The organism is Pseudomonas sp. SWRI99 (assembly GCF_014270125.1).
In the GTDB taxonomy this organism is placed as follows: Bacteria; Pseudomonadota; Gammaproteobacteria; order Pseudomonadales; family Pseudomonadaceae; genus Aquipseudomonas; species Aquipseudomonas hamedanensis.
The window spans coordinates 1-57,671 of sequence record NZ_JABWQR010000026.1 but is presented as its reverse complement, the minus strand read 5'-3'; the positions used below and the strand labels follow the sequence as shown (position 1 = coordinate 57,671).

Genomic DNA, 57,671 nt, shown 5'->3' with positions numbered 1-57,671 from the left:
ACCAGCGTCCCGGCGAACAGCATGAACCACCACTGCGGCAGCGGGTTGTCGTACTCCTCGATGCCGTCGAAGCTGTGGCCCATGGTCTGGTCGACGCTGCCCTTGGTCTCGCCCCGGCGCGTGCCGATCAGCAGCCAGGTCAGGCCGATCAGGCTGCCAATGGTCAGTACGCAGATCCACGTACTCCAGAAGGTGGTCATGGCCGGGTACTCCTTGTTTCAGGGGCGGAAATTGTTTCGGGTTGCGGTTCGTCGGCAAACGGCAGCAGGCGCGCTTCGGCGAATTCCGGGGTGCGCTTGCGGTTGAACACCCACAGGGTCAAACCGATAAACGCGACAAACACCACGACCGTGCCGAGGCCGCGGATCAGGCCTGCACTCATTTCAATGATCATCGTGCTCACCTCTTGCTCTTGATCGCAGTGCCGAGCACTTGCAGGTAGGAGACGAGCGCGTCCATTTCGGTCTTGCCCTTGAGGCTGGCGACCGCGCCGCTGATGTCGTCGTCGGTGTACGGCACGCCGAGGGTGCGCATGGTTTTCAGCTTGGTTTCGGTGTGGCTGCTGTCGACCGCCTGCGTGACCAGCCACGGGTAGGCCGGCATCTTCGATTCCGGCACCACGTTGCGCGGGTTGTACAAGTGCGCGCGGTGCCAGTCATCCGAGTAGCGCGCGCCCACGCGGGCAAGGTCCGGCCCGGTGCGTTTCGAACCCCACAGGAACGGGTGATCCCAGACGCTTTCGCCGGCCACCGAATAGTGCCCGTAGCGCTCGGTTTCGGCGCGGAACGGGCGGATCATCTGCGAGTGGCAACCGACGCAGCCTTCGCGGATATAAATGTCGCGACCTTCCAGTTGCAGCGCGGTGTAGGGCTTCATGCCTTCCACCGGTTTGTTGGTGACGTCCTGGAAAAACAGCGGGACAATCTGGGTCAGGCCGCCGATGCTCACGGCGAACACCATCAGCAGCATCAGCAGGCCGACGTTCTTTTCAATCGTTTCGTGTTTCATGGCGGACTCCTCAGGCCATCTGCGCGGCAGCAACGACGTCAGCAGGCTGCGAGGCCCGCACGGTGCGCCAGGTGTTGTAAGCCATCAGCAACATGCCACTCAGGAAAATCGCCCCGCCGACCAGTCGCACAACAAAGCCCGGATGGCTGGCCACCAGGGTTTCAACGAAGGAGTACGTCAGCGTGCCGTCCTCGTTGACCGCGCGCCACATCAGGCCCTGGGCAATGCCGTTGACCCACATCGAGGCGATATAAAGCACGGTGCCGATGGTCGCGAGCCAGAAATGCGCGTTGATCAGGCCGATGCTGTGCATCTGCGCACGGCCGAAGATTTTCGGAATCATGTGATACAGCGCGCCGATGGAGATCATCGCCACCCAGCCGAGGGCGCCGGCGTGTACGTGGCCGATGGTCCAGTCGGTGTAGTGGGAGAGGGCGTTCACAGTCTTGATGGCCATCATCGGCCCTTCGAAGGTCGACATGCCGTAGAACGCCAGCGACACCACGAGGAAGCGCAGGATCGGGTCGCTGCGCAACTTATGCCAGGCGCCCGAGAGGGTCATCATGCCGTTGATCATGCCGCCCCAGCTCGGCGCCAGCAGAATCAGCGACATCACCATGCCCAGCGACTGCGCCCAGTCCGGCAGTGCGGTGTAGTGCAAGTGGTGCGGACCGGCCCAGATGTACAGGGTGATCAACGCCCAGAAGTGCACGATCGACAGGCGATACGAATACACCGGACGCTCGGCCTGTTTCGGCACGAAGTAATACATCATGCCGAGGAAGCCTGCGGTGAGGAAAAAGCCCACGGCGTTGTGGCCGTACCACCACTGCACCATGGCGTCGGTTGCACCGGCGTACAGCGAGTAGGATTTAGTGAAACTCACCGGCAACTCAAGGTTGTTGACGATGTGCAGAATCGCCACGGTGATGATGAACCCGCCAAAAAACCAGTTGCCCACGTAGATGTGCTTGGTCTTGCGCTGCATGATCGTGCCGAAAAACACAATCGCGTAGGCGACCCAGACAATGGTGATCAAGATGTCGATCGGCCATTCCAGCTCGGCGTATTCCTTGGAACTGGTGTAACCCAGCGGCAGGCTGATCGCCGCCAGCAGAATCACCAGTTGCCAGCCCCAGAAGCAGAACGCGGCGATTTTTGGTGCAAACAATTGCGTCTGGCAGGTGCGTTGTACCGAGTAGAAAGAGCTGGCGAACAGCGCGCAGCCACCGAAGGCGAAGATCACCGCGTTGGTGTGCAGCGGGCGCAGACGGCCGAAACTGGTCCAGGGCAAATTGAAGTTGAGTTCGGGCCAGACCAATTGCGCCGCGAGAAAAACCCCGAGGCCCATGCCGACGATGCCCCACACCACCGTCATAATGGCGAATTGGCGGACCACCTTGTAGTTGTAGGCGGTACTGATAGAAGTGTTCATGGTTCCCCATCCACGGTTCAGCCGAAGTGAGCGCGCGCGAACGGCGCGAATCCTTCGTCTGGAGTTATAGGCAGACTAAAAGCGAGGCAAGCATGGACAAACAGCACAAGGCCAGTATTGACGGGGATCAATGGGCGCAGTGTGTGCGTGATCATGGGTGGCTGTGGGACGCCGCTGTTGGTGAGGCTTCGGCGACGTTGATCCTGGCGCATGGGGCGGGGGCGCCGATGGACAGTGACTGGATGTCGGATATGGCTGGGCGTCTTGCTGCGCTGGGTATCAACGTAGTGCGCTTTGAGTTTCCGTATATGGCGCAGCGGCGCGTGGATGGGGTTAAGCGTCCGCCGAATCCTGCGCCGAAATTGCAGGATTGCTGGCGGGAGGTGTATGGCGAAGTGCGGCGTCATGTCGCTGGGGTTTTGGCGATTGGCGGCAAGTCGATGGGCGGGCGGATGGCCAGTTTGGTGGCGGATGAGTTGGGGGTGGATGCGTTGGTGTGTCTGGGGTATCCGTTTTATGCGGCGGGGAAGCCGGAGAAGCCGCGGGTTGAGCATTTGGCTTCGTTGCGCACGCGGGCGTTGGTTGTGCAGGGGGAGCGGGATGCGCTGGGTAATCGTGAGGCAGTTGCGGCTTACAGCTTGTCACCGAGTATTGAGGTGACTTGGCTGGCGGCAGGTGATCATGATTTGAAGCCGTTGAAGGTTTCCGGTTTTACGCATGAACAGCATTTGGCTAGCGCCGCGCAGAAAGTAGCGAAGTTTCTTCGGTAATGTTTGGGTGAATATTCGTTGCTGCGGTAAGGGCCACTTAGGGTTTCGCCCTTACGGCGACTCACTTTTTTTACAAACGCCTAAAAAAAGTAAGCAAAAAAACGCTTGCTCCTACGTGCGGCCCGCTCGCTGGGGCTCGGGGTTCCTTCGCTGCGGAATCGATCCGGGCGCAGCGGCTCCGGTTGGCTTCGCTGCACCTACACTCGCTGTGTCTGGCTGCGCCAGACGGTCGCTGCGCTCCCACCCCCGGATCAATCCCTCCACTCAGCCTTCCGAAGTCGCCCGTGGATCAAAAGCAAGATCAAAAGCACTCGAGCTAACGCTCATTGTTGAGTGGGGCGGCTTCGCCGCGGGCAGCTGCGCTGCTTTGCTTTTGTTTTTGCTTTTGTGGGAGTGAGCCAGCTCGCGAAGGCGGCCTGACAGCCGACCAATCTCTACCGGCTCTACTCAATCCCTGTGGGAGCGGGCTTGCTCGCGAAGAGGCCTGCACAGCCAACCTCTCGGTTGCCTGACACACCGCCTTTGCGAGCAAGCCCGCTCCCACACTAGGTCCTGCGTCGAGACATCAATATCAATGCAGCCAAAAACTGTGGAAGCGAGCCTGCACGCGAAAGCGCCCTGACAACCGACCAATATCCACCGGTTGGACCAAATCCCTGTGGGAGCTGGCTTGCCAGCGATGGCGGCATCCGCGCCAACCAATCCCTCACTGACGTACCCGGCTCAACTGTGGGAGCGAGCCTGCTCGCGAAAGCTCTTTCCAGGCGACATCAAGCCATCTGACTGTCAAAGGCAATCCCAGCACTTAAACATCATCAAATAACCACGTTTAAACTACACGATCCGTTACGCCATCCAGGCTACAACTCCTTGCGCCGTTGCCTACGCGTACGCCAGAATCCGCCGGCTTACACGGCTATGAGGTTGGCTATATCGTTTCTCGGTCACTGACAAACTCAGTGATCGGGTTTGGTAGCCCGCTTCGGTACCGCCGTATGGCGCCACCTTATTCAGCCTCTTTTTGCGGCTGCGTTTTATATGGTGGACATGCGTGGGGCTCATTCGTGAGCGCCGGGTTTCCGTATCGACCGGTCTACCAACCCGCGCATGGCCGCCACCCGTCGTTTGGTAGCGAGGGTGATGGCTCCTATTTCTTCGATATGGGGCTTCATCTATGTTCAAAGTAACCCCCAACCCGCCAATCCCCCACGACCCCGCATTCGATCCGCAAAAAGTCAAAGAAGCCACCGACCGCGCCCTCGATTACTACCTCAGGCCCGAAGACCTGGCAGCACCGCCAGGTTCGCCAAAATATCGCCCCGTCTATGTTGTCGATCCCTCGCTGGATGACGAGACCCTGTTGATCGAGGCCTGCGAGTCGCTTTCATACGCGCATGCCATGGCCGGTAATATCGCCAACTCGATAGGCGGCCCGGAGCGTAAACCGCTGCTGGCGCTGCAACAGGTGATCATGCTCAACGAGCTGTTGGTCAATCGGTTGCTGGATAAGCTGAAGTTGCCTCAATAATTTCGCTGGCTGTTATGGCCTCATCGCGAGCAGGCTCGCTCCCACAGGGATCGTGATCAGGCACACAATCTGTGGCCGCCGCAAACCCAATGTAGGCCTTCGCCTGCTCGCGATGGCGGCTTGCCAGACCCCACTATTTCAGATCAAAACAAAAAGCCCTGACAGCTTTCGCCGTCCGGGCTTCCAAGATCTAAAGATCGCAGCCTTCGGCGGCTCCTACAGTTACCGTGCAAAAGCCGACGAAGGCTGCGATCTTTTTGATTTACTCGGTAATGAGTAGCCTGCCAGTGATCACAAATTTATCGAACACTTTCTGCCCATCACGCGCGGCTTGCCGAACATCAAGGAATGTCAGTTCTTCGCGAACTTCCTTTTTGCTGGGTTTGTCGGTTTTTCGGGTAGTGGCCATCGGAGCCTCCGAAGGATGTGTATTCATGCTGACCAGCTTATGTGAATAAGTTTTGACCGGCAAACGATAGAACCTAGCCTCAGCGAGCACCAGTCGGCGCATTCTGGGCGAGTTGTAGGCAGTGTCTGCATTGCTTGAGTGAGATCGTCGTCGGCAGGGAAGGCCTCTTCGCGAGCAGGCTCGCTCCTACAGGGGATCGTGATCAGGCACAAAATCTGCGATCACCGCAGATCAACTGTAAGAGTGAGCCTGCTCGCGATGGCGGCTTGCCAGACTCCACAAACTTTGATCTGCGCCGTGTTGCAGGCCGCCGAGTACTGGAAGCGCTGTACCATCACGGATTGCGGATCGCGCGGCTCGATCACCTGAAAGTTGATGACTTCGCCTTCACGCATCAGGCTGTTGGGGCGTCAACGGCTGGGCCAGCAACACTGCCTGGCGGTCGGTATTTTTGGGCTGGGTGACGCAAGCGGCCAGCAGCAATGTGCTGATGCAAAGAATGATGCGCTGCACAGAACTCTCCGGGGGATCGATTGAAAGAGGCATTACGATTCATATAACCCTGCTTGGGCTCAGCGCAGCGCCGTCACCCTTACTCGTTCAAATCCTTGACCAGATAGTCGCCGACAATCTGTGAAACACCGGTCAACGCGGTGCGTACCAGTTCCGGTTCGGTGCGATAGCGCAGCGGCTCATAACCGTAGGTGTTGGCGCCGTTAAACGCGGTGATCGGCTCGTTGCGCTGCCAGATCAACTCGTCGCCGCGCTTCATCACACCGTTGACCGCGATGGTCGGGTAAACCACGCTGCTGAAGCCCTGGGTCAGGGCGAAGCCCCAGTTGAATACGGTCAGTTCAATCTGCGCGTCCGCTGGTTCGTTGTCGCCGACGATTTTGAAGCGGCCGCTGGCGGCGAGTTTTTCTTCGAAGCTCTTTTTCACCAAGTCGCCGAGGTTGATGTTGGCGGTTTCCATGTTGTACAGAATCGCATCGACAGTCGACATGGAGGCCAGGTCGCCGGCCTTCAAACCAGCGGCAAAACCGGCACCGCCGAGTGCCGCCGTACCGATTTTGCCAGCGCCCGCCGCCAGCCCTACGCCGGTGCCGACGCCCGCGCCAATGGCGGCGCCCCATGCTTGTTCGCGGCCCATATAGCTCATTTCCCGGGGTTTCCATGACACCGGGAGGATTTTCACGGTGTGGATCTGGGTACGGTATTCGGGCTTGAATTTCTGGTTGGCGCATCCGGCCAGGAACAGAACGGCGAACATCAGGACAGCGAACTTCTTCATGAAGGACTCATAACAAGGAATGGATTTGCGGAGGTTGTCGTCCGCATGCAGGAATTCTGAAGGGGTAGCGGCTATTAATGTGCCACTATCGTGGCGATCGAATTCCTGCGCCCGAACGGCAATCTAATACCGAAAAACTTGCAGGAGAATGACGTGAAGATCCCGGCGCATATCTGGAGCGTTAAGGATTTTTCGTGATTTGCATGGATACATGGCGGGTGTGATTGCGAAAAAACCATGAGCGGATGCTTGCTCGAGAATGCTCGGAAGCGACTGGACATGGAGTGATGATCCTGTGAGGTATAAAAGGCCTTATCGCGAGCAGGCTCACTCCTACAGGAGGCCGTGGCCGGACACGTAATGGGTGGCCACCGCAGATCCAGTGTAGGAGTGAGCCTGCTCGCGATAGCGGTCTGCCAGACGTCAGCAATCCCGGAACCAAAAAAAACCGGGCAGCTTTCGCCGTCCGGGCTTTCAAGGTTAAAAGATCGCAGCCTTCGGCAGCTCCTACATCGATTATCTGTAGGAGCTGCCGAAGGCTGCGATCTTTTGCTGTCAGCGGTTAAACCGCGCCACCAACGAATACTGTGTATTCGCAGTCTTGGTCAGCTCTTCACTCAGCAACGCCGAGTTATGCGCCTGTTCCGAGGTCTGGTCCGCCAGTTCCGAAATATTGCTGATGTTGCGGCTGATCTCTTCAGCCACGGCACTTTGCTCTTCGGTCGCGGCGGCGATCTGGGTGGTCATGTCGGTGATGTTGGCCACTGCTTCGCTGATGCCGACCAGTGCCTGATCCGCTTCCAGTACCCGCGCCACGCCTTCTTCGGCCTGGCGATGCCCGGCTTCCATGGTTTGCACGGCGCTCGACGCTGTCTGTTGCAGCTTGGCGATCAAGGCATGGATCTGCCCGGTGGATTCGCTGGTGCGTTGCGCCAGTTGGCGAACTTCGTCAGCCACGACGGCAAAACCACGGCCCATCTCGCCAGCACGCGCCGCTTCGATGGCGGCGTTGAGGGCGAGCAGGTTGGTCTGGTCGGCGATGCCTTTGATCACGTCGACCACGCCGCCGATTTCGTCGCTGTCCTTGGCCAGTTGGGTCACGGTCAGGCCGGTTTCCCCAACAACCACGGACAGGCGCTGAATGGCTTCGCGGGTTTCGCCTGCGATGTCGCGGCCACGGCCGGTCAGGCGATTGGCTTCCTGGGTGGCGTCAGCGGTGCGTTGCACGTGGCTGGCGACTTCCTGGGTGGTGGCGGCCATCTGGTTGACGGCGGTAGCGACCTGTTCGGTTTCCACGCGCTGGCGTTCCAGGCCGGTCGAGCTGTTGTGTGCCAGGGCGTCGGACTGCTTGGCCTGATCGGTCAAGTGTTCGGCGGTGTCCTGCAGACGGGTCAGGCAGGTTTTCAGGCGGGCTTCCTGGCTGAGGATCGACATTTCCAGACGCGCCTGCGCGCCACGGCTGTCGGTGTACATCTGCGCGATCAGCGGGTCGGAAGTGGTCTGTTCGGCCAGGCGCAGTAGGCGCTTGAGTCCGCGCTGTTGCCATTGCAGGCCCATCAGGCCCAGCGGCACCGACAGAGCGGCGGCGAGGGCGAAGCCCCACTGCGAGTTGAGCGTCGCGCCGATCATGAAGCTCAACTGGCTGACCAGAATGAACGGCAGCCAGTCCTGTAGGATCGGCAGCCATTTGTCCGTCGAAGGAATCGCCGACTTGCCCTGATTGATGCGTTGGTAGAGCGCTTCGGCGCGGCGGATCTGTTCGGCGGTGGGCTTGACGCGCACCGACTCGTAACCGATCACCTGGCTGCCATCAAACACCGGCGTGACGTAGGCGTTAACCCAGTAGTGGTCACCGGATTTGCAGCGATTCTTGACAATGCCCATCCATGGCAAGCCTTGTTTCAATGTGCCCCACATGTGCGAAAACACCGCCGACGGCACGTCAGGATGACGGACCAGATTGTGCGGCGCGCGGATCAGTTCCTCCCGCGAAAACCCGCTGATCTCGACAAACGCGTCGTTGCAGTAGGTGATCACGCCCTTGGCATCGGTGGTGGAAATCAACCGTTGCTGAGCTGGAAAGGTCCGCTCGCGTTGTGTAATGGGCTGGTTGTTACGCATGGTTTTTCAATCCGCAAGGCTTTGAAAGGTTGTCGGCGCTGACAGGTTTTTATTGAAGTTTTTTTTTCAGATTTAAGTAGGCCGTCGCAAAACGGCGCTTGCATCAACTGGCCAGCATCGGATAGGTGAAAAGACCGAAGTGCAGCAGATTCAGGCCGAAATGCGTGGCGATCGCCGCGCCCAGTCCGCCGAAACGGTAGGCCAGACCATAGCCGACCCCGGCCAGTCCCGCCAGCAACACCCAGGTCCAGCCGGCGCCGGCGTGCACCAAACCAAACAACAGCGAAGTCGACAGCAGCGCGAGGTTGTCGCCGTAGGGCAGGTGTTTGAGGCGACGGCTGAGTCCGCCCTGTAGATAGCCGCGAAACAGCGCCTCCTCGACCAGCGTCACCAGCAGCAGATTGTTCAGCACCCACAGCCAGGCCTGATCAGGCCACTTTGGCGCCCAAGTGATCACGCCGAGCAACAATGCGCCGCCGAGGGCGAGGATCGCGCTCAGGGTCAGGGCGAGGGCGGTGGCATAGACGGTCAGGCGCAACGAACGTCGCGCGACAATCCACGGGCAGACCAGTAACAGCCAGAAGCCAATCAGCGGTTTGTCGAGGTTGAGGTACATCGCGAATGGCACCGCATCGTCCGTGAAACGTTGCGGGTCGATGGCGCGACCGTTGGCGAAACCCGGCAGCCAGTGCATCGCCAGCGCCAGGGCCAGCACGATAAACAGGCCATGGCCGAGCCAACGCGCAACCGGCACCTGTTGCTGGCGCACAGCGAACGCGGCGAATAACAAAAGCCCGACAGAGATCAGTGCCAGCCAGCCGAGCTGGCCGTAGCTCAGGGCCAATCCGTAACCGAGGCCGAGAAGCGCGAGATAGAGCCATGGCAACGCCTTCATCGAAAGTCCTTGTGCGAAATTCTGGAAGGGGCTTTCTACACGGGCGAGGGAGGTGGGACAAGTGAAGGAGAGCGAGAAGCGCGGCGAATAACTAGGGATCGACCTGTAGGAGCTGCCGAAGGCTGCGATCTTGAGGCTGTGGGACGCGGAGCGTCCCCGGCTGCATTCCCACGCAGAGCGTGGGAACGATCAGATCAAAAGATCGCAGCCTTCGGCAGCTCCTACAGGGGCTGTGTATGGCTGGGTGATCAGCGCAGGTTGAGTCTGGCAGCCGCGCGCTCGGTAATCTCCGTGCGCAACTTCAACGAAGGCGCCGCACGCAAGCGCGCCTCATCGACAATCGCACTCGGCGCGGCCTCGGGGCTGCCCGAATTGAACGGCGGCGCCGGGGCATATTCCAGCTGCAATTGCACCAGTTGCGCCGTGTCGGCATCGACCAGTTCCGCCGCCAGCACCAGAGCGAAATCGATCCCGGCGGTAATCCCGCCGCCGGTAAACAGATTGCCGTCGCGAACCACCCGATCCTTCACCGCAATCGCCCCCAGCGTCGGCAGCAGATCGTGATACGCCCAATGCGTGGTCGCGCGTTTGCCCTTCAGCAGGCCGGCCGCGCCAAGCACCAGCGAGCCGGTGCACACCGAGGTCACATAACGGGCCTGTGCGGCCTGGCGTTTGATGAAGTTCAGCGTTTGTTCATCTTCCATCAACGGCCCGACACCGCCACCGCCGGGCACGCAGATCACGTCCAGGCAAGGGCAGTCTTCAAACGTTGTCGTCGGTTTGAGCAGCAGGCCGGTGCTGGCGGTGACCGGCATCAGGTCTTTCCAGACCAGATGCACCTGCACGCCCGGCAGCGAGGCCAGCACGTCGTACGGGCCGGTCAGGTCGAGTTGCTGGACCTGCGGAAACAACAGGAAACCGATCTGCAACGTCATGGTGTTTTTTCTCCATTAAGGGGGTGGACGGCTTGACTGTAGGCGCGTAGGTTCTGGCGCATACGCCAATCACCCCACGAATTACGCCAAATGCCCAAAGCCATTCACGTTCTCGCGTTCGCCAACATGCAGATCCTCGATGTCACCGGGCCATTGCAAGTGTTCGCTTCGGCCAACGATCTTGCCCGTCAGCGCGGCTTGCCGACGCCTTATGCGCCAAGCGTGATTGCCAGCGAGGGCGGGGCGGTGATGTCGTCGGCGGGTCTGGCGGTGCTGGCCGAACCGCTGCCGCAGGCGCCCAGCGACACGCTGATCATCGCCGGTGGCTGGGGCATTTATCCGGCGGCTGAAGATGCGCCATTGGTCGATTGGGTGCGCGAACATGCCGCTGGCTGCCGCCGCGTGGCCTCGGTGTGCACGGGGGCCTTTCTGCTGGCGGCCAGTGGCTGGCTCGACGGCCGCCGCGTGGTAACGCACTGGACGCGTTGCGAACAACTGGCGCAGCAACATCCCAGGCTGCGCGTCGAAGCCAATCCGATTTTCATCAATGACGGCCCGGTGTGGACCTCGGCCGGGGTCACGGCCGGTATAGATCTGGCGCTGGCGATGGTCGAAGAGGACCTCGGTCGCGACATCGCTCTGGACGTCGCGCGCCACTTGGTAGTGTTCCTCAAACGACCGGGTGGGCAGTCACAGTTCAGCGTCACGCTGTCATTGCAAAATCAAGGCAACCGCTTCGATGAACTGCATGTCTGGATTGCAGAGAACCTTACGTGCGACCTCGGCATTCCCACCCTGGCCGAACAGGCCGGCATGAGCGAACGCAGCTTCATTCGCCATTACCGCGCCGACACCGGCCAGACCCCGGCGCGGGCCATCGAATTGATCCGGGTGGAAACGGCGCGGCGTTTGCTCAGCGATACCGGCCTGCCGGTCAAACGCATCGCAGCCAATTGCGGGTTTGGCAGTGAAGAAACACTGCGGCGCAGTTTTCTCCGTGCTATTGGCGTCACGCCACAGGCCTATCGCGAGCGGTTTTCGGTTAGCGCTGCAACAGATCCAGTATGGCCTTGAGCGTTTCCTGCGGCGCCTCTTCGGGGATGTTGTGGCCGACGCCGGCCAGTACCCGCCGCTCATAGAAACCGCTGAAATGCTCGGCATCTTCATCAACCACCGACGCGGGGCCAACGCCATCGTCGGCACCGCACAGCGAAAGGGTCGGTACGCTGATAGCCGGCTGTTTGGCAAGCGCTTCCTCCATCCACTCCAGTGCCGGATCGCCCGAGGCGTACCCGAAGCGATGCCGGTAGGAATGAATTACCACGTCGATAAAATCAGGATTATCAAACGCGGCAGCGGTCAGCGGGTAGCGTTCGTCCCTGTGCGACCACGTCGGCGACCACAGCTGCCAAAGCAACTGACACAACTCCCGGCGATTCTGCGTCAGACCTTCGACGCCTCGCGGCGTGTGGAAATAGTACTGATACCAAAGCCGATGCTCGGTTTCGGGGTCCAACGGCTGAGTTGAATTGGCGATGTCCTGCAACAGATAGCCGTCGCCAGTGACCAACCCGCGCACCCGTGCCGGAAACAACGCCGCGACAATACACGCCGCGCGGCCGCCCCAGTCATAACCGCAGAGCGTCGCCTGTTCGATGCCCAGCCCATCCATCAGGTCGAGCAAGTCCTGCGCCATGGCGGCCTGCTGGCCCGAGCGCAGGGTTTGTGGACTGTTGAAACGTGTCGGCCCATAACCGCGCAAATACGGCACGATGACGCGATAGCCTCGCGCGGCAAGCGCCGGGGCGACTTCATCAAAGGCGCGCGGGGAATAGGGGAAGCCGTGGAGCAGAACCACCGGGGCGCCGGTGTCCGGGCCGTGGTGTTCACAGGCGATGGTCAGGGTTGGGGTGAGAACGCAAACAAGCATGGCAGATCACTCCGTTTAAAGCGTATTCAAACCCTGGACCGGCAAACAGGTTGCCCGGCTCAATTCAGCCGACGAGACGCGCACCAACGAACGGCACTAAGCCTCAACTTCCGCCACCTGATTGAAATACTTGGTCCGATCCGGGGTAAACGTCACTTTCATTTTCGTCCGCGAGCATGTCAGCGAACGTTCCTCAGCCAAATCAATATCCAGATCTTCACCACGCAAACCCTGCCACTGCGCGAGATATTTCAGCGAGCCGTATTTCTCGTTTTTCTTCAGGCTGCGACTGACGCCGCCCTTCCAGCCGAGCACCGGCAATTCGCCTGCAAGGCATCGCTGAGCCAGATCGGGAAAGCGCTCGGCACGCTGGCGGCCGATTTCCCAGCATTTGATCAGGCCTTTATCGGCGGCTTCCCAGAGCTGGGTGCGGGTCAGCCCGGTGCGAAGAGGGGAGTCGATGCTGCGCTGGACGTGGTGAGGCATTCCGGTTCCTTGAATTCGGGGGTGGTTGGACAGCTCCGCTGTGCCCGTTGCGTTGGATGGTAGGTGCGGATGTAACCGCTGGCAACAGGGTATTTCCGGGTGTGACTGCAAGTTGCAGGGGGAGGATAGTCCAAGGGATGTTGAGGCGGTGTAATCCCCATGAGACGCGTGTTTTGTGGCGAGGGAGCTTGCTCCCGCTCGGCTGCGCAGCAGGCGCAAAGCCAGGCAATGCGGTCCCTCTGGACGGATGGAGACGCAGGGTTTGGGGCCGCTTCGCGACCCAGCGGGAGCAAGCTCCCTCGCCACAAAGGAATTATTTTGCTGATGGCTGCGTAGGACTTGGCCTGGTAAAGCACAGTTTTGTGGAATATGTCCTACAGACGGTGGCGAGATTTACGGCTGCCAGGAACTCTTTTCCCCACTCAACTTGCGATCCAGAAAACTCGCCGCACTGATCAACGCCAGATGCGTCAGCGCTTGCGGCGTGTTGCCCAAGTGCCGGCCATGGCTGTCGAACTCTTCGGCATACAGCCCCAGCGGATTGGCATACCGCAGCAACTGTTCAAACTCCAGATGCGCTTTTTCCACTTGCCCGGCGCGGGCCAGGCATTCGACGTACCAGAACGAGCATGCGGCGAATGCGCCTTCGGTACCGCTGAGGCCATCGATATTGCCGTCGTCGTTGCGGTAGCGATAAACCATGCCGTCGCGCACCAGACTTCTTTCGATCGCTGCGAGCGTCGACAGCCAGCGCGGGTCCTTGGCACTGACGAAACGCACCAGCGGCATCAACAGCATCGAGCCATCCAGCGCGGTGCCACCCTTGTACTGGACGAAATGTCCGCGCTCTTCATTCCAGAAGTTGTCCCAGATGTCGGCATAAATCGCTTGCCGGGTCTGATCCCAACGGGCGAACGGTGCCGGCAGCGAGCGTTTCGAGGCCAGACGGATGGCGCGGTCCAGGGCCACCCAGCACATCAAGCGTGAGTGCAGAAAGTGATGCTGCTCGCCGCGCATTTCCCAGATGCCGACATCCTCGGTCTGCCAGGTTTCACAGACCTGATCGACCACTTCGCAGACGTGCTTCCAGCCTTCATGGGAAATCGCGTCGCCGTATTTGTTGACCAGATAAACCGCGTCCATCAGCTCGCCAAAAATGTCCAGCTGGATTTGCTCAAAGGCGCCGTTGCCGATGCGCACCGGTGTTGCGCCGCCGTGGCCGGACAGGTGCGTCAGTTCGGTCTCCGGCAACTCCTGGCGGCCGTCGATGGCGTAGAGAATGTTCAACTTCATCGGTTTGCCGCAGCAATCGCTGACCCGTCCACGCAGCCATTGCATGTAGTGGTTGGCTTCATCGACAAAACCCAAACGCATGAACGCATACACCGTGAACGACGCATCGCGGATCCACGTGTAGCGGTAATCCCAGTTGCGTTCGCCGCCGGGGGTTTCCGGCAGGCCGAAGGTGGCGGCGGCGAGGATCGCGCCGTGCTTGCGCGAGGTCAGCAGTTTCAGGGCCAGGGCCGAGCGGTTGACCATTTCTCGCCAGCGACCGCGATAGTTGGACTGGCCGATCCAGCCGCGCCAGAACAGCAAGGTGCGCTGTAGGCACAGTTCAGCGGCTCCTGCGGCGAAGCGCGGGTCGTCGCTGGCGCCGAGCATGAACGCGGCGGTTTCATTTTGTTTGAGGGTGAACTGCGCCACCGCCGCGTTGGCGTCGAGCGTTAACCGCTGATCCGAGGCCAGGCGCAGTGACGGCTGGTCGGCGGCGCTGAACGTCACGTCCTTATCGTCCCACTGCGCCTGAGTATCGGCGCGGCCGTAATCATGGCGCACCGCGCAGCGCAGGTGGAACGTCGCCGAGCCGCTGACCACACGCACACGGCGCATCAGCAGCGGCAGGGCGTCTTCATGGTCGCCGATGGGCAAAAGATCGGTGACCTCGACCACCGCTTGTTCACTCAACCAGCGAGTCTGCAAGACGTTGGTGTCGGGCAGATAAATCTGCTCGCGCCGGGCGCCGGGCAAGTCCGGTGCGAGCTGGAAAATCCCTGCCTCAGGCGTGTCCAGCAACGAACAAAAAATCGAGGGGCTGTCGAACTCCGGCCAGCAGAAAAAATCTACACTGCCCCTGTTGTTGACCAGCGCCGCACTGCGCATGTCGCCAATGATGCCGTGGGCATCGATGGCGCTTTGGCGTTCCGGATGATGATCAGCCATTGCCGCGAAACCCCGGATAGAGGCTCATGCCGCCATCGATGAATAGCGTGGTGCCGACGATATAGTCAGACAGGTCGGAGGCGAGAAAGACCACCGCGTTGGCGACATCTTCGACGTCGCCGATGCGGCCGTAGGGAATCAGTTCGAGCAGTTTCTCTCCCGCCGCACCTTCAGTGGCGTCACGGTTGATCGCCGTGCGAATCGCCCCCGGGGCAATGCTGTTGATGCGGATGCGCTGGTGACTGACCTCCTGGGCCAGGCTCTGCATCAATTGATCGACGCCACCCTTGGACGCCGCATAGTTGACGTGCCCGGCCCAGGGAATGCGCTGGTGCACCGAACTCATGTGAATGATCTTGCCGGCGGCCCGGGACACGCCTTCGCGCACGCCCTGACGCTGGAAAATCCGCAACGCCGCGCGGGCGCAGAGAAACTGCCCGGTGAGGTTGACGCCGATCACCGTGTTCCAGTCGTCCAGCGTCATGTCCACCGCTGCGGCGTCTTTCTGCAGGCCGGAGTTGGCCACCAGAATGTCCAGCGAACCGAAGGCGTCGACGGTCTCGGCAAACAGCCGCTCAACCTCGTCTTCTTTCGAGACATCGGCACCGATGGCGAGCGCTTTGCCGCCCTCGGCGTTGATTTTCGCAGCCAGTTCTTCAGCGGGTCTGGCGCTGCTGTTGTAGTTGATGACGACGGCGGCACCGGCGGCGGCCAGTGCCTGGGCGGCGGCGTGGCCGATGCCGGAGCTGGCGCCGGTGATAACGGCCACCTGGCGGGCGAGGGAGATGTGCATAAATGTCAGCGCCTGAGCGTGGATTTAACTAGCTGACTGGTGCGCGCAGGCGAGAGTTCAGCAAAGGGCGCAGGAAAATCACTCTGCTGTCGTCATCTTCATGGCGATCCGGGGTTCAACAGAGCGCTCAGATCCGGTAACGGGCGCTGTGTTTGTGCCATTCCCAATTGCCTGCGATCCACGCAGTCAGGCCCGTCAGATAACGTTTGAGCAATGGCGTGGCATCGCTGAGCAACTGCCGCTCCAGCGCCACATATTGCTGCATCACTGCATCATGAATATCCGCGGCTTTATCGATGGCGTCCTGTAACGAACAGTTATGTCTGGCCGCCAACAAGTAAGGAAGCTTGAAGTCGCCCGTTTCCTTGAGGTGTTCCTTGTAGGCGGAATACAGGTCATTGACCAGGGTGGTGGCCAGGGAAGCGAGTGCGCTGATGCGGTGGACGTCCGGCCTGGCATACAGGTTGGCTGGCACCTCATAGCCATCAATGGCATCGATCAGTACCTGGCAGGGCCAGAAACTGTTGACTTGCCGGCTCGCCAGATATTCGGCAATGGTCGGCTGGGTGCCGTAGATACGCCACGGACCTTCCGCCGCCATGGTAACGAACATGGCGATAGTGATTTGGCGCACGCGGGCTACCTGCGACGGCGTGCAAAAGTGTGCCACTCGCTCCATGTAGGCCAACAGTCCTCTGATCACCGGATCTGCCCTTTGCTGTTGCAACAGTTCGCCGTCGAAGGGGGCGGGCAAATACGCCGGATCAATGGCGGTAATGGCGAACGACAGTTTCTCCGCCACTTTCTCGGGGCTGCCACCGAGTGACGGGTCGTCGCAATAGTGGTCATCCACTGCGAACAGCGCGGCGAAACATTGGGCGGCGAGTAGCAGCCTGTCCGGATCGTCCGTGTCGGCGTGACACAACATGGCATAGCGACCGAAATCGCTGGCACGCAATTTTTCATGCTTGCCGGCGAAGATTCCCACGGTCGGTATCCAGGCCATCAGGCGCTCGTTGACCTCTCGGCCCAACGCTTTATCCACGCGTGTCGGTGGCGGGCAAAATAGACTGCGCACGACGAATGGAGGAGTCGCGCTGCGTGGTGGCGCGGTTGTTTGCGGCGGCTTCATGGCGAAATTCCTGCTGGCGTAGAACTGCCTCCATCAAAGCGCGCTGTAGGGAAAAGCACACCTGTCAGGTCTGACAGGTGCATAGGCATTTTCGACGAGTGGTCAGGGGCAGCGGGCAGGCAGCCCTGTCGTGTGGCCAAGCCATTGCAGCGAAAGCAAGCCATGACCACGGTTCTCCCGGTGCTTCACATTCCACTAACAATTCGCCGCTTCCACGCGCTTGAACCCTATGGCAAGTTGGCTGCCCTTGATGAGGCAGTCCCCATGGCAAACCCGTACCGCGAACTGTTCACCGCCCCCGGCGCCCGTGCGTTTGTGCTGGCGGGAATGATTGCGCGCATGCCGATTTCCATGACCGGCATCGGCGTGATCACCATGCTCGCGCAATTGACCGGCGGCTATGCACTGGCCGGCGCGGTGGCGGCGACGTTTGCCCTGGCAACGGCATTTTGCGCGCCGCAGGTGTCGCGGCTGGTTGATCGCTACGGTCAGGGGCGGGTTCTGCCGATAGCGGCGCTGACGGGCGGCGGCGGGTTATTGATGCTGCTGTTGTGCACGCGAATGCAGGCGCCGAACTGGACATTGTTTGTCTGCGCCGCGCTGGCCGGCTGCATGCCGAGCATGTCGGCGATGGTGCGGGCGCGCTGGACTGAGATCTACCGTGGCCAGCCGCAATTGCAGACGGCCTATGCGCTGGAGTCGGTGCTCGACGAGGTCTGCTTTATCGTCGGGCCACCGCTGTCGGTGGGCTTGTCCGTCGCGGTGTTTCCCGAGGCCGGGCCGTTGGCGGCGTTGTTGGCGCTGGCGATCGGCGTGACGGTGTTCGTCGCCCAGCGCAGCACCGAGCCGCCGGTGCATCCGCATGAGTCGCAGCATCAAGGCTCGATCATTCGTTCGACGGATGTTCAGTGGCTGCTGGCCTTGATGCTCGCCATGGGCGTCATCGTCGGGGTGATCGATGTGGTCAGCGTCGCTTTCGCCCAGCAGCAGGGCCAGCCGGCGGCGGCGAGCATAGTCTTGTCGGTGTACGCCATCGGCTCGTGCCTGGCCGGCATCGCCTTCGGCGCAATGCGCTCGAAGCTGCCGTTACCGCGACTGTTTCTCTATGGCGGTGTGGCGACGGCAGTGACCACGTTACCGTTGCTGTGGGCGAGCAATATTGTCGGCTTGTCGCTGGCGGTGTTCGTGGCCGGGCTGTTTTTTTCGCCGACGCTGATCGTGGCGATGGCCCTGATCGAACGCATCGTGCCGCCGGCCAAACTCACCGAAGGCCTGACGTGGTTGGTGACGGGGTTGAGTATTGGCGTGGCGATCGGCGCCGCCGGATCAGGCGCGCTGGTGGATGCGTTTGGCGCGCGCAGCGGGTTTTGGCTGGCGATTGCGGCGGGCGCGGTGGTGCTGCTTTCAGCGTTTCAAAGTTTCCGCCACTTGAAATGAGATTCCATTGTGGGAGGGGGCTTGCTCCCGAAGGCGGTGGGTCAGATGGTGATGTGCTGACTGACCCACCGCTTCGCGAGCAGGCTCACTCCTACAGGGGATCGGGTTACCAGCCTCGGCCGGAGTTGACCCAGAAGTTGACCGATAACGACGTCGACACCGATTCCACCTGATGGAACCAGCCCTCCGGCAAGAACAGCAAATCCCCAGCCTCCAGCGTCACCCGCAGAAATGTCACCTCGCGCGCCGCCGGGAAGCGTTCATAGTCCGGCGCGTCCGGGTTGAAGTCGCAGCCGTCCAGGCCACCCTGTGGTGCCGTCGACCATGTACCGAGTGCCGCGCGGTGATGCGGGGCGGCGAGGGTGAATTTCTTCTGGCCCCAGACCTGAGCGAACAGGTTGTCGGTGTCATCGCGATGCAATGGCGTCAGCGTGCCTTTGGGGCCGATCCAGATGCGCGGCGGGATGAACAGCGAGGAGTCGAAGTAGGGCGGGTACTGGATCTGTTCCAGCAACTGCGCAGGCAAAATGTTGTTGCCCATGTATGCCGGCGGCTCGCCGTCTGGGCCTTTGACGGCCGGGCGGTCCAGCGAGGCGATGAAATCGGCCATCGACGTGGAGCGAAAATCACGCTCGGTGGAAAAGGTCTTCTTCACGTAATCGCCGTGGCGGGTGATGCCTTGCAATTGGGCAAAATGCACCAGCGATTCTTCGCGGCTGAGCTTGAACAGTGGCCAGTCGTGCAGGGCATTGCTGATGACCACCGGAACGCCGTAGGGCAGGTAATCGCGCTTGAACTGCTCGACCGACAGTTCGCTGCGCGCAATGCGTTCGACCACGGTCTGCACCGGCAGGCGCGCGGTCAGTCGTTCGCTGACCCGCGGCGGTGTCGGGTAGCGCTTGTTCATGTCGACCTTTTCCACGGTGGCGGCACCGCTGCGCGCATGGTCGATGATCTGCGGCAGCATCGTCGCCAGGCCCATGTTGCCGCCAATCTTCAGGCGCCCGCTGGCGAACAGCTCCTCGACGTTGGCGGTGCCGGCCATGATGCCCACGAAATCTTTTTCTGCCACTTCGATGGTCACGTCCGGGCTTGCATGGCGTCCGGCTTCGGTGCGTGTGGTCTGGCGAATTTCCGACCAGAAGGCCTGATGCGGGGCAAACACGAATTGAAAGACCCCTTCAATCCCGACGGCGCTGGCATTGGCGAACAGTAAACTCAGAATCGTCTGCAGGTCCACGGCGATGCCTCTTGTTGGTTTTGGCGTGAACAGGAGACGTGCCATGTGGGGGGAAATTTACCGCGCTGGTTAACTTTCAGCCGCGCTCGTGCGTTCTGTTAGCAATATGGTTTTTTTGGAGGTGAGCGCGGTGACTCAGTTGACACTGCTGTGCCTGCCGTATTCGGGGGCCAGTGCCATGGTGTACAGCCGCTGGCGGCGCAAACTGCCCGAGTGGCTGAAGTTGCAGCCTGTGGAATTACCGGGGCGCGGCATGCGTTTCGATGAAGCGTTGCAGACCGACATGCCGGCGCTGGTGCAGCAGTTGGCCCGTGAGCTGCGCGGTTCGCTGCAAGCGCCATATGCCCTGTTCGGTCACAGTCTGGGGGCGCTGCTCGCCATTGAACTGGCGCACGCCTTGCGCGCCCTGGGTTGTCCGCCGCCGGTGGCGCTGTTTGCCTCGGGCACCGCCGCACCGAGTCTGCGCGACGAATACGATCGTGACCTGGCGCGCCCCAAAACCGATGCCGAGTTGCTGGAGCAATTACGCTCGCTGCAGGGCACCAGCGCCGAGGCCCTGGAAAACCAGGAATTGATGAGCCTGACCCTGCCGATCCTGCGTGCCGACTTCCTGTTGTGCGGCAGCCATCGCCCGGTCGAGCGGCCACGGCTCGATTGCCCGGTCCACGTGCTCGGCGGCACCACCGATCGTGCGACCACCGAACAGTTGATCGGCTGGAGTCGGGAGACCGCCGGCAGTTTCTCCGTGGACATGTTTGCTGGCGGGCACTTTTTCATCCATGAACACGAAGCCAAAGTGCTGCGCCTGATAAAGGGGCATCTGGACGTTCATCATCGCCGGTTGGGTGCGCTGGCTGCTGTGTAACCGCTCCCCGAAATCAGCTCGAAACCTGTAGGAGTGAGCCTGCTCGCGATAGCGGTGTATCAGTCAAATCATCATTGTCTGGAATACCGCTACCGCGAGCAGGCTCACTCCTACACGGGTTTTTCATATCCGCAAACCTGCGCTTTGTCCCCCGCCTGACAGTTGTTCTCATTCGCTAATTTTTCCGGTCTGCATTCGTTTTATAGGGACGACGTGCCTTTGTGCTTCCTGCCTACTGATCCGGATGCTTAGAAATGAATGCTGAAGACTCCTTGAAACTCGCTCGCCGGTTTATCGGGTTGCCCCTGGAAAAGCGCCAGATGTTCCTGGCTGCGCTGAACAAGGAAGGTGTGGATTTCGCGCAATTCCCGATTCCCGCCGGTGTCGAGGCCGAGGATCGTCACGCGTTGTCCTACGCCCAGCAGCGCATGTGGTTTCTCTGGCAACTGGATCAGCACAGTGGCGCCTACAATCTGCCCGGTGCGGTGCGGCTCAACGGACCTCTCAACACCGTAGCGGTGGAGCAGGCGTTCGCCAGTCTGGTGGCGCGTCATGAAACCTTGCGCACGGTGTTCGAGCGTCAGGCCGATGACCGTTTGCGGCAGGTGCCGGGCAGTGCGCCGTTGCACGTCGAGCAGGTCGATCTGCGCGAGTTGCCGGCGCAGGCGCGTGAGCAAGCGGTACTGCGTGAGGTCGAAGCGCAATCGCTGCAGCCGTTCGATCTGGCGTGCGGACCCTTGCTGCGGGTGAAACTGCTGCGCCTGGCCGAGCACGAGCACGTGTTGCTGCTGACCCTGCACCACATCGTCTCCGACGGCTGGTCGATGAATGTCCTGATCGACGAATTCACTCGTTGCTACGACGCCCATGATGCGGGCGCCGAACCGCAACTGCCGGCGTTGCCGATCCAGTACATCGACTACGCGTTGTGGCAGCGGCGCTGGCTGGAGGCGGGCGAGCAGGCACGGCAACTGGAGTACTGGCAGGCGCGCCTGGGTGATGAGCACCCGGTGCTGGAACTGCCGACCGATCATTCGCGTCCGGCCGTGCCGAGCTATCGCGGCACCCGCCATGAATTCACCCTCGACAGCGAACTGGCGCAACAACTGCGCAGCACCGCGCGCAAGCACAACATCACCTTGTTCATGCTGTTGCTGGGCGCTTTCAATGTGCTGCTGCATCGCTATACCGGGCAGAACGACATCCGCATCGGCGTGCCGATCGCCAACCGTAACCGCGCCGAAGTCGAAGGCCTGATCGGCTTCTTCGTCAACACCCAGGTGCTGCGCACCGAGCTGGACGGCCAGACCCGCATCGCCGATCTGCTGCGCAACATCAAGGACACCGCGCTGGGCGCCCAGGCGCATCAGGACCTGCCGTTCGAGCGACTGGTCGAAGCGCTGAAACTGGAGCGCAGCCTGAGCCATACGCCGCTGTTCCAGGTGATGTACAACCACCAGCCGCAGGTCGCCGATCTGGCGGCCCTGACCACGGCGTCGGGGCTGCAACTGAGCGCGCTCGACTGGCAGAGCCGCACGACCCAATTCGACCTGACCCTGGACACCTATGAGCAGGGCGGCAAGCTGCGCGCGGCGCTGACCTATGCCAGCGATCTGTTCGAAGCCTCCACCATCGAACGTATGGCACGGCACTGGACGCGTCTGTTGCAAGCGATGGTCGGTGATGCCGAGCAGCGTATCGGCGAGCTGCCGCTGCTCGACGCAAATGAACTGCAAGTGCTGGTTCACGACTGGAACGACACCGCACAACGCTATCCGATCGAACAGTGCATGCACCAACTGATCGAGGCTCAGGTCGATCGCACCCCGCACGCCACGGCGCTGGCGTTCGGCGACACCGAGCTGAGCTATGCGCAGCTGGATGCCCGTGCCAACCAATTGGCCCATCTGCTGCGTGAGCAGGGCGTCGGCCCGGATGGACTGGTGGGCATCGCGATGGAGCGCTCGATTGAAATGGTCGTCGGCCTGCTGGCGATCCACAAGGCCGGCGGCGCCTACGTGCCGCTGGATCCTGAGTACCCGCAGGAACGCCTGGCCTACATGATCGAGGACAGCGCGATTACGCTGCTGTTGAGCCAAAGCAGTCTGCTGCAACGCTTGCCGGCCGAAGGGCTGACGGTGATCGCCGTTGATCGGGACGACGACTGGCTGGCGCGCTACAGCGATACGCGGGTGCAGGTGCCGATGCACAGCCTGAACCTGGCCTATGTGATTTACACCTCCGGCTCCACCGGTAAACCGAAGGGGGCCGGCAACAGTCACGCCGCGCTGGTCAACCGCTTGTGCTGGATGCAGCAAGCCTATGCGCTGGATCAGCGCGACGCGGTGTTGCAAAAGACCCCGTTCAGTTTCGACGTTTCGGTCTGGGAATTCTTCTGGCCATTGATGAGCGGCGCGCGTCTGGTGGTGGCGGCGCCGGGCGAGCACCGTGAGCCGGCGCGGCTGATCGAGACCATCGGCCGACATCACATCACCACGCTGCACTTCGTCCCGTCGATGCTCCAGGCGTTTATTCACGAGCCGGGCGTCGTGGCGTGCAGCAGTCTCAAACGCATCGTTTGCAGCGGTGAAGCGCTGCCGCTGGACGCGCAGTTGCAAGTGTTCGCCAAGCTGCCGCAAGCCAGGCTCTACAACCTTTACGGCCCGACCGAAGCGGCGATCGACGTGACTCACTGGACCTGCGTCGACGAGGGCGCCGACAGCGTGCCGATTGGCGAGCCGATCGCCAACCTGCGCACCCATGTGCTGGATGCACAATTGTCCCCGGTGCCGGCCGGTGTGGCCGGCGAGTTGTACCTGGGTGGTGCGGGTCTCGCACGCAGTTACCATCGGCGTCCGGCGCTCACCGCCGAGCGTTTTGTGCCGTGCCCGTTCCATGCTGGCGCGCGGTTGTACCGTACCGGTGACCGCGTGCGCCAACGCGCCGATGGCGTGATCGAATACCTGGGCCGTCTCGACCATCAGGTCAAGCTGCGCGGTTTGCGCATTGAACTGGGCGAAATCGAAACCCGGCTGATGCAACATCCATCGGTGCGCGAGGCGGTGGTCCTGGTGCAGGGCGGCAAGCATCTGGTCGCGTATCTGGTGCTCGCTGACGCCGAGCCGGACGCGCAATGGCAGCCAGCCCTGAAGGCGTGGCTGCTCGCCGGCCTGCCGGAATTCATGGTGCCGACGTATTTCATGCCGCTGCTGAAACTGCCGGTAACCGCCAACGGCAAGCTCGATCGCCGTGCCTTGCCGGAGCCGGAAGCGGCGGTTCAGCAGGCATTTATCGAACCTGAGGACGACCTGCAAAAAGCCCTCGCGGTGATTTGGCAGCAAGTGTTGGGCGCTGAACGAATCGGCCTGGACGACAACTTTTTCGAGCTCGGCGGTGACTCGATCATTTCGATCCAGGTGGTCAGCCGCGCCCGCCAGGCCGGCATTCGCCTGAGCCCGCGCGATGTGTTCCAGTACCAGACCGTGCGCAGTCTGGCGCTGGTCGCCACGTTCGACCAGCAAACCACTCAAGAGCAGGCTCCCGCCACTGGCGCGGTGCAGCTGACGCCAGTGCAGCATCATTTTTTCGATCAACCGATGGCGGTGCGTGGACACTGGAACCAGTCGCTGTTGCTGACTCCACGGCAAACCCTGCGGGCCGATGTCCTGGAGCGCGCGCTGACGCAGCTGCTCAACCAGCACGACGCATTGCGTCTGCGTTTCACTGAAACCGCGCAAGGCTGGCAGCAGGCCTATGCCGAGACCGTCAGCGAATCCGGCTTGTGGCAGCGCCAGGCGGACAGCGCCGCCACACTCGCCACATTGTGCGATGAGGCGCAACGCAGCCTTGATCTGCACGCCGGTCCGTTGTTGCGGCCGCTGCTGGTGCAGATGGCCGACAACACACAACGCCTGTTGCTGGTGATCCACCACCTGGCGGTCGACGGTGTTTCCTGGCGCGTCCTGCTGGAAGATTTGCAGCAGGCCTGCACGCAGCTGGAAAGTGGCGGCGGCGTGGTGCTGCCAGCGCGGACCAGCGCTTATCAGGCGTGGGCTGAACACCTGCATGAATACCTGCCGCAACTGAGTTCGCAGGTGCCGTACTGGCAGCAACAAACGGCGGCGGCCGAGTTGCCATGCGACCGCGCCGACGGCAGCCTGGAAAACCGTTTCGGGCAGAAAATCGAAGTGCGCCTGGACAGCGACCTCACCCGGCAACTGCTGCAAACCGCGCCGGCGGCTTATCGCACCCAGGTCAATGACTTGTTGCTGACTGCTCTGGCGCGAGTCATTTGCCGCTGGAGCGGTCAGCCCTCGGCACTGATCCAGCTGGAAGGGCATGGCCGCGAAGACTTGTTCGATGATCTCGACCTGACCCGCACCGTGGGTTGGTTCACCAGTCTGTTTCCGGTCAGCCTGCAACCGCTCGATAGCCTGTCGGCCTCAATCAAGTCGATCAAGGAGCAACTGCGTGCGGTGCCCGGCAAAGGCTTGGGTTATGGCGTGCTGCGTTACCTCGGTGAGCCAGCGGTGCAGCAGTCGCTCGCCGCGCTGACGCCGCCGCGCATCACCTTCAATTACCTCGGCCAGTTTGATCGCCAGTTCGACGAGGCTGCGCTCTGGGAACCGGCCCGCGAACGCAGCGGTACGGCGCAGGACGAGCAGGCGCCGCTGGCCAACTGGCTGACCGTCGAAGGCCAGGTGTATGGCGGCGAACTCGCCCTGCAATGGGGTTTCAGCGAGCAGATGTTCGATGCCGCGACCATCGCAACATTGGCCAGTGCTTATACCGACGAACTCAAGGCGCTGATCGACCATTGCTGCCAGACCCCGGCCGGCCAGGCGACACCGTCTGACTTCCCGCTGGCCAGCGTGACCCAGCAGCAACTCGACGAGTTACCGCTGACGCTGCCGGAGATCGAAGACCTGTATCCACTGTCGCCGATGCAGCAGGGCATGCTGTTCCACACCTTGTACGAGCCGCAGGTTGGCGCCTACATCAACCAGTTGCGCCTGGACATCAACGGCCTCGACCTCGTGCGTTTCAGCGCAGCCTGGCAAGCGGCGCTCGCGCGTCATGACATTCTGCGCAGCAGTTTTCACTGGCAGGGCCTGCACAGCGCGCATCAGGCGATTCATCGGCAGGTCGAGCTGCCATTGCAAGTGATCGAGCAGACCGATGCCGACCTTGATGCCTTGGCCGATGCCGAGCGCGAGCGGGGTTTCGAGCTGAGCGCCGCGCCGCTGTTGCGTCTGCAATTGGTGCGTAGCGGTGCGCACGCCTGGCACCTGATCTACACCAGTCATCACATCCTTATGGACGGCTGGAGCAACGCCCAATTGCTCGCCGAAGTGATCCAGCACTACGCCGGGCAAGCGCCGGGCAAACCGCTGGGCCAATACCGCGATTACCTCGGCTGGTTGCAGCAACAATCGGCCAGCGCGGGAGAGCAGTTCTGGACGGCCGCGCTGGCGCCGTTGCACACGCCGACGCTGCTCGCCGAAGCCTTGCGCCCACCGGTTGCCGGGCAGGGCAGTGAAGAGCTGATCGTTGCGCTCGATGAGGCCGCCACTCGCGAGCTGGCGGATTTCGCCCGCCAGCACAAAGTCACCCTGAACACCGTGATGCAAGCGGCGTGGGCGCTGTTGCTGCAACGCTATACCGGTCAGGATTACGTGGCGTTTGGCGCCACGGTTGCCGGTCGTTCGGCGGCATTGCCGGGCATCGAGCAACAGCTGGGGCTGTTCATCAATACGCTGCCGATGGTCTGCGGCGCAGCGCCGGACCAACCACTGGGCCAGTGGCTCGGCGAGTTGCAGGCGCAGAACCTGAGCATGCGCGAGTTTGAACATGTGCCGCTCTACGATATTCAGGGTTGGGCCGGGCACCAAGGTACAGCGCTGTTCGACAGCCTGTTGGTATTCGAAAACTTCCCGGTGGCCGAAGCGCTCAAGCGCGGCGCGCCGGCCGGGTTGTCCTTCGGCGACCTGCACAACCACGAACGCACCCACTACCCGCTGACCCTGGGCATCGAGCTGGCCGCCGGCCTGAGCCTGGAATTCAGCTACGACACCGCGCGTTTCAGTGCCGCGCAAGTGGCGCAGTTGAGCGCCAATCTGCAGCACTTGCTGGCGCAAATGGTTGCGACCCCTGACATCCGTCTCGGCGCGTTGCAGCTGCTGGACGATGCGGGGCGCGCGCAGGTGCTGGCCGCCAGTCAACCGCTGACGCTGCAACTGCGCAGCGAAGCGCTGGTGCACCAACGCTTTGCCGCCCAGGCGGCCGCGACGCCTCACGCGTTGGCATTGCAAGTCGGCGAGCAACAGCTGAGCTACGGCGAATTGAACGCGCAGGCCAACCGCCTGGCCCATCGCTTGCTGGCGCTTGGCGTCGCGCCCGGCCAGCGCATTGGCCTGGCGATGCGTCGCGGGCCGCAGTTGATCGTCAGCCTGCTGGCGGTACTGAAAAGCGCTGCGGCGTACGTACCGCTCGATCCGCAATACCCGGCTGAACGCCTCGCCTACATGATCAGTGACAGCCGTCTCGATCTGTTGCTGTGCGAATCCGATTTGCTGGCTGACCTGCCGCTGCCGACCACGCTGACGCGTCTGAGCCTTGGCGATCTGCAGGCTGAGCTGGCCGCTTATGCCGACACCGATCCAGACAACCAGGCAGTCGCGGCGGACCTCGCGTACGTCATCTACACCTCCGGCTCGACCGGGCAACCCAAAGGCGTGGCGATCGATCACGGTGCACTGCGCGAGTTCTGTCAGACCGCCGCCGAGTATTCGCAACTGACCGCCGAAGATCGCGTGCTGCAATTCGCGACCTTCAGCTTCGACGGTTTCGTCGAGCAGTGCTACCCGCCGCTGTGTGTCGGCGCGGCGCTGGTCATGCGCGGCGACGAGCCGTGGGATGTCGGCCAGATGGCCGTTGCAATCGTCGCGCACCAGGTGACACTCGCCGACTTGCCGGCGGCGTACTGGTATTTGCTGGCGCGCGAATGTGCCAATGGCCGCGTGGCCGGGCTGGGTCAGCTGCGTCAGGTTCACGTCGGTGGCGAGGCGATGTCCGTCGAGGGCTTGCGCCTGTGGCACGCCGCGGGTCTGGGCCATGTGCGGCTGCTCAATACCTACGGTCCGACCGAGGCGACGGTGGTGTCCAGCGTGCATGAATGCCGTCTGCAAGATGCCAGCGACACCTTCGGTATTCCGATTGGTCAGGCCACGGCGGGACGCGCGTTGTATGTGCTGGATGCGGCGGGCGAGTTGCTTGCGGCCGAAGGCGTCGGCGAACTGTACATCGGCGCGCAAGCGTGTCTGGCGCAGTGCTATTTCGACCGCCCGGCGCTGACCGCCGAGCGTTTCCTGCCGGACCCGTTCGGCGGCGAGCCGGGCGCGCGCCTGTATCGCAGCGGCGATCTGGCACGCTACAACGCGGCCGGTGCACTGGAATACGTCGGGCGCATCGACCACCAGGTGAAAATCCGCGGTTTCCGCATCGAAATGGGCGAAATCGAAGCCTGCCTGCAAGCGCTTGATCAGGTGCGCGAAGCGGCTGTGGTGGCTCAGGACGGCGCCGGCGGCGCGCAATTGCTGGCCTATGTCGTCGCGACCGAGCCGGCTCGGCTGGCGGACGACCCGCTGGCACAAACGGCATGGCTCGACCAGTTGAAAACCACGCTGCGTCAATCCCTGCCGGAATACATGGTGCCGGCGCATCTGGTACTGCTGGCGGCGTTGCCGTTGAATAACAACGGCAAACTCGATCGCAAAGCGTTGCCGAAGGTCGACCTGAGTCAAAGCCAATACGCTTACGTAGCGCCGAAAACCGCACTGCAACAACAGTTGGCGGCGATCTGGGAGGCGGTGCTGCACGTAGCGCCGGTGGGGCTGGACGATCACTTCTTCGAGCGCGGCGGTCATTCCTTGCTGGCGACCCAAGTGATTTCCCGGGTGCGCCATGAACTGGAACTCGACGTGCCGTTGCGGGTGTTGTTCGAGCAGCCGAGCCTCGGCGCTTTTGCCCAGGCCTGCGCGGCGCTGCAAACCAGCCATGTGCTGCCGATGGTCGCGCTGGAGCGTGGCCAGCCGCTGCCCTTGTCGTTTGCCCAGGAACGTCAGTGGTTCCTCTGGCAACTGGAGCCGGACAGCGCGGCGTACCACGTGCCGACCGCGTTGCACCTGCGCGGGCACTTGAATGTTGGCGCGCTGGATCAGGCTCTTCAGGCGCTGGTGGCGCGCCACGAATCGCTGCGCACGGTGTTTGTCGAGCAACCGACGCAGACCCTGCAAGTCATTCGCCCGACCGAACGGATAATCATCGAGCGGGCGCTTTTTGATTCTCGGAGCAGTTCTGCAGCGCTGAAGGCGCGGGTCGAGGCCGAAATCCAGCGGCCGTTCGATCTGCTCCAGGGGCCGTTATTGCGCGTGCTGTTGCTGGAGTTGTCCAGCGAGCACCACGTCCTGGTCATCACCGCCCACCACATCATTTCCGATGGCTGGTCGATGCAAGTCATGGTCGATGAACTGGTGCGTCTGTACGCCGGTTTCAGCGAGGCGCGCGATGTGCAGTTGGCGCCACTGACCTTGCAGTACGCCGACTACGCGGCGTGGCAGCGTCAATGGATGAATGACGGCGAAAGCGCTCGGCAACTGGCCTACTGGCGTGATCGCCTGGGTGGCGAGCAACCGGTGCTGGAGCTGCCGTTCGACTTCCCGCGTCCGGCGCAGCAGAGTTTCCGTGGTGCACGTTTTGACTTCGCACTGCCGGCCGATCTGGTGTCCGCGCTTGACGCCCTGGCACAGCGCGAAGGCGTGACGCTGTTCATGCTTCTGCTGGCCTCGTTCCAGACTTTGCTGCACCGCTACAGCGGCCAGCGCGACATTCGCGTCGGCGTGCCGGTGGCCAACCGTAATCGCCTGGAGACCGAGGGACTGATCGGTTTCTTCGTCAATACCCAGGTGCAGCGCGCCGAGATCGCGCCAGACCACGGTTTCGAGCAGTTGCTGCAACAGGTTCGGCATTCCGTGCTGGAGGCCCAGGCGTATCAGGATTTGCCGTTCGAGCAACTGGTGGATGCGCTGCAACCGCAGCGCAGCCTGAGCCACAGCCCGTTGTTCCAGGTGCTGTTCAATCACCAGAACCTTCAGCATCAGCCCGTCGGCCTGGCCGGTTTGCAGATGGAAGGGGTTGCCTGGGACAGCGCCGCGGCACAGTTCGACCTGACGCTGGACACCGCCGAGGTGCAGGGCGGTGTGGCGGCATCGCTGACGTACGCCACCGACCTGTTCAAGCATCAAACGATCGAGCAACTGGCGCGGCACTGGCTCAATGTGCTGCGCGCCGTGAGTCAGGACGCGTCGCGAGCAATTGGCGATTTGCCGTTGCTCGATGCTGCCGAACAGCAATTGATGCTGGCTGACTGGAACAGCCTGGAGCTGCCGCAGCCGACCGATTTCACCGTACCAGCGCTGGTCGAGGCGCAAGTGGCGGCGACGCCACAGGCATTGGCGATGATTTTCGGTGAACAGCAACTGAGCTATGCACAGTTGAATAACCGCGCCAATCGTCTGGCCGTGCAACTGCGCGAGCTGGGCGTCGCTGCCGAAGTGCGGGTCGGCGTGGCCTTGCCGCGCTCGGTGGAGATGATTGTTGCGCTGCTGGCCGTGCTCAAGGCCGGTGGTACCTATGTGCCGCTCGACCCGAGCTACCCGACCGAACGCCTGAGCTACATGCTCGAAGACAGCCGGGCGGTGCTGTTGTTGGTGGGCGCCGACGCGCCGTTGGCTGCGCTCGCGGCGCCGGGCCTGCGTGTGTTGGCGGTGACTGCCGAGGCCGATGATCTGTCGCCCGTCGACAATCTGCCGGCGCTCAGCAGCCCGGATAACCTTGCCTACGTGATTTACACTTCCGGTTCCACGGGCAAGCCCAAAGGCGTGGCGATCACCCATCGCAATGCGGCGGCGCTGATTCAGTGGGCCCACGGCGTTTACACCCGGGAGGATCTGCAAGGGGTACTGGCCTCGACGTCGATCTGCTTCGACCTGTCAGTGTGGGAACTGTTTGTGACCCTCGCCGGTGGCGGCTTCTTCGTCCTCGCGCAAAACGCGCTGGAACTGCCGGACCTGCCGGCGCGTGATCGGGTCAGCCTGATCAACACCGTGCCGTCGGCAATTGCTGCGCTGCATCAGGCCGGGCAGATCCCGCCGAGCGTGCGCATCATCAACCTTGCGGGCGAGCCGCTGAAACAATCGCTGGTCGATGCCTTGTACAGCCAGCCGACGCTGCAACACGTCTACGACTTGTATGGCCCGTCGGAAGACACCACGTACTCGACCTATGTGCGGCGCGAAGCCGGTGGCCAGCCGAGCATCGGTCGGCCGTTGGCCGGCACCGACAGTTTCGTGCTTGATGCCCGTCTGCAGCCAGTGCCGTTGGGAGTCGTCGGCGAGTTGTTCCTGGCCGGCGCGGGTCTTTCCCGGGGTTACTTGCTGCGCCCTGACCTGACGGCCGAGCGTTATCTGCCGAATCCGTTCAGCCGCACGGGCGAGCGCATGTATCGCACCGGGGACCTGGTGCGTTATCAGGCTGACGGTCAGATCGAATACCTCGGTCGCGTCGATCACCAGATCAAAGTCCGCGGTTTTCGTATCGAACTTGGCGAAATCGAAAAACGCCTGCTGGCCCACGCCGATGTTCACGAAGCGGTGGTCGTTGCGCGTGAAGGCCACACCGGCACGCAACTGGTCGGTTATGTGGTGAGCAAGGCGGATCCGCAGGTAGCCTCACTGGATGAGACGTTGCGTGACTGGCTCAAGGAAACCCTGCCGGACTACATGCTGCCGGCGCAGTTGATGTTCCTTGAGCAACTGCCGCTGACGCCGAACGGCAAGCTCGACCGCAAAGCCTTGCCGGCGCCGGATTTCAGCGCCGCGCCAGCCACGTATGTGGCGCCGCGCAATGCGCTGGAACAGGCGCTGGTCACGATCTGGCAAGACGTGCTCAAGCTGGCGCAAGTGGGCGTCACCGATAACTTCTTCGAACTCGGCGGCGACTCGATCGTGTCGATTCAAGTGGTCAGCCGGGCGCGTGCGGCGGGGATTCACTTCAGTGCCAAGGCGTTGTTCCAGCATCAGACCGTACAAGGTCTGGTGCGCGTGGCGCAGCAGTCCGAGGCCGTGGCGCTGATCGATCAGGGACCGGTGCGCGGCGCAACGCCGTTGCTGCCGATTCAGCATGATTTCTTTGCCCAGGCGATTGCCCAGCGTTCGCACTGGAACCAGTCATTGCTGTTGCGTCCGGCGCAAGCGCTGGATGCCCCGGCGCTGGAGCGCGCCTTGCTGGCGTTGCTGGAGCATCACGATGCGTTGCGCCTGAGTTTCGAACAGGCCACGCATGGCTGGGACGCGCTGCATTTGCCGGCGGACTGGCAGGACGGTGTGCTGTGGCAGGCGGATGTCGCCGACGCAACGGCGCTCGACGCCTTGGGCGACAAAGCCCAGCGCTCACTGGACATCGAGCGCGGGCCCTTGCTGCGTGCGGTGCTGGCACGGATGGCCGACGGTTCACAGCGTTTGCTGCTGGTCATTCACCACCTGGCGGTCGACGGTGTGTCGTGGCGCATTCTGCTGGAAGATTTGCAGACCGCGTACGGCCAGCATCTGGCCGGGCAAACGGTGCAACTGCCGCTCAAGACCAGCGCCTTCAAGGCGTTCGCCGAGCGCCTGCAACAGTACGCCGAGACCGCGCCGTTGCAGGCCGAACTCGCTTACTGGCAGGCGCAAGGCGCATTGGCCGAACTGCCGTGTGATAACCCGGCCGGCAGCCTGGAAAACCGCCATGCCATGGTCGTGCAGAGTCGCCTTGATGCGGGGCTGACCCGGCAACTGCTGCAAGACGCGCCGAGCGCTTATCGCACGCAAGTCAACGACCTGCTGCTGACCGCGCTGGCGCGCGTGATCTGCCGTTGGACCGGGCAACCGGCGACCTCGATCCAGCTCGAAGGCCATGGCCGCGAAGAACTGTTCGATGACATCGACCTGACCCGTACCGTCGGCTGGTTCACCAGCCTGTTCCCCCTGCGCCTGACCCCGCAGGAGCGTCTCGACGACTCGATCAAGGCAATCAAGGAGCAACTGCGCAACGTGCCGAACAAAGGCCTGGGGTTCGGCGTCTTGCGTCATTTGGGCGATGCCCCGGCGCGGGCCGCCCTCGCCGAGCTGGCGATGCCGCGGATCACCTTCAACTACCTCGGCCAGTTCGACAGTCAGTTCGATGAGCGCGCGTTGTTTGTGCCGAGCGCCGAAAAGGCCGGCGCCGAGCAAAGCGCCAGCGCACCGCTGAGCAACTGGCTGTCGCTCAACGGTCAGGTGTATGGCGGCGAATTGAGCCTGGACTGGAGCTTCAGTCGCGAAATGTTCGACGAAGCCACCGTCCAGCGTCTGGCCGATGACTACGCCACCGAGTTGAGCCTGCTCATTGCGCATTGCGTGAACCCTGTCAACGGCGGCTTTACGCCGTCGGACTTCCCGCTGGCGCCGCTGCAACAGGCGCAACTGGACGGGTTGGCGCTGGTCGCCCGCGACGTCGAAGACCTCTATCCACTGTCGCCGATGCAGCAGGGCATGCTGTTCCACAGCCTGTTCGCCGAAGGCAGCGGCGACTACATCAACCAGATGCGCGTCAGCGTGCACGGCCTCGATGTCGAGCGTTTCCGTGACGCCTGGCAAGCTACGGTGCAGGCCCACGAGGTGCTGCGCAGCGGTTTCATCTGGACCGGCGAGCAAGCACAACCGGTGCAAGTGGTGCAGCGTCAGGCGCTGTTGCCGTTCAGCGTGCAGGACTGGCGCGGGCAGGCCGGGCAGGCGCAAGCGCTCGAGGATCTGGCCAGCGCCGAGCGCGCGCACGGCTTCGATCTGAGCGTGGCGCCGCTGCTGCGTCTGCTGCTGGTGCGCACGGCCGACGATTGCCATGAACTGATCTACACCAGCCACCACATCCTGATGGACGGCTGGAGCAATTCGCAGTTGCTCGGCGAAGTGCTGCAACGCTACAGCGGTCAGGCGTTGCCGAACCGCGTCGGCCGTTACCGTGACTACATCGGCTGGCTGCAACGCCAGGATGCGCAGGCCGCGCAAACCTTCTGGAAAACCCAACTGAGCCTGCTTGATGAACCGACCTTGCTTGCCCGCGTCTGGGCTGACGGCGCGTCGGCGCAGGACAGCGGCCAGGGCCGTCACACGCAACTGCTCGACCCTCAGCAGACACGTCGCCTGAGCGAGTTTGCCCGCCACCACAAAGTCACGCTCAACACCGTCGTGCAAGGCGCGTGGCTGTTGCTGTTGCAGCGCTACACCGGTCAGTCGGCCGTGGCGTTCGGCGCAACCGTGTCGGGGCGCCCGGCAGATTTGCCGGGTGTCGAGCATCAGGTCGGGTTGTTCATCAACACCTTGCCGGTGATCGCCGCGCCGCGTCCGGAACAAGCGCTGGGCACGTGGCTGCAGGCCTTGCAGTCGCAAAACCTGGCATTGCGCGAGTACGAACACACGCCATTGTTCGATATCCAGCGCTGGGCCGGTCAGGGCGGCGAAGGGTTGTTCGACAGCCTGCTGGTGTTCGAGAACTACCCGGTGTCGGCGGCACTGGATAAGGGCGCGCCGCCAGGCATGCGCTTCGGTCAGGTGTCGAGCCATGAACAGACCAACCTGCCGCTGACCGTGCTGGTCGATCTGGGCGACACGCTGTCGCTGGAATTTGCCTACGCACGGCGGCATTTCAGCGCGGCGGTCATTGAGCAGATGGCCGGGCACATGCAGCAGTTGTTGCTGCAATTGAGTTGCGCATCGGCAGCAGAGCGGGTCGGCGACGTGCACCTGCTGGATGCCGCGCAGCAGCAAGCAGTGCTGCGCGATTGGAACCGCAATAGCGCGACGTTCCCGCAGACCGCCAGCCTGCATCAGCTGATCAGCGCGCAGGCGCAGCGCGCGCCCGATGCCATTGCACTGAGCCTCGACGAACAGCAACTGACGTACACCGAGCTGAACCGCCGCGCCAACCGTCTGGCCCATGCGCTGATCGAGCGCGGTGTCGGCCCGGACGTGCTGGTGGGCCTGGCGGCCGAGCGCTCGATCGAGATGATCGTCGGCATGTTGGCGATCCTCAAGGCTGGCGGCGCTTACCTGGCGCTGGATCCGCAATACCCGGCGGAACGGTTGCAGTACATGGTCGAGGACAGCGGCATCAGCCTGCTATTGATGCAACCGGGCGTGCTGGCGCATCTGACCTTGCCGGACAACGTCCAGACCTTGCTGTTGGGCGAGGCGGGCAACGGTTACCCGGCAAGCGATCCGCAGGTGGCGGTCGACAGTGACAACCTCGCTTATGTGATTTACACCTCCGGTTCCACGGGCAAACCGAAAGGCACGCTGCTCGCGCACCAACAGGTATTGCGCCTGTTCGCGGCCACCGAGCGCGGGTTCAACTTCGGCGCCGAAGACCGCTGGACCCTGTTCCACTCCTACGCGTTCGACTTCTCGGTCTGGGAAATCTTCGGCGCGCTGCTGCACGGCGGGCGTCTGGTGATCGTGCCGCACGCGGTGAGCCGCTCGCCCCAGGCGTTCTACGACTTGCTCTGCCGCGAGCAAATCACCGTCCTCAACCAGACGCCTTCGGCATTCAAGCAACTGATGCAGGTGGCGACCGACTCCCGGCAGAGCGCAGAACTGGCGCTGCGCTATGTGGTGTTCGGCGGCGAAGCGCTGGAGGTCAAAAGCCTGCGTCCATGGTTCGAGCGCTTCGGTGACAGCGCGCCGCAACTGATCAACATGTACGGCATCACCGAAACCACCGTGCACGTCACTTATCGGCCGCTGTCGCTGGCGGACTTGCACAACGAGGCGGGCAGTCCGTTGGGTGAGCCGATAGCGGACTTGTCCTGGTACGTGCTGGATGCCGATTTCAATCCGGTCGCCAAGGGTTGCATCGGTGAATTGCACGTCAGCGGTGCCGGTCTGGCGCGGGGGTATCTGAACCGCGCCGACCTCAGCGCCCTGCGTTTCGTGCCGAACCCGTTCAGCGAGAATGGCGAACGCTTGTATCGCACCGGCGACCTGGCGCGCTATTGCGCCGATGGGCGGATCGAATACAGCGGGCGCATCGACCATCAGGTCAAGATTCGTGGCTTCCGTATCGAGCTGGGTGAAATCGAGGCGCAACTGCTTGCCGTGCCGGGCGTTCGTCAAGCTGTGGTCCTTGATCAGCCGGGCGCTGGCGGCGTGCAACTGGTGGCGTACCTCGTCACGGCGCAACCGGTCGAGCCGGCAGAGCAGGGCGCCTGGCGTGAGCGGGTGCGTCTGGCACTCAAGGGCAATCTGCCGGACTACATGGTGCCTGCGCACCTGCTGTTGCTCGACAGCCTGCCGCTGACCGCGAACGGCAAACTGGATCGCCGTGCCCTGCCGCCACCCGACGCGCAACTGTTGCAGAACGCCTACGTGGCGCCCGTCAGTCCACTCCAGCAGCAAATCGCCGGAGTCTGGGGCGAGGTGCTGAAACTTGAGCGGGTCAGCCTCAGCGACAACTTCTTCGAGCTGGGCGGCCATTCGCTGCTGGCGACTCAGGTGGTGCTGCGTCTGCGCGAGGTGCTGGGTGTCGAAATCCCGCTGGCGAGCCTGTTCGGCAGTGCCGATCTGGCGGCTTTCAGCGAGGCGGTACAAGCCCTGCAACCCGATTCGCAGCCCGTTCATGATGTTTTGGCTAAATCCTTGGAGGCTCTCAATCGTTTATCAGCAGATGAACTTGAAAAACTGATTTCCTAACGAGGACCACGGCATGCAGGAGTTGATTGAATCGGTAGGCGCGCTTTCTCCCGAGAAACGCAAGGCGCTGGCGATTCTACTGGGCAAACAGGGAGTCAACCTCTATGGCATCGCCCCGGTCTTCCGGCGTGGTGCCGACGAGCCCCTGTTGCTTTCCTATGCCCAGGAGCGGCAGTGGTTCCTCTGGCAGATGGAGCCGCACAGCGCCGCTTATCACATTCCCACCGCCCTGCGTCTGCGCGGGGCGCTGGACCTGCCGGCATTGCAGGCAAGCTTCGCGGCACTGATCGAGCGTCACGAAAGCCTGCGTACCGGCTTCGTTCTCGACGAACAGGGCCGGGTGCTGCAAGGTATTCAGGCGCCGTTTGAACTGGCATTGCCGGTGCAGGATGTGCAGGGCATTGACGACGCTGCGTTGAAGGCGCTGATCCAGGCGGAAATTGCTAAGCCGTTCGATCTGCTGCAAGGGCCACTGCTACGGATTCGCGTGTTGCGCGTGGCACCCGCGGAACATGTGTTGGTCGCTGTGCAGCACCACATCGTTTCCGACGGCGTGTCGATGCAAATCATGGTCGATGAGCTGATCCAGTTGTATGCCGGGCTCAGTCGCGGCCACGCGTTGACGTTGGCGCCGCTGCCGATCCAGTACGCCGACTATGCGCTATGGCAGCGCAGCTGGATGGAGGCGGGCGAGCGCGCGCGACAATTGGCGTATTGGACCGAGCGCCTCGCTGGCGAGGCGTCGGTGCTGGAGTTGCCGCTGGACCATCCGCGTCCGGCGAGCCAGAGTTTGCGCGGTGGCAGCCTCGATTGTGACTTGCCACCGGCCTTGAGCAAAGGACTTCAGGAGGTTGCCCGGCGCGAAGGCGTGACCTTGTTCATGTTGTTGCTGGCGTCGTTCCAGACCCTGTTGCATCGCTACAGTGGTCAGGGCGACATTCGCGTCGGCGTGCCGATTGCCAACCGCAATCGCAGCGAAACTGCCGGTCTGATCGGCTTCTTCGTCAACACCCAGGTGTTGCGTGCCGAGCTCGACGAGCAGCTGCCGTTCCGCGAACTATTGCAGCAGGTCAAGCAGCACGCGCTCGGCGCCCAGGCACATCAGGATTTGCCGTTCGAGCAATTGGTCGAAGCGCTGGCGCCGACCCGCAGCCTCAGCCGCAGTTCGTTGTTCCAGGTGATGTTCAATCACCAGACCGCAGCGCCGGCCACGCACAAACCGCTGCAAATGCCGGGGCTGAGCGTCGAGCCGGTGCGTTGGGACAGCCACACCGCGCCGTTCGACCTGACCCTCGACACGTATGAATCCGCCGCGGGCCTCAGCGCCTCTTTGGTGTTTGCCACCGACTTGTTCGAAGCCAAGACCATCGCACGCATGGCCGAGCACTGGCAGAACCTGCTGGCCGGCATCGTGGCCGACAGTGGTCAGCGCATTGGCGAGTTGCCGATGCTCAGCCGCGACGAGTTCGCGCAACTGCAACAGAGCAATGCGTTGCTGCCGATGGAGCGGCTGGCGGTGCACCAACGCTTTGCCCGCATCGCCGCGAGCCAGCCGCACGCCGTGGCGGTGCGTTGTGGCGAGCAGCAAATGAGTTTTGCCGAACTGGACGCGGCAGCCAATCGCCTGGCATGGCGTCTGCAAATCGCCGGCGCGGGGCCGGAAGTGCGCATCGGCATTGCGTTGCCGCGCAGTGCGCAGATGTTCGTGGCAATGCTGGCGGTGCTCAAGGCCGGTGCGGCCTATGTGCCGCTGGATGCCAGTTACCCGCGCGAGCGTCTGGCCTATTTGATTGACGACTCGGGAATGGCGCTGTTGCTCACCGACTCCAGCCTGATCACTCAGTTGCCGTTGCCGGCGGGTTTGCCGAACCTTTGCCTCGATACCCTGGACACCGGCGAATTTCCCGATACGGCGCCGGCGGTCGAGGTGCACGAACACAGCCTGGCGTACGTGATTTACACCTCGGGTTCGACCGGTCAGCCCAAAGGTGTCTGCGTGGACCATGGTCCGCTGGCCATGCATTGCCAGGCGATCGGTCAGCGCTATGCGATGACCCCGGACGATTGCGAACTGCATTTCATGTCGTTCGCGTTCGACGGCGCGCATGAGCGCTGGATAACACCACTGACCCACGGTTCAAGCCTGTTGTTGCGTGACGACAGTCTGTGGACCGCCGAGCAGACTTACCGCGCGATGCTGCGTCACGGCGTCACCGTTGTCGCGTTCCCTCCGGCTTATTTGCAGCAGTTGGCGGAGTTCGCCGAGAGCGAAGGCCATCCGCCGAAGGTGCGCATCTACTGCTTCGGCGGTGACGCGGTGCCGAACGACAGCTTCGAGCGCGTGCGTCGCGCCCTGGCGCCGCAACACATCATCAACGGTTACGGCCCGACCGAAACCGTGGTCACGCCGCTGCTGTGGAAAGCCGATCGCGATACCGCCTGCGGGGCGGCGTATGCGCCCATCGGCCAGCGCGTCGGCGAGCGCAGCACCTGGGTGCTCAGCGCCGAACTCAACCCGGTGCCGCAAGGTGTGGCAGGCGAGTTGTACCTGGGCGGCTATGGCATCGCCCGTGGTTATCTGGACCGTGCGGCGCTGACTGCCGAGCGGTTCGTCCCGGACCCGTTCGGCGAACCGGGCGCGCGCCTGTACCGCAGTGGCGATCAGGTGCGTCTGCGGGCCGATGGTGTATTCGATTATCAGGGGCGGGTCGACAACCAGGTCAAGGTGCGCGGTTTTCGCATCGAGCTGGGCGAGATCGAAGCGCGGCTGATGGCGCTCGATTCGGTGCGCGAGGCGGTGGTACTGGCGCAGGACGGCCCGAACGGCGCGCAACTGGTTGGTTACGTCGTCGCCGCGCAAACCGTTGACGCCTCGCAGGAAAGTGCCTGGCGTGAGCAGATTCGCACCAGCCTCAAGCGCAGCCTGCCGGATTACATGGTTCCGGCGTACTTGCTGGTGCTCGAGCAGATTCCCCTGACGCCGAATGGCAAGGTCGACCGCAAAGGTCTGCCCAAGCCCGACGCCAGTCTGATGCAGCAACGTTATGTTGCGCCGGTCAGCGAACTGGAACGGCAAACGGCGCAGATCTGGGCCGAGGTACTCAAGCTTGAACGCGTAGGGATGAGCGACAACTTTTTTGAGCTTGGCGGCCATTCGCTGTTGGTCACTCAAGTGCTGTCACGGGTGCGCCAGACCTTGCAGCGCGACGTGCCGCTCAAGGCGCTGTTCGAACACAACACCCTCGGCGCCTTTTGCGCGTATCTGAGCGAGGCGCAAAAGGCAGCGCAGCAACCGCCGCTGGTGGCGGTGCAACGCGGCGCACCGCTGCCGTTGTCGTACGCCCAGGAACGCCAATGGTTCCTGTGGCACATGGACCGCCACAGTTCTGCCTATCACATTCCGACCGCGCTGCGCCTGCGCGGGCCGCTGGACCAGCCCGCGCTGCAACGCAGTTTCGACACACTGATCGAGCGTCACGAAAGCCTGCGCACGCAGTTCCTGCAAGACGCCGACGGCACTCGCCAATCGATTCTGGCGCCGTTCAGCCTGGCGATCGAAACCCACAGCCTGGCCGCCAACAGCGACGCCGCCGCCCTCAAGGCACGGGTCGAAGCCGAGATCAGCCGGCCGTTCGACCTGCAACAAGGTCCGTTGCTGCGCGCCACATTGCTGCAACTGAGCGCTGACGACCATGTGCTGGTGCTGGTCCAGCACCACATCGTCTCCGATGGCTGGTCGATGCAGTTGATGGTCGATGAGCTGATTGCGCAGTACGCCGCTTACAGCCGTGGCGACACGCCTCAATTGCCGGCGCTGGCGATCCAGTACGCCGACTATGCGCTGTGGCAGCGCCAATGGATGGAGGCCGGCGAACGCGAGCGTCAACTCGATTACTGGCTGGCCCGATTGGGCGGCGAGCAACCGCTGCTGGAACTGCCGCTGGATCGTCCCCGCCCGGCCACGCAAAGTCTGCGCGGTGGACGTTTTGAACTGGCGCTGGATGGCGCGTTGAGTGACGCGTTGAACGAAGTGGCCCGCCGCGAAGGCGTGACGCTGTTCATGCTCTTGCTGGCATCGTTCCAGACCTTGCTGCACCGCTACAGTGGCCAAAACGATATCCGCGTTGGTGTGCCCGTCGCCAACCGCAACCGAGTCGAAACCGAAGGCCTGATCGGCTTCTTCGTCAACACTCAGGTCATGCGCGCCGACGTCAGCGGCGGGGTGCGTTTCAGCGATTTGCTGCAACAAGTCCGGCAAGCGGCGCTCGGTGCACAGGACCATCAGGATTTGCCTTTCGAGCAACTGGTTGAAGTGCTGCAACCGGAGCGCAGCCTCAGTCGCAGCCCACTGTTTCAGGTGATGTTCAACCATCAGGCCAAGGCCCGTCGCACCAGCGCCTTGGCGCAACTGCACAGCCTGCAGATCAGCGAAGTGAACTGGGACAGCTTGATGGCCCAGTTCGATCTGACCCTCAATACCGAAGAGTCGGCTGACGGCATCCACGCCTCGATGGTGTATGCCGCCGACCTCTTTGACGCCACCACCATCGCGCGCATGGCCATGGATTGGCAGGCGTTGCTGCGCGGCATTTGCCGGCAGCCGCAACAATTGATCGGCGAGTTGCCGATGCTTGAACAGTCGACGATCGAGCAGAGTCTGCGCGACTGGAACCCGGCGCCGCAGCACTGGAACCCGCAGCAGCCATTGCACCGTTTGTTCGAAGCGCAAGCACGCAAGGCGCCGAGCGCGATTGCCGTGAGCCTTGACGCACGGCAACTAAGTTATGCCGAACTCAACCGCCGGGCCAATCGTCTGGCCCATGCGCTGATGGCGCGCGGCGTCGGCGCTGACGTGCTGGTCGGTCTCGCAGCCGAGCGCTCTGTGGAGATGATTGTCGGCTTGCTGGCGATCCTCAAGGCTGGCGGCGCCTACCTGCCGCTGGACCCGCAATACCCGGCCGAGCGCCTGCACTACATGATCGAGGACAGCGGCATCGGGCTGTTGTTGAGTGGTCACGCTGTTCTCGACCACGTCGCGACCGGCCCGCAAGTGACGCGTTTGTCGCTGGACGATGGCGGCGAAGGCCAGCCGGAACAGGATCCGCAGACCCACGTCGACTGCGCCAACCTGGCCTATGTGATTTACACCTCCGGTTCCACCGGCAAGCCCAAGGGCACGTTGCTCAGCCACGCCAATGCGCTGCGTCTGATCGAGGCCACGCAAGACGGGTTCAAGTTCGGCCCTGAGGATTGCTGGACGCTGTTTCACTCGTACGCGTTCGACTTTTCGGTCTGGGAAATTTTCGGTGCATTGCTGCATGGCGGGCGTCTGGTGGTCGTGCCGCAGGACATCAGCCGTTCACCGCAGGACTTCTATGCCTTGCTCTGTCGCGAGCAGGTGACGGTGCTGAACCAGACACCGTCGGCGTTCAAGCAACTGATGCAGGTCGCCTGCGAATCGGCGCCCGGGTTGCAGCCGTCGCTGCGCTATGTGGTGTTCGGCGGCGAGGCGCTGGAGGTCAAGAGCCTGCGGCCATGGTTCGAACGTTTCGGCGACCGCGCGCCACAACTGGTCAACATGTATGGCATCACCGAAACCACTGTGCACGTCAGCTATCGACCATTGTCGCTGGCCGACCTTGAGACTGCCGTCGGCAGCCCGTTGGGGGCGCCGATTGCCGACCTGTCGTGGTACGTGCTGGATGCCGATCTCAATCCGGTCGCCCGGGGTTGCATCGGTGAACTGCACGTGGCGGGCGCCGGTCTGGCGCGCGGTTATCTGAACCGCACCGACCTCAGTGCATTGCGTTTTGTGCCGAACCCGTTCGGCACGTCAGGGCAGCGGTTGTACCGCACCGGCGACCTGGCGCGGTACTGCGCAGACGGACGCATTGAGTACCGGGGGCGCATCGACCATCAAGTGAAGATCCGCGGTTTCCGCATCGAGTTGGGCGAAATCGAAGCGCGTTTGCTGGCCTTGCCAGACGTGCGCCAAGCGGTGGTGCTTGATCAACCGGGGGCCGGCGGCGTGCAACTGGTGGCGTTTATCGTCGCCGCGTCAGCGCTCGATCCGCTGGAGCAGGGCGCCTGGCGCGAACAGGTGCGCCTGCGCCTGCGTCAGGATCTGCCGGACTACATGGTCCCGGCGCACCTGTTGCTGCTTGAGCAACTGCCGCTGACCGCCAACGGCAAACTCGATCGCAAGGCCCTGCCGACGGTCGATGCCAGCCAGTCGCAGCGCGCCTATGTCGCCCCGGTCAGTGAGCTGGAGCAACAGGTCGCGGCAATCTGGAGTGACGTGCTGAAACTCGATCGGGTCGGTCTGACCGACCATTTCTTTGAACTGGGAGGTCACTCCCTGCTGGTGATAAACATTGTGTCGCGCATCCAACTTGAACTCGGTATGAAGCTGCTCCCGCAAACCATTTTCCAGTACCCGGTACTCGGCGATCTGGTGGCGCAACTGCAAGGCCACGGCGAACAGGTCACGGCATCGAAACTGAGCCTGCTCGAAGACCTGCTCGATGAAATGGAGGACGCGTGAATGGACGTTAACGTCGCCACGCGGATTGCCCGCCGTTTCATTACCCTGCCGCTGGAAAAGCGCAAGGAATACCTGGCCAAGATGCTTGCCGAGGGCGTGTCCCCGGCCAACCTGCCGATTCCCGAAGTGCAGTCGGCGTTCGACACCCTGGGCCTCAGTTATGCGCAGGAACGTCAGTGGTTTCTCTGGCAACTGGAGCCGACCAGCGCCGCGTATCACATTCCGATGGCGCTGCGCCTGCGTGGCATGCTTGACGTCATGGCGCTGCAAAGCGCCTTCGACAGCCTGATCGAACGCCATCAGACCTTGCGCACGGTGTTCGTCGACGACGGCCAACGCCCGCGGCAAGTGATTGCCGAGGACGCCTTGCTGAGCATCGTCCGGCAGAATCTGCCCGCCGATACCGGCGATGCCGATTTGCAACGGCTCATCGAAGCCGAAATCCAGCAGCCGTTCAATCTGGCCGATGGGCCGTTGCTGCGGGTAAAACTGCTGCAGCTGGGGACCGAGGATCATGTGTTGATTCTGGTCCAGCACCACATCGTTTCCGATGGCTGGTCGATGCGCGTGATGGTCGATGAATTGATCAACCTGTACGCCGGCTACAGCAGCGGCCAGCCCGCGACGCTGCCGGCCTTGCCGATCCAGTACGCCGACTACGCGCTGTGGCAACGCAGCTGGATGGAGGCCGGTGAGCGCGAACGGCAACTGGCCTACTGGGTCGCGCAACTGGGCGGTGAGCAACCGGTGCTCGAATTGCCGCAGGACCGGCCACGGCCGGCGGTGCAGAGTTACCGCGGTGCGCGTCTGGACCTGCAAATCGATCCTGAGTTGAACCATGGCCTGCAAGCCATCGCCCGCCGTGAAGGCGTGACGCTGTTTATGGTCCTGTTGGCAGCGTTTCAGACTTTCTTGCATCGCTACAGCGGGCAGGGCGATATCCGCGTCGGCGTGCCTAACGCCAACCGTAACCGTACTGAAACCGAAGGCCTGATCGGCTACTTCGTCAACACCCAGGTGCTGCGTGCGCAGCTCGATTCGCGTCTGTCATTCAATGCCTTGCTGCAACAGGTCAAGCAAGCGGCGCTGGGCGCGCAGGCGCATCAGGAGTTGCCGTTCGAACAATTGGTCGAGGCACTGGCGCCGGAGCGCAGCCTCAATCGCAGTCCGTTGTTCCAGGTGATGTTCAACCACCAGACGGCCAGCGGCGCGCAAGGGGCGAACGCGTCGCTTGAACAGTTGCATGTCGAACCGATGAGCTGGGATACGCATCAGGCGCAACTCGACCTGACGCTGGAAACCCACGAATCGGCGCAGGGCCTCGGTGCTTCGCTGATCTACGCTACCGACCTGTTCGATGCCGCGACCATCGAGCGCATGGGCCGGCATCTGTTGGCATTGTTGCAGGCGCTTGTCGCGCAACCGCAACAAGCGCTCGGTGACTTGCCGATGCTCACCGCGCAGGAGTGCCAAGCGATCCTGCAAGGCTGGAACGACACGGCGACGAGCTACCCGCTGACCACCAGCATCCAGCAACTGATTGAAGCGCAAGTCGCGCAAACCCCTGACGCCCCGGCGCTGGCCTTTGGCGAGACGCGTCTGAGCTACGCGCAACTCAATGCCCGGGCCAATCGCCTGGCGCATCGCCTGATCGACATGGGCGTCGGCCCGGAGTCGCTGGTGGGCATCGCGCTGGAGCGTTCGGTCGAAATGGTTGTCGGCCTGCTCGCGGTGCTCAAGGCCGGTGGCGCTTACGTCCCGCTCGACCCGGATTATCCGCAGGAACGCCTGCGCTACATGATCGAAGACAGCGGCGTGCGGTTGCTGCTGACCCAGGCGGCGTTGCTCGACAGCTTGCCGCTGACCGATACCGTACAAACCCTGGCGCTGGACACGGTCGGCGAGTTGCAAGGGTATCCCGCGAGCGATCCGCAGGTGACGGTCGATGGCGAAAATCTCGCCTACGTGATTTACACCTCGGGCTCCACGGGCAAACCCAAGGGCGCCGGCAACCGTCATTCGGCGCTGACCAACCGTCTGTGCTGGATGCAGCAGGCCTATCGGTTGGGCGCCGACGACAGCGTGTTGCAAAAGACTCCGTTCAGTTTCGACGTGTCGGTCTGGGAGTTTTTCTGGCCGCTGATGACCGGCGCGCGGCTGGTTGTCGCGGCCCCGGGCGATCACCGTGACCCGGCGGCGCTGGTGGCCCTGATCAAGCGCGAACAGATCACCACGCTGCACTTTGTGCCGTCGATGTTGCAGGCGTTCCTGCAGGATGGCGAGGTGGCGACGTGCACCAGCCTCAAGCGCATTGTCTGCTCGGGCGAAGCGCTGCCGGCCGACGCCCAGCAGCAAGTGTTTGCCAAGCTGCCGCAGGCCGGGCTGTTCAACCTCTATGGCCCGACCGAAGCGGCCATCGACGTGACCCACTGGACGTGTGTCGACGAGGGGCGCGACAGCGTGCCGATCGGTGAGCCGATCGCCAATCTCGCTTGCTACATCCTCGATGAACAACTGCAACCGGTGCCGGTCGGCGTTCTTGGCGAGCTGTACCTGGCAGGCGAGGGCCTGGCCCGTGGTTATCATCAGCGTCCGGCGCTGACCGCCGAGCGTTTCGCCGTCAGCCCTTATGGCAAGGGCGAGCGGATTTATCGCACCGGTGATCTGGCCCGCTACCGCGACAACGGGGTGATCGAATACGCCGGACGCATCGACCATCAGGTCAAGCTGCGCGGCTTGCGCATCGAAATGGGCGAGATCGAAGCGCGCCTGCTCGAACATCCAGCGGTGCGCGAAGCGGTGGTGCTGGTCATCGATGGCAAGCAGTTGGTGGCGTACGTCGTGCTGGCCGAAGAGGACACTGATTGGCGCGAAGCGCTGGCCGCGCACGTGCAGCAGCAACTGCCGGAATACATGGTGCCGACCCAATGGCTGGCGCTCGAGCAGATGCCGTTGAGCCCCAACGGCAAGCTCGACCGCAAGGCCTTGCCGAAACCCGATGCGAGTACCGCCCAGCCGCAATACCAGGCGCCCGCCAACGCCATGGAGCAACAACTGGCGGACATCTGGCAGTCGGTGCTGGGCCTTGCGCAGGTCGGCGTCAGCGATAACTTTTTCGCCCTCGGTGGCGACTCGATCATTTCGATCCAGGTGGTCAGCCGCGCCCGTCAGGCCGGTGTGCATTTCACCCCCAAAGATTTGTTCCAGCATCAGACCGTCCGCAGCCTGGCGACCGTCGCCTCGCTGGGCGAAGGTGCTGTACAAATCGATCAGGGCCCGGTGACTGGCAGCACGCCGCTGTTACCGTTCCAACAGCTGTTTTTTGCCACCGACATCCGCGAGCGTCATCACTGGAACCAGTCCTTGCTGCTCAAGCCTGCGCAAGCCTTGCACGGGGAAACGCTGGAGCAGGCGCTGCACGCCTTGGTTCGTCACCACGATGCCTTGCGCCTGACCTTCACGCCAAACCCACACGGCTGGACTGCCGCACACCGGGCGGTCGATGACCGGCAGCCGCTGTTGTGGCAGACCGCGCTGAACCATGCCGATGAAGTCGAAGCGGCTTGCGACGAAGCGCAGCGCAGCCTTGATCTGGCAAACGGTCCGCTGTTGCGCGCCATGTTGCTGAGCCTGGCCGATGGCAGCCAGCGCCTGTTGCTGGTGGTCCATCACCTGGCCGTCGACGGTGTGTCGTGGCGCGTGTTGCTGGAAGACCTGCAAGACGCTTATCGCCAAGTGCAGGCCGGGCAAACGCTGAAACTGCCCGCCAAGACCAGCGCGTTCAAGCACTGGGCCGAAGCCTTGCAGGCGCACACGATTAATCTGGCCGGCGAGCTGGATTTCTGGCGCGGGCAGTTGCTCGATGCACCGCAGGATTTACCGCGCGACAACCGCGACGGGCGGCTTCACAACCATTTGGCATCGAGCGTGCGCACTCAGCTGGATAAACAGCTGACGCGCAAACTGCTGCAACAGGCTCCGGCGGCGTATCGCACCCAGGTCAACGACTTGCTGCTGACGGCGTTGGCACGGGTCATCTGCCGCTGGACCGGCGAAGCCTCGACCTTGATTCAGCTCGAAGGTCATGGCCGCGAAGAGCTGATCGAGGGCATCGACCTGAGCCGCACCGTGGGCTGGTTCACCAGCCTCTACCCGGTGCGCCTGACACCGCAGACGCCGCTGGCCGGTTCGATCAAACAGGTCAAGGAACAACTGCGCGCGATCCCCAACAAAGGCCTGGGGTTTGGTGCCTTGCGGTACCTGGGCGACGAGGCTGCACGCGCCGCGCTGGCGGATCTGCCCGATGCGCGGATTACCTTCAACTACCTCGGCCAGTTCGACAGTCAGTTCGATGAAGCCGCACTGTTTGTCCCGGCGGCAGAGAGCGCCGGTCGCGAGCAAAGTCCGCTGGCACCGTTGAGCAACTGGCTGGAAGTCAGCGGTCAGGTGTATGGCGCCGAACTCAAGTTGAGCTGGACCTTCAGTCGCGAGATGTTCAACGAAGCGACGATCCAGCGTCTGGCCGATGACTACGCGCTTGAGCTGGCAGCGTTGATCGAGCATTGCTGCGCGCCGGGCAATCGCGGCATCACGCCGTCTGACTTCCCGCTGGCGGCACTGACCCAGGCGCAACTCGACGCCTTGCCGCTCGCCGTGGCGGACATCGAAGACATTTATCCGCTGTCGCCGATGCAGCAGGGCATGTTGTTCCACACGCTGTCCGACGACGGCGATGACCTGTACATCAACCAGATCAACCTGCCGGTCGAAGGCATGGATCCGGAGCGCTTCCGTCGTGCCTGGCAGCATGTGATCGGGCGCCACGCGATTCTGCGCACGTCGTTCCACTGGCAGGGCGGACAGACGTCGCCGATCCAGGTCGTGCAGCACCACGCCGAGGTCGATCTGCAAGTGCTTGACTGGCGCGGCCAGGACATTGGCGAGCAGCGTCTGGCCGGGCGTGCCCGTGAGGAACGTGCGCGTGGTTTCGAGTTGCACCGGGTGCCGTTGCAGCGTTTGCTGTTGATCCGCACGGATGAAGACAGTCACCAACTGATCTGGACCAGCCACCACATTCTCATGGACGGCTGGAGCAGTTCGCAGTTGTTCGGCGAGGTGTTGCAGCACTACGCCAGCGGCGAAGTAGTGGGGGACAGCGGTCGTTACCGTGATTTCATCGAATGGCTGCAAAGCCAGGATAAGGGACGCCTCGAACAGTTCTGGCGCGGTCATCTGCAAACCCTGGCCGAGCCGACGGCGCTGAGCCAGGCCATGCATCCGCGTCACGTCGACACCGCAGCCGGCCACGAAGCGCTGTACACCAAATGGGATGAGCAACAGACCCGCCGACTGCAGCAGCACTGCCGGGCGCACGGCATCACCGCCAACACGCTGATTCAGGGGGCGTGGTTGCTGGTGCTGCAACGCTACACCGGGCAAAGCAGCGTGGCCTTCGGTGCGACGGTCGCGGGGCGTCCGGAAGGGCTGGCCAATGCTGACAGCATGCTGGGCCTGTTCATCAACACCTTGCCGGTGATCCAGACCCTGCAACCGGCGCAACGCCTCAGTGACTGGCTGGCGCAACTGCAAGCCTACAACCTTGATCTGCGTGACCACGCCCACGCGCCACTGGCGGATATTCAGCGCTGGTCGGGGCACGGCGGGCAGATGTTGTTCGACAGCATCATTGTGTTCGAGAACTACCCGATCGACCGTCGTCTGGAAGAAGCCAAGGGCGGTTTGCGGTTCGGCGCTTCGGCCAACCACGACGTGACCAACTTCCCGATGGACCTGGCGGTGCACCTGAACGAAGAACTGTCCATCGAGTACCTGTTTTTGCGCGACTGCTTCAGTGTCGAAGCGGTGCAGCGTATCCGCCAGACCATGGAAGTCACCCTGCAAGCGATGCTCGACACGCCGCACGAATACCTCGGCAGCCTGCAACGTCTGGCGCCGCAGCAATGGCAGGCCTTGCAAGCCTGGGGCCGTGAGCCGGCGCCACGCGAGCAGCGCGAATGGCTGCCGCTGATGATCGCCGAGCATGCCCGCCATCGCCCGCAGGCCCACGCCGTAGAGTGTGCCGGGCAGGTGCTGAGCTACGCCGAACTGGACCGCCAGGCCAACCGCCTCGCCCATCACCTGATTGCCCACGGTGCGGGGCCGGAAGTGTTGATCGGCGTGGCGCTGGAGCGCTCGCTGGACATGCTCGTGGCGTTGCTCGCGGTGTTCAGGAGCGGCGCGGCCTACGTGCCGCTGGACATCGACTATCCGCGTGATCGCCTGGCCTTCATGATCGAGGATTCCGGCATGGCGCTGATGATCAGTCGTGGCCAATTGTCGGCGCGTCTGCCGTTGCCGCACGGGTTGCCACGGGTTGACCTCGATGGTTTCGACGGCAGCGTTTACCCAGACACGGCGCCACCGGTTGAGGTGTGCGAAGACACCCTGGCGTATCTGATCTACACCTCCGGCTCCACTGGTTTGCCCAAGGGCGTGGCGGTCACCCACGGCCCGTTGAGCATGCACTGCCAGGCGATCCGCGAGCTGTATGAAATGGACCACACCACCCGCGAACTGCATTTCATGTCGTTCGCGTTTGACGGTGCCCATGAACGTTGGCTGACTACGCTGGCGTTCGGCGGCACGCTGGTGCTGCGCGACAATGAACTGTGGACGCCGGAGCAGACCAGCCACGCGTTGCAGACCCTGTCGATCGACATTGCCTGTTTTCCGCCGGCCTATCTCAAGCAAGTCGCCGAATACGTGCAGGCCAGTGGTTCGAGTGCGCCCAAGGTCCGCATCTATTGCCTGGGGGGTGACGCGGTGCCGGAGCAGACCCTGCAAGAGGTGCGCAACGTCCTGCGTCCGCAATACATCACCAACGGCTACGGGCCGACCGAAACCGTGGTCACCCCGATGCTCTGGAAAGCCGCCCACGACGAGCCTTGCGCCGCAGCGTATGCGCCGATCGGGCGCGTTGTCGGTCAGCGCTCGCTGTGGATTCTGGACGATGATCTGAATCCGTTGCCGGCCGGTCTGGCCGGGCAACTGCACATCGGCGGGTACGGGGTCGCCCGGGGTTATCACGGGCGAGCTTCGATCACCGCCGAACGTTTCGTGCCGGACCCGTTCGGTGCGCCGGGCAGTCGCCTGTATCGCAGCGGCGACCTGGTACGCCTGCGGGATGACGGCGTGACGGATTACGTCGGCCGCGCCGACCATCAGGTCAAGGTGCGTGGTTTCCGTATCGAACTCGGCGAAATCGAAGCCTGCCTGCGCTTGCAGGACGGTGTCACCGACGCCGTGGTGATTGCCCGTGACGGTGTGTCCGGCAAGCAACTGCTCGGTTATGTGGTGTGTGACAGCGATGATGAGGCGCGCACTGTCGAGCGGCTCAAGAGCGAACTGCGTGCACGCTTGCCGGATTACATGGTGCCGGCGCAGATCATGTGCCTGACGCGGCTGCCGGTTTCGCCCAACGGCAAACTCGATCGCAAAGCCTTGCCAGAGCCGCAGGTGCAGCTTGAACAGTACGTGGCACCGCGCACCGAGGAAGAAGCCTTGCTCGCGCAAATCTGGGCAGAAGTGCTGCAGGTTGAGCAGGTGGGCTTGAGCGACAATTTCTTCGAACTCGGTGGCGACTCGATTCTGAGCCTGCAAGTGATCTCCCGGGCGCGTAACCATCCGCAGCTCAAACTCGATCTGAAACTGCGCGACCTGATGCGGTTCCAGACCATCGGCAATCTGTTCGACCAGCAAGCGGTCCACCGTGCCAGCGCCGAGGAGACTCGGGCGGTGCGCGAGGGCGCGTTCCCGCTGATCCCGATCCAGCAGTGGTTCTTCGACGAGGAAATGGCCGCGCCGCACCACTTCAACCAGGCGCTGATCCTGCGGTCGCGTCAGGCGCTCGATGCGCTGGCGCTGGAGAAAAGCCTGATGGCCATGCTGGAGCAGCACGATGCGCTGCGCCTGCGCTTCGTCCGCGAGGGCGGCGTCTGGACCCAGCATTACCAGAGCCTCGACGCCTGCCGGCAACAGGCCCGGCAAACGCCGTTGCTGTGGGTGCATCAAGTGGCCGACAAGGATGAACTGGAAGTGCTCGCCAATCAGGCGCAGCGCAGCCTGAAGCTCGGCGAGGGACCTCTGGTGCGTGGCTTGCTGGCGACGCTGCCGGACGGCGAGGCGCGGCTGTTGCTGGTCATCCATCACTTGGTGGTCGACGGCGTGTCGTGGCGGGTTCTGTTGCAGGATCTGCAAACCGCATATGACGCTTATTGCCTCGGCGCCGAACCCGAACTGCCGGTGCGCACCAGCAGCTTTCGCGATTGGGCCGAACACCTCAGCGCGCACACCCGCACGCTGATCGACGAGGAGCTGGATTATTGGCTGCAAACCCTCGACCAGCCCGGCAAAGAGCTGCGTTGTGACAACCCGCGTGGCAAGAATCTGGTGCGCCATCGCGCCGAGGCGGTGATGAACCTCGATGAAACGTTGACCGCCAGTCTGCTCAAACAGGCACCGGCGGTTTACCAGACGCAGATCAACGACCTGTTGTTGACCGCGCTGGGTCGCGTGCTGTGCCGCTGGAACGATGAGACGTCGGTGCTGGTGCAACTTGAGGGGCATGGTCGCGAAGACCTTTTCGAGAACCTTGACCTGAGCCGCACCCTGGGCTGGTTCACCACCATGTTCCCGGTGCGTCTGGCGCCTGGGCACGACACCGATATCGGCGAGGCGATCGTCACTGTGCGCGATCAATTGCAGAGTCTGCCCAACAAGGGGGTCGGCTACGGCGCGTTGCGACACATGGCGGGCGCGCCGTTGGCGCAGCGTCTGGCGGCACTGCCGCAGGCGCGCGTGACTTTCAACTATCTGGGGCAGTTCGATCAGAGCTTTGACGAGCAGGCCTTGCTGGTGCCGGCCGATGACAACATCGGCGACAGCTATGACATGGACGCGGGCATGGCCAACTGGCTGGAACTGGTGGGGCAGGTGTACAACGGCCGTTTGGCGTTCCGCTGCATTTACAGCACACGGCGTTACCGGACCAGCACCGTCGAGCGTCTCATGGCCGATTACCAGCGCGAGTTGCAAGCGCTGATCGAACACTGCCTGGCGCAGTCGGCATGAGCCTTTTTCAACCTTCGATAGAGGGGCGGCCTGCGGGCCGCACCAGGATCTCCTTAATGTCTTTGAATCCGGAAATCGCTGCGTTTCTCGACTTGGTCGAGGCCAACCAGACAGACGCTACGCAGGCTTTTCATCAGCAGATGCCGGCACAGGCGCGGCAAGCGTTCGAACAATCTTCGGCGCGCATGCGCTGGCAAGTACCGCAGGTGCTGTCGCGCGACCTGAGTTACCCGACCCGTGACGGCGACTCGCTGGCGGTGCGGATCTATACGCCGGTCACCGACAGCAAGCAGGCGCTGCCAGTGACGGTGTTCCTCCACGGCGGTGGTTTTGTAGTGGGCAGTCTCGATTCCCACGACGGTATTTGCCGCGAGTTCTGTCACCGCACGCCGTGTGCCGTGGTAGCGGTGGAATATCGTCGTGCGCCGGAGTTCAAGTTCCCCACGGCGTTGCACGATTCCGCCGACGCGCTGACCTGGCTGGCGCAGCAGGCTAGCGCGCTGAACCTCGACAGCTCACGGCTGGCATTGGCCGGTGACAGCGTCGGCGCTACCCTGGCGACGGTGCTGGCGATTGAGGCGGCGGCCAGTGCGCAGGCGCTGCAACCGTGTCTGCAACTGCTGTGTTATCCAGTGACCGACGCGTCGCGCAGCACGGAATCGCGGGAACTGTTCAGCGAAGGTTATCTGCTGGAAAGTCCGACGCTGGAGTGGTTCTACGATCATTACGCGCGCACAGCAGAAGATCGCGCCGACTGGCGTTTCTCGCCGTTGCTGGCGCCGAACCTGGGCGGTGTCGCACCGGTTCACCTGGCGCTCGCCGGCTTCGATCCGTTGATCGATGAAGGCCGTGCGTATGCGCAACGTCTGCAGGCGAGCGGTGTGGCGGTGCAGTGCAAGGAATACACCGCACTGGTGCACGACTTCCTGCGCATGCCGATGGTCACTGGTGAAATCGAAAGCGTGTATCAGGAGCTGACCGAGGTGTTGCGCAAGGCGCTCTACCCATAAGACTGACCTGTCACACACACCAAGGCCGGAGCGGGGCAACCCCTCCGACCTTTTTTGTTGCCGATGAAAGGCGGGCATAAAAAAACGCACCGTCAGACGGTGCGTTTGTTCAGGCCGTGGCCAGGGATCAGAAGCTGTACTTGAAGCTGGTCATGAAGTTGCGCGGAGCGCCGTACATGCCGTCGTAGTAGACCATCGAGTAGTACTCGCGATCGAACAGGTTGTTGACGTTGAGCGAGGCGCTGAGGTTCTTGGTAATGTCGTAACGCGCCATCAGGTTGGTGACCGCGTAGCTGCCTTGCTCGTAGTAGCGCAGGTCTTCGCCGATCTTCGATTGCCAGTTCACGCCACCGCCGACGGTGACCTTGTCCAGCGCGCCGGGCAGGCGATACGAGGTGAAGGTCTTGAGCATGTGGCGCGGCGCGTTGGTGACGATGCGCGCGTCGTCGGCGTTGGTGGTGACGCTGTAGGCGTAGCCCGCAGACGCTTGCCAGCCTTCAGCCAGTTCGCCGTTCAGTTCCAGTTCAACGCCCTTGGTCTCGGTGCTTTGCTCCAGCCGATAAGCCTGGGTGTCAGACATCCACACCGCGAGGTTGTCCTGCTCCAGTTTGAAGAGGGCCAGGCTGGTGTTGAGTTTCTCGTCGAAGAACGTGCCCTTGACGCCCACTTCGTAGCCTTTGCCTTCGGTCGGTGCGAGCGATTTGTTGTTGATGTCGCGAACGTAAGACGCCTGCGGATTGAAGATCTTGGTGTAACTGGCGTACAGCGACCAGTTGTCATCCAGGTCGTACACCACACCGGTGTACGGCGTGAAGATACCGGTTTCACGTTCCTTCACGGTACTCGCTTCACCGCCGTATGGCTGGGTGTCGGTGTCACGTTTCCAGTCAGTCAGACGGCCGCCGAGGATGACGGTCAGGTCGTCGGTGACATGGAAGCGTGAGGTCAGATAAGTACCCAGTTGCTTCTCTTCCATGTGGCCCTTGCTGACGACAGGCGTGGCCGGTTTTGGCGAGTTGCCGTCCCAGTGGCTGATGTCCGGAACGTTGAAGCTGTAGTCACGCAGCCAGTCGCCGTAGCTCGGTGTGGATTCCTTGTAGTTGGTCGCGGTTACGCCGAGGATCAACTCATGCTCGCGACCGAACAGCGAGAACGGGCCGGTGAAGTAGGCGTCGATGTTGTCCTGGCGCGGCGTACCGGACCAGCGGACCGGCAGCAGACCCGTGCCGGAGCCGGTGGCCTGGTCGAGGGTGCCGGTGGCCACGGCATAGAGCTGGTCGAATTTGTTCTCGGTGTGGCCGTATTCGATCTTGCCGCTCCAGCCGTTATCGAACTGATGCTCGACGGAGGTGAAGAAGTTGGTTTGATCGTGGTCGTTATAAGACCAGTCCGGCGAGGTATTCAGCGAGCGGTGAACGTGGGATTTTTCGCCGTTGGTGAAATACGACGGGTAGCCGCCGCGCATCGGCGAGTCGACCTGGGTTTTCTGGTAGCTGAAGCCGACGGTCAGCAGTGTCGCCTCGCTGAGGTCGAACTCGGTGATGCCGTAGACCAGTTGCGAATCCTGTTTGAAGCGATCAACCCACGAGCCCTGGGTCTTGTAATCGACGACCAGCCGCCCACGCACATTGCCGGATTCGGTCAGCGGGCCGGAAACGTCCATGCCGGTGCCGTAGCGATCCCAGTTGCCGGCCTCGCCCGTAACGCTGGCCTGGGCTTCAGCGGTCGGACGCTTGCGGATCAGGTTGATGGTTGCCGACGGGTTGCCCAGGCCGCTGATCAGGCCTGTCGCGCCTCGGACGACTTCCACGCGGTCGTACATCGCGGTGCTTTGGGTGTAGTTGTCCAGACGCGTGGATGTGGGTACGCCGTCTACTTCAAAGTTCTGGATCTGCGAGCCGCGCGACCAGTAAGTGTCGTTCTCGGTGCCCATGCCATTGCGGGTCACGGTGATGCCGGCGGTGGCGTCGAGCACGTCGGTCAGGTTGGTCAGCTTCTGGTCATCCAGACGCTGGCGGGTCAACACGGTGACCGACTGCGGCGTTTCCCGCGGCGTCAGGTTCAGACGCGTCGAGCTACTCGACGAGTAGGTGGTGTACAGCCCTGTGCCTTCGGTCTGCGAGCCCGGTGCCTTGCCGGAAATCGAGATCGCGCCCAACTGCATGGCATCGCCGGCAGCGCCGCTGACCGGAATCAACGACACCGTGTTACCGGTAATCTGGTACGTCAGGCCGCTCCCCAGCAGCAGACGGTGCAAGGCCTCTTCCGGCTCCAGAGTGCCGGACACCGCGTTGGCTTTCAGCCCTTGCAGCAGCTGCGGGTCGTAGATGATCTGCAAGTTGGACTGTTGCCCGAGTTGCTGCAAGGCACTGGACAGCGGTTGGGCCGCAACGTTGATGCTGGTCGGCGCCGCAAGGACCTCACCGGCACCCAGCAGAAGCAGGGTAGTCAGCAGGGCGCGGGGCAGGATCACCTGGCGCTGAGTCTGACGCTGGATCGCCGTGGCCAGTGGTGCGCGGGACAAGGATGGGCTGTGCATTACTTCAAATGCTCCTGAAAGGCGTGTGCAGTTTTGTAGTTAATGATAATTAGACGCAACAACCCGATGAAACCGGAAAAATAAATCCCGCACACTGCGAAAAAATCGTCTATCGCCAGCGACGGGATTGTCCGCACGCACTGTTTCGCGGTCAGGCCGGCGCCAGCTCCGTCATCACCCGACCCGCTTCCATGCGCACCAATTGGTCGGCGACGTCGAAATAACGGTCATCGTGGGAGATCACGATGATGGTTTTGCCCAGCCGCTTGAGGTCCGGCAGCAGCTCGGTGTAGAAAATCCGCCGGAAGGTCGGGTCCTGGTCCGCCGCCCATTCATCGAATACCAGCACCGGCCGTTCTTCGAGCCAGGCATTGACCAGCGCCAGACGCTTGCGTTGCCCGGTGGACAGGTCAGTGGTGGTGAAACTGCCGTCCTGCACGCTGACTTTGTGGGCGATTTCCAGACGTTGCAGGTACTTGTTGGCGTCGTCGGGGATGTGCGTATCGCCTTGCACCACGTCGTCGAACAAGTAGTAGTCGGCAAAAATCGTGGTGAACAACTGGCGGTAATCGTCGCGGTTCTCGGCGTTTACGGGCTGCCCGTTGAGGCGGATTTCACCGTGTTGCGGCGGGTACAGGCCCAGCAGCAACTTGATCAGGGTGGTCTTGCCGCAGCCGTTTTCACCGACGATGAAAATGATCTCGCCCTGTTCGATCGTCAGATTGACCGGGCCCAGACGGAACGCCTCGCTGCCCGGCACGGCAGGGAAGGCATAGCTGACGTCCTTGAGTTCGAGGCGGGTAACGGCCGCGGCTTTCTGGCCGTGGTCGTCGAGCAACAGGTGCGGTTCGGGCGAGGAAAACTGTTCCGACAACTCGGCGATACGGCGAAACGCGATTTGCGCGCGGCTGACGATCGGCAGAGTCCCGACCAGATGTTCCAGCGGGCCTTTCATATAGAGCAATACCAGGACGAAACCGCTCATGACGGTTTTGTCGGCGCTCGGCCAGTAGGTCTGCAAGGCAAGCGCCAGGCCGATCACCACGAAGAACAGCATCGAGCCGAACGTCTTGGCGATCACGAACGTGTTGATCGAGCGGATCTGCGTGCGGCAGATGAACTCGGCCGTGGTTTTTATGCCGGCAACGAACATGCGCTGACGGCGCGGCCGGTGGATGCGCAGCTCCTTGGCGCCTTCGGCAATGGCGTTGTAGTGTTTTTGCAGTTCGTCTTCGGCGTCACGCGCGGCCATGAAGCCCTGGATACCTCGGCCCTGAGCGAAATACTGAATGCCGGTGCCGATGATGATCGCGACCACCATGATCAGGAACATCGGCCACGACAGCATCGCCAGATAACCCATACAACCGAGGGTCACGGTCAGGGAAATCGCCAGCGGAGCGAAGGCGAAGGCAAAGTCGCTGATGGTGTCGACGTCGTGCGTCAGCACCGGAATCAGGCGATGGCTGCGATAGCGCTCGATTTGCTCGATCGGTGCCGACAGGACTTTCTCGCCCAGCTGTTTGCGCAAGGTGGCAATGATGTGTTGGCCGACGAAGTTGGTGCCGATGTCCGAGCAGATCGAACTGAGCAGCGCCAGCAGGCAGAGCCCGGCAAACAGGGCGACGACACCCTGGGTCAGGCCGGCTTCGGAATGCAGCGCCGAATTGATCGTCGCCAGCAGCACCGTGACGCTGAGGCCACCGACCATGCCCAGCAGGATCGACACAATGACGACGAGCCTGAACGGCCTGAGTAGCGTGAACAATTCGTGGATGGCACCGCGTGGGGGCTGGGACATGGGGGAACAGTTCCTTGGGTCGTGGAGACAGATACCCAATAGAACGTCTGGTAAGGCGCTTAATTTAGACGTTCAGCGACTGACGGTGGCCCGCAGGTCGTCAAGGCTGTGGGAGTCGGCAAGCTTGTTCCCACAGTGGCTTTCGGTGATGTCCCTGGCCGGTTCCGGCACAACAACCTGTGGGAGCGAGCCTGCTCGCGAAGAGGCCAGCGCAGCCAACATCTGCGCCGCCTGACCCACCGCTTTCGCGAGCAAGCCCGCTCCCACACTGGCTTGTGGTGATGTTCCTGACCGGGTTTGGCACAAAAACTGTGGGAGCGGGCTTGCCCGCGAAG

Annotated in this window: 28 protein-coding genes and 1 pseudogene (1 of these 29 running past the window's edge); 10 read left to right on the top strand and 19 right to left on the bottom strand. The window is 62.5% G+C overall.

The window, feature by feature from the left end:
• The 4 genes in view from ccoP to ccoN are tightly spaced (at most 10 nt apart) and all read right to left on the bottom strand, a layout consistent with a single transcriptional unit that may run on beyond the window.
• On the bottom strand, positions 1-200 hold the start of the coding sequence (gene ccoP / locus HU743_RS20355) for a cytochrome-c oxidase, cbb3-type subunit III (protein WP_186650854.1). 757 nt of this gene lie to the left of the window's left edge; 200 of the gene's 957 nt are visible here — the first part of the coding sequence; the start codon lies at positions 198-200; its stop codon lies off the left edge, out of view.
• The gene (locus HU743_RS20350) at positions 197-394 is read right to left on the bottom strand and encodes a cbb3-type cytochrome c oxidase subunit 3 (RefSeq protein ID WP_186650852.1); all 198 of its coding nucleotides are present in this window, start codon (positions 392-394) and stop codon (positions 197-199) included. Before HU743_RS20350 ends, ccoP begins: the two co-directional genes overlap by 4 nt.
• Before the next feature lie 5 nt (positions 395-399).
• Positions 400-1,008: a cytochrome-c oxidase, cbb3-type subunit II gene (gene ccoO / locus HU743_RS20345; RefSeq protein ID WP_003223389.1), complete on the bottom strand. Its 609-nt coding sequence runs from the start codon at positions 1,006-1,008 to the stop codon at positions 400-402.
• Positions 1,009-1,018: 10 nt separating this feature from the next.
• Positions 1,019-2,443, bottom strand: coding sequence for a cytochrome-c oxidase, cbb3-type subunit I (ccoN, locus tag HU743_RS20340; protein WP_186638140.1), 1,425 nt, complete (start codon positions 2,441-2,443; stop codon positions 1,019-1,021).
• A 92-nt stretch (positions 2,444-2,535) separates the two neighbouring features.
• On the opposite strand from ccoN, the gene HU743_RS20335 reads away from it, so the two are divergent.
• Positions 2,536-3,213, top strand: a complete 678-nt coding sequence (locus HU743_RS20335; protein WP_186650850.1) for an alpha/beta family hydrolase — start codon at positions 2,536-2,538, stop codon at positions 3,211-3,213.
• Positions 3,214-4,387: 1,174 nt separating this feature from the next.
• Positions 4,388-4,741: a hypothetical protein gene (locus tag HU743_RS20330; RefSeq protein ID WP_186650848.1), complete on the top strand. Its 354-nt coding sequence runs from the start codon at positions 4,388-4,390 to the stop codon at positions 4,739-4,741.
• 262 nt (positions 4,742-5,003) lie between these two features.
• On the opposite strand, the gene HU743_RS20325 is transcribed toward HU743_RS20330, so the two are convergent.
• The 4 genes from HU743_RS20325 to HU743_RS20315 all read right to left on the bottom strand — a co-directional run bounded on the left by HU743_RS20325 (position 5,004) and on the right by HU743_RS20315 (position 6,441).
• Positions 5,004-5,150, bottom strand: coding sequence for a hypothetical protein (locus HU743_RS20325; RefSeq protein ID WP_186623113.1), 147 nt, complete (start codon positions 5,148-5,150; stop codon positions 5,004-5,006).
• Between the two features lie 221 nt (positions 5,151-5,371).
• The gene (locus tag HU743_RS20320; protein ID WP_186650846.1) at positions 5,372-5,545 is read right to left on the bottom strand and encodes a hypothetical protein; all 174 of its coding nucleotides are present in this window, start codon (positions 5,543-5,545) and stop codon (positions 5,372-5,374) included.
• Entirely contained in the window at positions 5,538-5,663 is a 126-nt protein-coding gene (locus HU743_RS27380) for a hypothetical protein (protein WP_273508808.1), read from the bottom strand. Before HU743_RS27380 ends, HU743_RS20320 begins: the two co-directional genes overlap by 8 nt.
• A gap of 79 nt (positions 5,664-5,742) precedes the next feature.
• Positions 5,743-6,441: a hypothetical protein gene (locus HU743_RS20315; RefSeq protein ID WP_093102949.1), complete on the bottom strand. Its 699-nt coding sequence runs from the start codon at positions 6,439-6,441 to the stop codon at positions 5,743-5,745.
• Positions 6,442-6,528: 87 nt separating this feature from the next.
• Here HU743_RS20315 and HU743_RS27245 point away from each other — a divergent pair.
• Positions 6,529-6,682, top strand: a pseudogene (locus HU743_RS27245) (cytochrome C); the annotation flags it as partial.
• Between the two features lie 314 nt (positions 6,683-6,996).
• Here the strand turns inward: HU743_RS27245 and HU743_RS20310 are convergent.
• The 3 genes from HU743_RS20310 to inhA form a co-directional block, all read right to left on the bottom strand.
• On the bottom strand, positions 6,997-8,562 hold the full coding sequence (locus HU743_RS20310) for a PAS domain-containing methyl-accepting chemotaxis protein (RefSeq protein WP_186550970.1): 1,566 nt from the start codon (positions 8,560-8,562) through the stop codon (positions 6,997-6,999).
• Between the two features lie 103 nt (positions 8,563-8,665).
• Positions 8,666-9,457: a CPBP family intramembrane glutamic endopeptidase gene (locus HU743_RS20305; RefSeq protein ID WP_186650844.1), complete on the bottom strand. Its 792-nt coding sequence runs from the start codon at positions 9,455-9,457 to the stop codon at positions 8,666-8,668.
• Between the two features lie 248 nt (positions 9,458-9,705).
• Positions 9,706-10,392: an isonitrile hydratase gene (inhA, locus tag HU743_RS20300; protein WP_186622426.1), complete on the bottom strand. Its 687-nt coding sequence runs from the start codon at positions 10,390-10,392 to the stop codon at positions 9,706-9,708.
• A gap of 90 nt (positions 10,393-10,482) precedes the next feature.
• On the opposite strand from inhA, the gene HU743_RS20295 reads away from it, so the two are divergent.
• A complete protein-coding gene (locus HU743_RS20295) occupies positions 10,483-11,466 on the top strand; it encodes a GlxA family transcriptional regulator (RefSeq protein WP_186650842.1) in 984 nt (327 codons plus the stop codon).
• Here HU743_RS20295 and HU743_RS20290 read toward each other — a convergent pair.
• The 5 genes from HU743_RS20290 to HU743_RS20270 all read right to left on the bottom strand — a co-directional run bounded on the left by HU743_RS20290 (position 11,435) and on the right by HU743_RS20270 (position 16,953).
• A complete protein-coding gene (locus tag HU743_RS20290; protein WP_186650840.1) occupies positions 11,435-12,322 on the bottom strand; it encodes an alpha/beta hydrolase in 888 nt (295 codons plus the stop codon). The genes HU743_RS20295 and HU743_RS20290 overlap by 32 nt on opposite strands.
• A gap of 96 nt (positions 12,323-12,418) precedes the next feature.
• Entirely contained in the window at positions 12,419-12,808 is a 390-nt protein-coding gene (locus HU743_RS20285; RefSeq protein WP_186650838.1) for a hypothetical protein, read from the bottom strand.
• A 393-nt stretch (positions 12,809-13,201) separates the two neighbouring features.
• Positions 13,202-15,028 carry a glycoside hydrolase family 15 protein gene (locus tag HU743_RS20280; protein WP_186650836.1) on the bottom strand — a complete coding sequence of 609 codons (1,827 nt, stop codon included), beginning with the start codon at positions 15,026-15,028 and terminating at the stop codon, positions 13,202-13,204.
• Positions 15,021-15,821, bottom strand: a complete 801-nt coding sequence (locus HU743_RS20275; protein WP_186650834.1) for an SDR family oxidoreductase — start codon at positions 15,819-15,821, stop codon at positions 15,021-15,023. The genes HU743_RS20280 and HU743_RS20275 overlap by 8 nt, the downstream gene beginning before the upstream one ends.
• A 127-nt stretch (positions 15,822-15,948) precedes the next feature.
• The gene (locus tag HU743_RS20270; protein ID WP_186650832.1) at positions 15,949-16,953 is read right to left on the bottom strand and encodes a Camphene synthase; all 1,005 of its coding nucleotides are present in this window, start codon (positions 16,951-16,953) and stop codon (positions 15,949-15,951) included.
• Between the two features lie 264 nt (positions 16,954-17,217).
• Between HU743_RS20270 and HU743_RS20265 the strand changes: the two genes are divergently transcribed.
• Positions 17,218-18,390: an MFS transporter gene (locus HU743_RS20265; RefSeq protein WP_186650830.1), complete on the top strand. Its 1,173-nt coding sequence runs from the start codon at positions 17,218-17,220 to the stop codon at positions 18,388-18,390.
• A gap of 106 nt (positions 18,391-18,496) precedes the next feature.
• Here HU743_RS20265 and HU743_RS20260 read toward each other — a convergent pair whose 3' ends face one another.
• Positions 18,497-19,630: a cupin-like domain-containing protein gene (locus tag HU743_RS20260; RefSeq protein WP_186650828.1), complete on the bottom strand. Its 1,134-nt coding sequence runs from the start codon at positions 19,628-19,630 to the stop codon at positions 18,497-18,499.
• 130 nt (positions 19,631-19,760) lie between these two features.
• Here HU743_RS20260 and HU743_RS20255 point away from each other — a divergent pair, with 130 nt between their 5' ends.
• The 5 genes from HU743_RS20255 (at position 19,761) to HU743_RS20235 (ending at position 52,996) form a co-directional block, all read left to right on the top strand.
• A complete protein-coding gene (locus HU743_RS20255) occupies positions 19,761-20,495 on the top strand; it encodes an alpha/beta fold hydrolase (protein WP_186650826.1) in 735 nt (244 codons plus the stop codon).
• Positions 20,496-20,749: 254 nt separating this feature from the next.
• Positions 20,750-36,313 carry a non-ribosomal peptide synthetase gene (locus tag HU743_RS20250; protein WP_186650824.1) on the top strand — a complete coding sequence of 5,188 codons (15,564 nt, stop codon included), beginning with the start codon at positions 20,750-20,752 and terminating at the stop codon, positions 36,311-36,313.
• Between the two features lie 13 nt (positions 36,314-36,326).
• Positions 36,327-42,857, top strand: coding sequence for a non-ribosomal peptide synthetase (locus HU743_RS20245; RefSeq protein WP_186650822.1), 6,531 nt, complete (start codon positions 36,327-36,329; stop codon positions 42,855-42,857).
• Entirely contained in the window at positions 42,858-51,986 is a 9,129-nt protein-coding gene (locus HU743_RS20240) for a non-ribosomal peptide synthetase (protein WP_186650820.1), read from the top strand.
• 56 nt (positions 51,987-52,042) lie between these two features.
• Positions 52,043-52,996: an alpha/beta hydrolase gene (locus HU743_RS20235; RefSeq protein ID WP_186650819.1), complete on the top strand. Its 954-nt coding sequence runs from the start codon at positions 52,043-52,045 to the stop codon at positions 52,994-52,996.
• A gap of 127 nt (positions 52,997-53,123) precedes the next feature.
• Here the strand turns inward: HU743_RS20235 and HU743_RS20230 are convergent, their stop codons facing one another.
• Together HU743_RS20230 and HU743_RS20225 are read right to left on the bottom strand one after the other, a co-directional pair.
• Positions 53,124-55,535 carry a TonB-dependent siderophore receptor gene (locus tag HU743_RS20230; protein ID WP_186622443.1) on the bottom strand — a complete coding sequence of 804 codons (2,412 nt, stop codon included), beginning with the start codon at positions 55,533-55,535 and terminating at the stop codon, positions 53,124-53,126.
• A 151-nt stretch (positions 55,536-55,686) separates the two neighbouring features.
• Positions 55,687-57,336, bottom strand: coding sequence for a cyclic peptide export ABC transporter (locus HU743_RS20225; RefSeq protein WP_186650817.1), 1,650 nt, complete (start codon positions 57,334-57,336; stop codon positions 55,687-55,689).
• Positions 57,337-57,671 lie beyond the last annotated feature (335 nt).

Bases quoted from the DNA above. Each gene is read 5' to 3' on its own strand.
- HU743_RS20350 (WP_186650852.1), bottom strand. From the start codon at position 394: ATGATCATTGAAATGAGTGCAGGCCTGATCCGCGGCCTCGGCACGGTC.
- ccoO (WP_003223389.1), bottom strand. From the start codon at position 1,008: ATGAAACACGAAACGATTGAAAAGAACGTCGGCCTGCTGATGCTGCTG.
- ccoN (WP_186638140.1), bottom strand. From the start codon at position 2,443: ATGAACACTTCTATCAGTACCGCCTACAACTACAAGGTGGTCCGCCAA.
- HU743_RS20335 (WP_186650850.1), top strand. From the start codon at position 2,536: ATGGACAAACAGCACAAGGCCAGTATTGACGGGGATCAATGGGCGCAG.
- HU743_RS20330 (WP_186650848.1), top strand. From the start codon at position 4,388: ATGTTCAAAGTAACCCCCAACCCGCCAATCCCCCACGACCCCGCATTC.
- HU743_RS20325 (WP_186623113.1), bottom strand. From the start codon at position 5,150: ATGGCCACTACCCGAAAAACCGACAAACCCAGCAAAAAGGAAGTTCGC.
- HU743_RS20320 (WP_186650846.1), bottom strand. From the start codon at position 5,545: ATGCGTGAAGGCGAAGTCATCAACTTTCAGGTGATCGAGCCGCGCGAT.
- HU743_RS20315 (WP_093102949.1), bottom strand. From the start codon at position 6,441: ATGAAGAAGTTCGCTGTCCTGATGTTCGCCGTTCTGTTCCTGGCCGGA.
- HU743_RS20310 (WP_186550970.1), bottom strand. From the start codon at position 8,562: ATGCGTAACAACCAGCCCATTACACAACGCGAGCGGACCTTTCCAGCT.
- HU743_RS20305 (WP_186650844.1), bottom strand. From the start codon at position 9,457: ATGAAGGCGTTGCCATGGCTCTATCTCGCGCTTCTCGGCCTCGGTTAC.
- inhA (WP_186622426.1), bottom strand. From the start codon at position 10,392: ATGACGTTGCAGATCGGTTTCCTGTTGTTTCCGCAGGTCCAGCAACTC.
- HU743_RS20295 (WP_186650842.1), top strand. From the start codon at position 10,483: ATGCCCAAAGCCATTCACGTTCTCGCGTTCGCCAACATGCAGATCCTC.
- HU743_RS20290 (WP_186650840.1), bottom strand. From the start codon at position 12,322: ATGCTTGTTTGCGTTCTCACCCCAACCCTGACCATCGCCTGTGAACAC.
- HU743_RS20285 (WP_186650838.1), bottom strand. From the start codon at position 12,808: ATGCCTCACCACGTCCAGCGCAGCATCGACTCCCCTCTTCGCACCGGG.
- HU743_RS20280 (WP_186650836.1), bottom strand. From the start codon at position 15,028: ATGGCTGATCATCATCCGGAACGCCAAAGCGCCATCGATGCCCACGGC.
- HU743_RS20275 (WP_186650834.1), bottom strand. From the start codon at position 15,821: ATGCACATCTCCCTCGCCCGCCAGGTGGCCGTTATCACCGGCGCCAGC.
- HU743_RS20270 (WP_186650832.1), bottom strand. From the start codon at position 16,953: ATGAAGCCGCCGCAAACAACCGCGCCACCACGCAGCGCGACTCCTCCA.
- HU743_RS20265 (WP_186650830.1), top strand. From the start codon at position 17,218: ATGGCAAACCCGTACCGCGAACTGTTCACCGCCCCCGGCGCCCGTGCG.
- HU743_RS20250 (WP_186650824.1), top strand. From the start codon at position 20,750: ATGAATGCTGAAGACTCCTTGAAACTCGCTCGCCGGTTTATCGGGTTG.
- HU743_RS20245 (WP_186650822.1), top strand. From the start codon at position 36,327: ATGCAGGAGTTGATTGAATCGGTAGGCGCGCTTTCTCCCGAGAAACGC.
- HU743_RS20240 (WP_186650820.1), top strand. From the start codon at position 42,858: ATGGACGTTAACGTCGCCACGCGGATTGCCCGCCGTTTCATTACCCTG.
- HU743_RS20235 (WP_186650819.1), top strand. From the start codon at position 52,043: ATGTCTTTGAATCCGGAAATCGCTGCGTTTCTCGACTTGGTCGAGGCC.
- HU743_RS20230 (WP_186622443.1), bottom strand. From the start codon at position 55,535: ATGCACAGCCCATCCTTGTCCCGCGCACCACTGGCCACGGCGATCCAG.
- HU743_RS20225 (WP_186650817.1), bottom strand. From the start codon at position 57,336: ATGTCCCAGCCCCCACGCGGTGCCATCCACGAATTGTTCACGCTACTC.